General features: G+C 54.5%; 38 protein-coding genes (1 of these 38 only partly in view). 11 read left to right on the top strand and 27 right to left on the bottom strand.

Translation table 11 applies throughout. The features are described 5' to 3' along the window. Window positions 1-230: 230 nt before the first annotated feature. The 6 genes from BZL43_RS26410 to BZL43_RS26385 all read right to left on the bottom strand — a co-directional run bounded on the left by BZL43_RS26410 (window position 231) and on the right by BZL43_RS26385 (window position 6,748). Window positions 231-1,082 carry a DUF1989 domain-containing protein gene (locus BZL43_RS26410; RefSeq protein WP_095634993.1) on the bottom strand — a complete coding sequence of 284 codons (852 nt, stop codon included), beginning with the start codon at window positions 1,080-1,082 and terminating at the stop codon, window positions 231-233. Window positions 1,083-1,097: 15 nt separating this feature from the next. Continuing rightward, window positions 1,098-1,751, bottom strand: coding sequence for a GntR family transcriptional regulator (locus BZL43_RS26405; RefSeq protein WP_095634992.1), 654 nt, complete (start codon window positions 1,749-1,751; stop codon window positions 1,098-1,100). A 71-nt stretch (window positions 1,752-1,822) separates the two neighbouring features. Beyond that, complete coding sequence (gene fabF, locus BZL43_RS26400; protein ID WP_095634991.1) at window positions 1,823-3,097, bottom strand: beta-ketoacyl-ACP synthase II; 1,275 nt, start codon at window positions 3,095-3,097, stop codon at window positions 1,823-1,825. Window positions 3,098-3,129: 32 nt separating this feature from the next. Beyond that, a complete protein-coding gene (locus BZL43_RS26395) occupies window positions 3,130-3,924 on the bottom strand; it encodes an SDR family oxidoreductase (protein WP_095634990.1) in 795 nt (264 codons plus the stop codon). A 381-nt stretch (window positions 3,925-4,305) separates the two neighbouring features. Beyond that, window positions 4,306-4,641, bottom strand: a complete 336-nt coding sequence (locus BZL43_RS26390; RefSeq protein WP_095634989.1) for a helix-hairpin-helix domain-containing protein — start codon at window positions 4,639-4,641, stop codon at window positions 4,306-4,308. 112 nt (window positions 4,642-4,753) lie between these two features. Then, window positions 4,754-6,748 (bottom strand): nucleoside-diphosphate sugar epimerase/dehydratase, encoded by a 1,995-nt coding sequence (locus BZL43_RS26385; protein ID WP_095634988.1) that lies wholly within the window; start codon window positions 6,746-6,748, stop codon window positions 4,754-4,756. A gap of 175 nt (window positions 6,749-6,923) precedes the next feature. Here BZL43_RS26385 and BZL43_RS28900 point away from each other — a divergent pair, with 175 nt between their 5' ends. From BZL43_RS28900 to BZL43_RS26365, 5 genes are all read left to right on the top strand, one after another. After that, a complete protein-coding gene (locus tag BZL43_RS28900) occupies window positions 6,924-7,094 on the top strand; it encodes an adenylyl-sulfate kinase (RefSeq protein ID WP_143517900.1) in 171 nt (56 codons plus the stop codon). Window positions 7,095-8,470: 1,376 nt separating this feature from the next. After that, entirely contained in the window at window positions 8,471-9,289 is an 819-nt protein-coding gene (locus BZL43_RS26380; RefSeq protein WP_095634987.1) for an ABC transporter permease, read from the top strand. Further along, complete coding sequence (locus BZL43_RS26375; RefSeq protein WP_095634986.1) at window positions 9,279-10,595, top strand: ABC transporter ATP-binding protein; 1,317 nt, start codon at window positions 9,279-9,281, stop codon at window positions 10,593-10,595. The genes BZL43_RS26380 and BZL43_RS26375 overlap by 11 nt, the downstream gene beginning before the upstream one ends. Beyond that, window positions 10,595-13,864 carry a hypothetical protein gene (locus tag BZL43_RS26370; RefSeq protein ID WP_095634985.1) on the top strand — a complete coding sequence of 1,090 codons (3,270 nt, stop codon included), beginning with the start codon at window positions 10,595-10,597 and terminating at the stop codon, window positions 13,862-13,864. The genes BZL43_RS26375 and BZL43_RS26370 overlap by 1 nt, the downstream gene beginning before the upstream one ends. A 485-nt stretch (window positions 13,865-14,349) precedes the next feature. Then, a complete protein-coding gene (locus BZL43_RS26365) occupies window positions 14,350-15,438 on the top strand; it encodes an acyltransferase (protein WP_095634984.1) in 1,089 nt (362 codons plus the stop codon). 383 nt (window positions 15,439-15,821) lie between these two features. Here the strand turns inward: BZL43_RS26365 and BZL43_RS26360 are convergent, their stop codons facing one another. The 18 genes from BZL43_RS26360 to mtnA form a co-directional block, all read right to left on the bottom strand. Continuing rightward, window positions 15,822-16,895: an acyltransferase gene (locus BZL43_RS26360; RefSeq protein WP_095634983.1), complete on the bottom strand. Its 1,074-nt coding sequence runs from the start codon at window positions 16,893-16,895 to the stop codon at window positions 15,822-15,824. 65 nt (window positions 16,896-16,960) lie between these two features. Then, window positions 16,961-17,986, bottom strand: a complete 1,026-nt coding sequence (locus tag BZL43_RS26355) for a glycosyltransferase family 4 protein (protein WP_095634982.1) — start codon at window positions 17,984-17,986, stop codon at window positions 16,961-16,963. Beyond that, complete coding sequence (locus tag BZL43_RS26350) at window positions 17,983-18,945, bottom strand: SDR family oxidoreductase (RefSeq protein WP_095634981.1); 963 nt, start codon at window positions 18,943-18,945, stop codon at window positions 17,983-17,985. The genes BZL43_RS26355 and BZL43_RS26350 overlap by 4 nt, the downstream gene beginning before the upstream one ends. Then, a complete protein-coding gene (locus BZL43_RS26345) occupies window positions 18,942-19,865 on the bottom strand; it encodes a glycosyltransferase (protein WP_095634980.1) in 924 nt (307 codons plus the stop codon). Before BZL43_RS26345 ends, BZL43_RS26350 begins: the two co-directional genes overlap by 4 nt. 56 nt (window positions 19,866-19,921) lie before the next feature. Next, window positions 19,922-20,812 carry a glucose-1-phosphate thymidylyltransferase RfbA gene (gene rfbA / locus BZL43_RS26340; protein ID WP_095634979.1) on the bottom strand — a complete coding sequence of 297 codons (891 nt, stop codon included), beginning with the start codon at window positions 20,810-20,812 and terminating at the stop codon, window positions 19,922-19,924. Continuing rightward, window positions 20,809-21,702 carry a dTDP-4-dehydrorhamnose reductase gene (gene rfbD / locus BZL43_RS26335; RefSeq protein ID WP_095634978.1) on the bottom strand — a complete coding sequence of 298 codons (894 nt, stop codon included), beginning with the start codon at window positions 21,700-21,702 and terminating at the stop codon, window positions 20,809-20,811. The genes rfbA and rfbD overlap by 4 nt, the downstream gene beginning before the upstream one ends. Further along, on the bottom strand, window positions 21,699-22,775 hold the full coding sequence (rfbB, locus tag BZL43_RS26330; protein WP_095634977.1) for a dTDP-glucose 4,6-dehydratase: 1,077 nt from the start codon (window positions 22,773-22,775) through the stop codon (window positions 21,699-21,701). Before rfbB ends, rfbD begins: the two co-directional genes overlap by 4 nt. 230 nt (window positions 22,776-23,005) lie before the next feature. Next, the gene (locus BZL43_RS26325; RefSeq protein ID WP_095634976.1) at window positions 23,006-23,245 is read right to left on the bottom strand and encodes a LapA family protein; all 240 of its coding nucleotides are present in this window, start codon (window positions 23,243-23,245) and stop codon (window positions 23,006-23,008) included. Window positions 23,246-23,272: 27 nt separating this feature from the next. Then, the gene (ihfB, locus tag BZL43_RS26320; RefSeq protein WP_007899751.1) at window positions 23,273-23,569 is read right to left on the bottom strand and encodes an integration host factor subunit beta; all 297 of its coding nucleotides are present in this window, start codon (window positions 23,567-23,569) and stop codon (window positions 23,273-23,275) included. A gap of 150 nt (window positions 23,570-23,719) precedes the next feature. Then, window positions 23,720-23,998, bottom strand: coding sequence for a hypothetical protein (locus BZL43_RS26315; RefSeq protein ID WP_095634975.1), 279 nt, complete (start codon window positions 23,996-23,998; stop codon window positions 23,720-23,722). Between the two features lie 310 nt (window positions 23,999-24,308). Continuing rightward, window positions 24,309-26,000, bottom strand: a complete 1,692-nt coding sequence (gene rpsA, locus BZL43_RS26310; RefSeq protein WP_092327163.1) for a 30S ribosomal protein S1 — start codon at window positions 25,998-26,000, stop codon at window positions 24,309-24,311. Window positions 26,001-26,119: 119 nt separating this feature from the next. Then, on the bottom strand, window positions 26,120-26,809 hold the full coding sequence (gene cmk / locus BZL43_RS26305) for a (d)CMP kinase (protein WP_095634974.1): 690 nt from the start codon (window positions 26,807-26,809) through the stop codon (window positions 26,120-26,122). Further along, entirely contained in the window at window positions 26,806-29,013 is a 2,208-nt protein-coding gene (locus tag BZL43_RS26300; protein ID WP_256582917.1) for a bifunctional prephenate dehydrogenase/3-phosphoshikimate 1-carboxyvinyltransferase, read from the bottom strand. Before BZL43_RS26300 ends, cmk begins: the two co-directional genes overlap by 4 nt. A gap of 28 nt (window positions 29,014-29,041) precedes the next feature. After that, complete coding sequence (hisC, locus tag BZL43_RS26295) at window positions 29,042-30,154, bottom strand: histidinol-phosphate transaminase (RefSeq protein ID WP_095634972.1); 1,113 nt, start codon at window positions 30,152-30,154, stop codon at window positions 29,042-29,044. A gap of 12 nt (window positions 30,155-30,166) precedes the next feature. Continuing rightward, the gene (gene pheA / locus BZL43_RS26290; RefSeq protein ID WP_090317904.1) at window positions 30,167-31,261 is read right to left on the bottom strand and encodes a prephenate dehydratase; all 1,095 of its coding nucleotides are present in this window, start codon (window positions 31,259-31,261) and stop codon (window positions 30,167-30,169) included. Next, window positions 31,261-32,346 carry a 3-phosphoserine/phosphohydroxythreonine transaminase gene (gene serC, locus BZL43_RS26285; protein WP_095634971.1) on the bottom strand — a complete coding sequence of 362 codons (1,086 nt, stop codon included), beginning with the start codon at window positions 32,344-32,346 and terminating at the stop codon, window positions 31,261-31,263. Before serC ends, pheA begins: the two co-directional genes overlap by 1 nt. Window positions 32,347-32,574: 228 nt before the next feature. Further along, on the bottom strand, window positions 32,575-35,244 hold the full coding sequence (gene gyrA / locus BZL43_RS26280; RefSeq protein ID WP_095634970.1) for a DNA gyrase subunit A: 2,670 nt from the start codon (window positions 35,242-35,244) through the stop codon (window positions 32,575-32,577). A gap of 428 nt (window positions 35,245-35,672) precedes the next feature. Then, complete coding sequence (gene mtnA / locus BZL43_RS26275; RefSeq protein ID WP_095634969.1) at window positions 35,673-36,749, bottom strand: S-methyl-5-thioribose-1-phosphate isomerase; 1,077 nt, start codon at window positions 36,747-36,749, stop codon at window positions 35,673-35,675. A gap of 109 nt (window positions 36,750-36,858) precedes the next feature. Between mtnA and BZL43_RS26270 the strand changes: the two genes are divergently transcribed. From BZL43_RS26270 to BZL43_RS26250, 5 genes are all read left to right on the top strand, one after another. Then, entirely contained in the window at window positions 36,859-38,193 is a 1,335-nt protein-coding gene (locus tag BZL43_RS26270; protein WP_095634968.1) for a TRZ/ATZ family hydrolase, read from the top strand. Between the two features lie 71 nt (window positions 38,194-38,264). Continuing rightward, window positions 38,265-38,963, top strand: coding sequence for a bifunctional 2-polyprenyl-6-hydroxyphenol methylase/3-demethylubiquinol 3-O-methyltransferase UbiG (ubiG, locus tag BZL43_RS26265; RefSeq protein WP_095634967.1), 699 nt, complete (start codon window positions 38,265-38,267; stop codon window positions 38,961-38,963). Between the two features lie 4 nt (window positions 38,964-38,967). After that, entirely contained in the window at window positions 38,968-39,639 is a 672-nt protein-coding gene (gene mupP, locus BZL43_RS26260; RefSeq protein WP_095634966.1) for an N-acetylmuramic acid 6-phosphate phosphatase MupP, read from the top strand. A gap of 206 nt (window positions 39,640-39,845) precedes the next feature. Next, window positions 39,846-40,586, top strand: coding sequence for a YciK family oxidoreductase (locus BZL43_RS26255; protein ID WP_095634965.1), 741 nt, complete (start codon window positions 39,846-39,848; stop codon window positions 40,584-40,586). A gap of 374 nt (window positions 40,587-40,960) precedes the next feature. After that, complete coding sequence (locus BZL43_RS26250; protein ID WP_095634964.1) at window positions 40,961-41,887, top strand: GGDEF domain-containing protein; 927 nt, start codon at window positions 40,961-40,963, stop codon at window positions 41,885-41,887. 190 nt (window positions 41,888-42,077) lie between these two features. On the opposite strand, the gene BZL43_RS26240 is transcribed toward BZL43_RS26250, so the two are convergent. Both BZL43_RS26240 and BZL43_RS26235 read right to left on the bottom strand, forming a co-directional pair. Continuing rightward, a complete protein-coding gene (locus BZL43_RS26240) occupies window positions 42,078-42,839 on the bottom strand; it encodes a TenA family transcriptional regulator (protein ID WP_371916230.1) in 762 nt (253 codons plus the stop codon). A gap of 77 nt (window positions 42,840-42,916) precedes the next feature. Continuing rightward, on the bottom strand, window positions 42,917-45,373 hold the full coding sequence (locus BZL43_RS26235) for an EAL domain-containing protein (protein WP_095634961.1): 2,457 nt from the start codon (window positions 45,371-45,373) through the stop codon (window positions 42,917-42,919). A gap of 222 nt (window positions 45,374-45,595) precedes the next feature. On the opposite strand from BZL43_RS26235, the gene BZL43_RS26230 reads away from it, so the two are divergent. Continuing rightward, entirely contained in the window at window positions 45,596-50,293 is a 4,698-nt protein-coding gene (locus BZL43_RS26230; RefSeq protein WP_095634960.1) for a deaminase domain-containing protein, read from the top strand. 39 nt (window positions 50,294-50,332) lie between these two features. Here BZL43_RS26230 and BZL43_RS26225 read toward each other — a convergent pair whose 3' ends face one another. After that, window positions 50,333-50,842 carry the 3' end of an ABC transporter ATP-binding protein gene (locus BZL43_RS26225; protein ID WP_095634959.1) on the bottom strand. It continues 1,308 nt past the right edge of the window, so the window shows 510 of its 1,818 coding nt (coding positions 1,309-1,818); its start codon lies off the right edge, out of view; it ends in the stop codon at window positions 50,333-50,335.

Genomic DNA, 50,842 nt, shown 5'->3' with positions numbered 1-50,842 from the left:
CGCCATAACTGGCGGGTTTATTTTTGCGCACCCCCATCCCTGTGGCGAGGGGGCTTGCCCCCGTTGGGCTGCAAAGCAGCCCTGAAACCAGCCACCGGGATAATCCAGGCACACCGCATACAGCCGGTTTACGACTGCTTCGCAGCCGAACGGGGGCAAGTCCCCTCGCCACGAAGCCCCCTCGCCACAAAGTCTATCGCCACAAAAAACCTCGTTACCTCACCGAGTCATTACTTTTCCCAATCGGCCTTGGCAATGTGCAAACCATGCAGCCCTTTGTAAGCCGCCCGTTCCGGCTGGCTCCAGCCTTCAAGCAACGACTCTTCCAACCGATAAATCTCCACCCCCAACGGGCGACACACACTCAACGGATCCTGCGCATCCGGCCCCCACATGGCCAGTGACAAATCCCCACCCGGGCACGTCGACAACGCACACAACAGATCAATCTCGGCAAAGAACTCCAGGTAATCGCCCTGCTGCGCCGGGCAGGCTTTCATGAAGTACAGGTCGTCGTGGTTCAGGCCGGTGCACTGGAAAATATTCAGCACATCGTGCACGTCAAACTCGGTCAGGCCATGGGGTAACACGGCGCGGGTCAAATTCGAGTGGCAGTGATGATGGAAGTCCTCGCCGGTGAGCATTTTGTTCACGTACGGATCGCAACGCGTCCCCAGCAAATCGTGCAAACGCCCGCCGTGTTCGTCGATGCCGTACCCGGCCAGGCTATCGTCGGTGATGGTCACCAGTGGCCGTAAAAAGGGCAGGTTCGACCAGAACCGGTCATGGGTGCTGACATGCGCCCCCTGCAATTGCCGAGTCCGCGCCGCCCATAAACGCTCGCGCGGGTCGTGGGCATTCCAGACATTGAAGTCCCCGACTTGCGGGCCAACCGGGGTCGTGACCCTGAACACATGCCCAGCCGGCACATGCCAGGCGCGGCCAGTGCGTATCGGCACTTCGAACTGTTCGATCAACGTGCGCCCCTCTTTCTTGTCCCGGACTCTCTCGTAGAAAGCCGTGTCCACCTGCAAGGCCGAGCCTTTGCTGACTTGATAGGCCGCCGGATAGTCTTTGTACATGGCTCAAATCCTCGATCAGTGATGGGAAGAAGGGGCAAGCAGCTGCAACAGGAGCTGTTCGGAGTCGTCGAGATAAAGGCTCATGGCGTCCCCGGCCGCAGGTTTGTCGCCGTCGGCCAGCAAGTCATGTATCTGCCGGTCGCGGGCCAGCCAAGGCGCTTGAAAACGTGATTCATCGGGAGCGGTGCAAAACACCAGGCGCAATTGCGCGACGACATTGGTAAAAAACTCATCGAACAACGGACTGCGCAGCAATCCGACGATGTGTTGATGAAAGGCCAGGCTGTGGGTGCCGACGGCGCGCCAGTCCTCACGCTCCCGGGCCAGCTCGGTGGCCTCCAGGGCTTCGAGCATCCGGTCGGACTGATATTCACGCAACGGTTGACTGGCGCTGATGGCTTGCAGCTCCAGGGTGCGACGGACTTTGAACAGATCGCGCACATCGTCCGCGCCCAATCGGCGCACCATCACACCCTTGTTGCGGACATAACGGGTCAGACCTTCCTGGCCCAGACGGTGCAACGCCTCGCGAATCGTGTTTCGCGAGGCGTTGTAAGCCGACACCAGATCGTTCTCCACCAATGCCATGCCCGGTAGCAAACGACCGCCGATGATGTCAGCGCGTAACTCCAATGTGATGTGGTCGGCTAGGGACAGTCCGCTGCTCATACTCAACGCCTCCAGATTGTTCAACAATCGTCAGCGAATGAGTAATCACTATTCGTGCCATCTGCCTTGAACTAGTCCTCCCAGTATTTGAACAACACACTGGCATTGACGCCACCAAACCCAAAGCCATTGGATAACGCGTAATCGATGGTCATTGGCCGCGCCTGACCATGAACGATGTCCACCCCTTGCGTTGCCGGATCCGGGTTATCGAAGTTGAGCGTCGCCGGCACCACCTGATCGCGGAGCGCCAACAGGGTAAAGATCGCCTCGATCCCGCCGGCAGCGCCAAGCAAATGCCCGGTGGCCGATTTGGTCGACGTCACCGCGATCTTGTTGTCCGAGCCGAACAACGACTTGATGGCCGCCAATTCCCCCAAATCCCCAATCGGGGTCGAGGTCGCGTGAGCGTTGAGATGCTGCACCTGCGCCGGCGAAATGCCCGCCTGGGCCAACGCCAGCGCCATCGCCCGACGCGCGCCGCTGCCATCTTCAGGCCCCGCGGTCAGGTGATAGGCATCGGCACTGGTGCCATAACCGACCAGTTCGGCCAATGGCTGAGCGCCGCGCGCCAAGGCATGTTCCAGGGATTCGATCACCAGCAGGCCCGAGCCCTCGCCCATCACAAAACCGTCACGCCCACTGTCAAACGGTCGCGAGGCGCGCTCCGGGGTGTCGTTGTAACCGCTGGACAACGCCCGAGCCGCCGCAAACCCGGCAAGGCTGACACGATCGATCGCCGCTTCCGCGCCGCCGCACACCGCAATATCCGCCTCACCACAGCGAATCAGCCGCGCCGCGTCACCAATCGCCTGAACCCCGGCCGCGCACGCTGTTACCGGAGCCCCCAAAGGCCCCTTGAAACCGTGCTCGATCGACACATGGCCCGCCGCGAGGTTGACCAGAAACGAGGGAATGGTGAACGGCGACAAACGTCGCGGGCCACGGCTATCGGTGGTGCGCACCGCATCGGCAATCGCGCCGAAACCACCCACGCCCGAGCCGATAATCGTGGCAGTGCGTTCCTGGGCATTGACGTCTTGCGGATGCCAATCGGCCTGCTCCAGTGCCTGACGCGCCGCCTCCATGGCAAACATAATGAAACGGTCCATCTTCTTCTGTTCTTTGGGCGGCGTCGCCCGGTCCGGATCAAAACCCGCCTCCGGATCTTCCGCCAGCGTCTGCACCGCGCCACCGACCGTGGTGGTCAGATCGGCAACCACCTCGTCCGGCAACGTCCGCAACCCGGAATGCCCAGCCAACAAACGCGCCCAAACCGCTTCGACGCCACTACCCAACGGCGACACCAGGCCCATGCCCGTGACGACTACTCGACGATTACTCATAACGCAAATACCTCAAGCCGATACATGGCGCCTCACTTGTAACGCGTGGCGGCCGTGCTTCTGGACAGATTCGGCGCCATCGCATGACGCGCCGCCATAAAGGCCTCCCACTCGGAGGCATTCGGTAACGAAGGAATGGTGATCAACTCACCCTGGTCCAGACCCGACAATGCCGCGTCGACCATCTCCCCCGCTTCCATGATCATGTCCGCCGGAATCTGGGACGCATCGATACCGGAGCGCTCCATGATCTCGGTGCGCGTGACGCCCGGCAACACCGCTTGAACCTGAACCCCGGTGCCCTGCAGTTCGGCGTCCAACGACTGGGTCAGGCTCAACACATAAGCCTTGCTCGCGCTGTACGTCGCATTGAACCGCTCCGGAAACAACGCCACCACCGAGGCAATGTTAATAATCGTCCCCCGCCCGGCCTTGGTAAAACCGGCCGCCGCCGCCGAAGCCAACCGCGTCACTGTAATGACGTTCAGCTGAATCAAACGTTCCAGCTCATCCATATCGGCGTTGGCCAGCAAACCATCCGTCGCGACACCGGCGTTATTCAGCAACAGGCTGATGCTCGAATCGCTACGCAGACGCTGCTCAAGCTTCAACACATCATCCTTCTGCGTCAGATCCGCCTTCAGCACCTCCACCTGAACACCATGCGCCGCGCGCAACTGGCTCGCCGCAGCCTCCAGCCGTTCCTGATCGCGAGCCACCAGCAACAAATCAAAACCACGCGCCGCCAACCGCTGCGCGTAAACCGCACCGATGCCGGAAGATGCGCCGGTAACGAGGGCCGTACCTTGGTTCTGGACAGAATTCATGACGGTGCTCCTGGAGGATGCTTGAGGAAGGTGAGCGTCTGAAAATCAAGGCGCATCAACAAATAACGAATTTATTATAGGCATAATTTAAGCGCCATATGATAGGCGTAATTTTTTCCATCCCGATGAAAGGCGCCAGATCGCCTAATGCCGGTCAGTTAAGCGAGCAAACCGCTTTTCGTTTTTCGTTTTTCGTTTTTCGCTTTTCGCTTTTCGCTTTTCGTAGGAGCCAGGCTTGCCGGCGAAGGCGCACTTAAGGACGCCTTCGCCGGCAAGCCTGGCTCCTACAGGTGCATTAGCCGGATCGCCCTCTTCGGTGCTATGCATTCGGTAATATGCAAAAGGCCGGTCAATGACCGGCCTCCTGGTGGATTTACAAGCTTAGTTCACTTCCAGCTTCTCGCGATTCTTGTCCAGAATAGCCTTGCCAATCCCCTTCACTTCCAGCAATTCGTCAACCGACGAAAACGGCCCATTACTCTCACGATACGCAACAATCGCCTTGGCTTTCGCCTCACCGATCCCGGCCAACTCGCGCTGCAAGGTTGGCGCATCGGCGCCATTGAGATCGACTTTGGCGGTTTGAGCCTGGGCAGCAGCATCCAGCATCAAGGGTGCCTTGGCAGCCTCCGGCGCAGCCGTCGGTGCAGCAATGGCCGCAATAGAGGCGCTGGTGAGCAGGGCAAAAACCAGAGAGTAGAAATAGCCAGTACGCATAAATGAAGCTCCATGACATCGATTGAGAAAGCAGCTTTTCCGAAGCTGCCTTCCAAACTTAGGCGATGTAGTGGAGCTGTCAAAAATGTGTCCGTTACAGGATGTGAAACAATCAGGGCTCGAGACGGCGTTGCTGATGAATCCAGTCGACAATCTCCCCGTCGGGGGTATAGCCGCTGACCGTTTCGCGCAGGAGCTGGCGCACGCGGGAATAATCGTCCTGCTCGACCGCGAGCAACAAATCAGTCAAACGGCTCTTGAGCACATCCCAGGGCAAGTGATCTTCGTTGGCCGTCATGATCATCGGATGCGGCGTCGCCGCGACGTTATCCCCGATCAACAACTCTTCATAGAGCTTCTCACCCGGACGCAGGCCCGTGAACTCGATCGAAATATCGCCCTGGGGATTTCGCTCGGAACGGATGCTCAAACCCGACAGGTGAATCATCTTCTCCGCCAGCTCGACAATCCTCACCGGCTCGCCCATGTCCAGCACAAACACATCACCGCCCTGCCCCATGGAACCCGCCTGAATCACCAGTTGCGCCGCTTCGGGGATGGTCATGAAATAACGGGTGATCTTCGGATGGGTCACTGTCAAAGGCCCACCCGACTTGATCTGACTGTGGAACAACGGAATCACCGAACCGGACGACCCCAATACATTGCCAAAACGAACCATGGTGAAACGGGTTTTATTGACCCGGGATACATTGGCTTTATCGCCAAACAGCACCGGAGCGATTTCACGACTGAGAGCCTGAAGGGTCAACTCCGCCAGACGCTTGGTGCTGCCCATGATGTTGGTCGGACGCACGGCTTTATCGGTAGAGATCAACACAAAGTTGGCCACACCCGACTGCAACGCAGCCTGAGCAGTGTTCAACGTACCAATCACATTGTTGAGCACGCCTTCGGCAATGTTGTGCTCGACCATCGGTACATGTTTATAAGCCGCCGCGTGATAAACGGTATCCACGCGCCAGGTCTTCATCACATCGAGCAGTTTATGCGGATGACGGATGGAACCGAGAATAGGCAACAACTGAACCGACACCGACTCACGGCAAGCGCGCTGTTCCAATTCCGACAAAATGCTGTAGAGGTTGAACTCACTGTGTTCGAACAGAATAAGCGTGGTCGGGCCAAGGGAGAAAATCTGCCGACACAGCTCCGAGCCAATCGATCCACCTGCACCAGTGACCATCACTGTCTTGCCTTTGATACAGCGCTCAAGCAAATCAGCCTGGGCTGGCACGGCATCGCGGCCGAGCAAATCAGCGATATCCACTTCCTGAATGTCTTCCACCCTGACCCGACCGCTGGCCAGATCGGTGAAGTTCGGGACGCTTCGCACGTGAAGCGGATAACCTTCCAGCAAATTGAGAATTTCCCGGCGCCGGGCGCGGGTGGATGACGGTAGCGCCAAGAGGATTTCCTGGGCGCCGGTAACGTCGATCATCTGCTGGATGTGTTTGGGTTTGTAGACCTGGAGGCCAGAGATAGAGCGATCGGCGATGCTGGAATCGTCGTCGATGAAGGCCACTGGGCGCATGACCCGGCCCATGCGTAATGCAGCCACCAACTGATTACCGGCCACGCCTGCGCCGTAAATGGCGACTTTGGTGAGGCCGTCGTCGCGGTTGGTGAAGGGGACGTGCTGGGCGGCGGTGAACCAATCGCCCATGAAGTATTGGCGCATGCACAGGCGTAAGCCGCCGATGATCACCATGCTCAGCCACCAGTAGTTGAAGATGATGGAGCGCGGGACGACGGTTTGGTGGTTGCTGTACCAATACACCACCAAGGCCAAGATTAGTGATGACAGACTAACAGCCTTGACGATTGCAATCAGCGCATCGTTGCCGAAGTAGCGCATGACCGCGCGGTACATGCCAAAACGGATAAAGAGCGGGATAGCGATAACCGGGGCACAGGCAAAGAGCCAAAAATGAGCTTTGAGCGGGTTGTACATGTCGTCTATACCGAGACGTACGATGAAGGCCAGCCATAAAGCGACCCAGACCAAAAGCACATCAGTAGTGACCTGTATCAGTCTCTTTTGCCTGCGAGGCAAACCCAGCAAAACTCTCCGCATTTTATCCATTCCCCCATTCGAGCACGCAGCTCCCTGTACACAGTCGTCGATCGGTATTGTAACCTCAATACACGAACGATCAGCTGAATACTTATCCGATAAACGTCCAGCCGCGCGAGTTCATTTCCAATGCGTCAGCACGAGGTGTTCAGCATAGCTACAATTCAGCGAGTGCTTCCAACGAATGCCCCCAGTAAGCCATGGCGGCGGATGTACATTTGTCCACGGGGCTTCTATCTCACTCACAAACTGTGGTTCTAGAGCGTCGCGGCGCCCTATCGTGATTTGGCTAACGGGCCTAAGTGAAGCCGGCAAATCCTCGACTGCCAATGCTCTGAAAGCTGGCACTAGGTGATGAAGGCTCATACCTCTGAATGGTAACAATGTTCAACTAGGACTGTAAGGACCCAGGGTTAGCGACCCGCAGAGCGAATGCGAGCGCAGAAATCCTAAAAGGCGCCTTATAAAAAAGCCCGAGAAAGAACTGATTAAAAACTCGGCGAATATGAAGAGGAAATTCCTCGAGAACATTCAGAGTTTCATTTTTGCATGTGTTGAAGGTAACGCCAGGAGTACTCTTTGCCAGCCCCATTCGAAGCGCGGCTCCCAATTGACTTCCTGCGCCCCCTACCCCATAAATCGCGACTTTAATCAGCCCGTCATTACGACAGGACCCTCAAAATACTGTCACATAATGCAAACCACCGATAATGATGAGACTCAACCATCAGTAGTTAAAAACAATTACCCCAGAACAACTTCCTAATTATTGCCATACCAGTAAAGAACAGCAAAAAGTAATGGCGACAATTTAACGGCCTCGACAATAGCGATCAGAGTATACATTCCAAACAAATAAAAGCGGAATGGCAATGACTGGGCGCAAATTAACAACTAGAGGTGAGCTTTTAACGGGCGCTATACATGTCGTCGACGCCCAGTCTCAGGATGAAAGCAAATAAGAGCGCCAACGATACGAGCACTACATCTATCGTGATTTGCAGAAGTCTTTTGTGCCTGCAGGCAAAAGGCTCGAATTTTATCCGTAAATACTCAACCATTCAGACTTGGGATGCCATTGAGCGAGAGCCCTCTTCAGCATATGAAATCCAACACATCCGCCGTACGTCCCACCTCCACCAGCGACAAACGATAAGCTCTTAAAGCCGGGCGGGACAAAAAAGTCCACTCGCAATGGGCGAAAGTAACCTTGTGCCACAGCAGGGTGGTACCGGCCAGAGGGCATCGGGCAAATGCTTTGCCACCCAATGCTGATCCCGTGTGCCCTCGCGCCGGCAGCCCAAATCCCGCTCTTGAAACTCCATCGCTTGGCCAGCCACCTTCGGCTTCACACCCCTTGATGAACGAAAATCGAGAATCGGAAAAATACGACGTTTATGGTACATTAACCAGACGACCACGTCTTCGCCAAAGACCATGCAAAGGTCGCGTGGCAGGTGCTCGGATTTTCTCTGTTCACTTCAAGTCAACATTCAGAATTCCTGATGGTCGAGACTGTTCATTTATGATACTGCGGGACCTTCCAACATTAGTTACCCCCTATGCTGCTGAAAGCGACGAACATCGCAGACCTCCATTGGAACGTCCAGGTCACGCCGCCCTTCGACGTCATGAGCATCAGACCATTCAACAATCGATTGACACTAGCTACGAAGCATTTACGCCAACCAAAAACTGTGCCAGTCATTACCTCGCGGAGTCTTTTTCCTAATGCAGAGTTACACAACCTCTCCTCTCGAAATTTTCAGATCCAGCTGGAGAAATCGCAGATTAATTAGGGCACTGACAAAGCGAGAGGTCGTCGGTCGTTACCAAGGCTCGCTATTTGGCCTGCTCTGGTCTTTGTTCAATCCGATACTGACTCTGGCTGTTTATACTTTTGTATTTAGCGTGGTATTCAAGGCACGCTGGAGCGGCGGCAGCGACTCTAAAGCCGAGTTTGCGCTGGTACTTTTTGCCGGCCTTCTGGTGTTCAACCTTTTTTCTGAGAATATCAATCGAGCACCTTCGCTGATTCTGTCCAACGCCAACTATGTCAAGAAGGTGATATTTCCTCTGGAAATTCTACCTATCATTTCGCTTGGCGCGGCACTTTTCCATACTGTGATCAGCCTAATCGTCTGGTTAGTATTCTACAGCATCTTTATAGCACTTCCGCCCCTTACCATTTTACTCACCCCAATAGCACTCATTCCGATTGTTTTGATTTCATTGGGCGCTGGATGGCTGCTGTCATCTCTTGGAGTTTTTTTCAGAGATGTATCTCAAATCATCGGAATCTGCACTACCGCCCTACTATTCATGTCACCTGTCTTTTATCCGGTTTCTGCACTGCCAGTCGAGTACCAGAAATTTTTGTATTACAACCCTCTTACACCTTCAATCGAATTTATAAGAGATGTAATGATTAAAGGAACAGCCCCTAATCCGAGAGACTTTGCCCTCTATTTTATGGGGAGCCTTGCTTTTGCCCTGATCAGTTTCGCCTGGTTTCAAAAAACACGTAAAGGATTCGCAGATGTCCTCTGAACTCGCGATAAAAGTCGAAGGCATTCATAAATGCTTTCATATATATGAAGAGCCACGAGATCGATTTAAACAATTCATATTTCCGTTGACTCAGAGTCTGCTGCGCTTAGAAAGAAAAAACTATTATCGCGAGTTTTGGGCACTGCAGGACGTTTCCTTTGAGATTCGTAAAGGCGAAATAGTCGGAATCATAGGGCGTAATGGCGCGGGAAAATCAACTCTACTGCAAATCATTTGTGGAACACTGAACAGTACTTCTGGAAACACTCAAGTTAATGGAAGAGTGGCGGCCTTGCTGGAACTGGGAGCAGGCTTCAACCCTGAGTTCAGCGGGCGCGAGAATATCTATCTAAACGGAAGCATTCTCGGTCTGACCAATGCAGAAATTGACGCTCGGTATGAAGAAATCATTGATTTCGCCGACATTGGGTCCTTTATCGAACAACCTGTAAAAACCTACTCAAGCGGTATGTTTGTTCGGCTGGCCTTCGCGGTACAGGCTTGTATTGAACCAGATATTCTTATCGTCGATGAAGCACTGGCCGTGGGCGACATCGGTTTTCAATACAAGTGCTTCAAACGAATTGAAAAGCTACGGGATCGAGGTACTACCATATTAATGGTCACTCACTCTACCGGCAGCATCCTCGAATATGCGAACCGTTGCCTAGTCATCGATAATGGCCGAGTCATCACTGATACCGAGGATGTCTTGTCTGCAGTGCTGACGTATGAAAAAGGTATGGTCGCCTCTCAGGCCAAGTCAACCTCCTCCTCGACACCACATGCACCCTCCGGTAGTTACTCTCTGGAACAGCTTAAACATTTCCAGGCATCGGAACTCAATACTGAAACTGGTGAAAAGCGATTTGGCTCAGCCAGGGCAATCATTAAAAACCTTGACGTCTTTAGAATGGATGGCACCAACGTTTCCGAACGCCCGATAATTAAGTCTGGCGAGGAACTGCGCTTTTCATTTGTTATCGCCTCCTCAGAGGAAATTGAGGACGTTGCATTGGGAATATCACTCAGCAAAGCTCTAGGTGGTGATATTTGGGGTGACAACAATCTAAGCGCAGGTACAGCGATCAAACTGAGTAAAGGTCAATGTAGAATCGAATACACCGTTAGACTACCCCTTAGTGCAAGTGAATACCTGGTTCATTGCGGGTTGTCGTGCACACATCTCGGAAAACGAGAAGAACTGGACCAACGGCGTCCGATGCAACGCCTGAGATTCTGGACACCACGTGAACAAGTGGGCGTCATCTATTCTCCAATCACCGTAACCGTAGTAGATGCCTAATGCTGACCATATTTCTTCCTCCCTTCCCTTTCCGAGGTGTAGAAGCTCCCTATCTCTGGGTCTTCTACAAATTCCTGCATGAGTCTAAAGAGACTCTTCATTTCCTCATATCCCCGTCATATCTTCAAACTACACAGCACTTTGAAGAGAATCAGCGCTGGGAAGTCGAAATCGCCTCCTGCAAGCACCTGACATATAGCTTCCCGTCCGAAGCCACATTCGCAAAACATCGTTTTAGTCATTTTAACGATGATATCTTCACTCAACTGATGAGCCTCTCGGGTAACAACCCGATCCTTGCCTTCAAACGATTGCTGACAGAGCGTATTCCTTTACTGGAAAAAGCAATCGAAGGAATGCTATTCCCGGCAGGTCAAGAGGCACCAGAAGCAATAGTGACATGTATAAACTGTCCTTCTCTTGAAGCTGTCGCTAAAGCAAACGGCATTAGGGTAGTTCATATTGAACTAGGCCCATTGCGCGCGCCGAACTATCGCTGGACCGCCTACTTTGACTTCACTGGTGTCAATGGGAATACAGAAGCCGAAAGCCGCTACCTGAACATAGAATCCGAATTCGACAACTGCGTCATAGCAATAGAGAACCTCAGAGAGTTCTTTTTAACTTGCGATTATCATTTTTCTCCGATCGCCACATGCAGTAATATCGGGGTACCTCTACAGGTGGAGGACGACTCCAATCTGATTGCGTATTCCAACGATCACGACAATAATTCGCTGATTGCTTATGCCAAATTTATCGAGAAAAAAAACCTTCTCATACGTGCGCACCCCAACAGTGTCTTTGGACTAAAGAACACAGACATCAAGATAGATAACTCACCTAACAGTATTGAATTCATCGAAAAGTGTAAAGAAATCATCACAATCAACTCCAGCGTAGGACTGGAAGCACTGTTATTTGAAAGAAAGACAACTATTCTAGGGGATAGCTCATTTAGTTTTATTAACAAAGCCAAATCTGACTTAGAAAAAAACAATCGCCTTGCGTTTTATTTATTTTGCTACCTCACACCTTTTAACATGGCGTTCGACCCTGCTTACATTCGGTTTCGCTTGAAGAACCCATCCGAAATCGAAATACTAAAATGGAATATGGGTGCTTACGGATATGCGTCAGACAAGCAAAACTCTCTTGCTGAAATAATTCACAACGGGATAACGCTACACATGATGGAAAAAATTAAGCAGCTAAGAACCCAAATGACCGAAGAGCTTTCACAGCTTAACCTCGAACATAAACGGATACTATCTGAACAACAACAGGCGTTATATGAGCAGCAGAAAAAGCTAGAGGAAAACCAGCGAACTGCTGAAGCACATAAAAAAACGATTGACAATCAGAACAATCTCGCACGCAACAATGCGTTGATCGTAGAACAACTCGAGAGAACCATTCGAGATGAACGTGCGTACCTAGACACTATTCTGTCTAGTTCTTCGTGGAAAATCACCAAACCTCTTCGTTACAGCAGACGAATCATAACCTCGCTAATGCGTCGCATACAGGCATATGCGAGACAAACCAAGCGAATTCTGAGCACGATAAAATCAGATCCAAAAATTTTGCTGCGCGCGTTACGCCATATCAATGAGAACGGCTTTAAAGCGACGCTCCGACGCTCCACTCAAAATCTTGAAGTTAACTTTGCTACCAGTAGGTACGATCTCAAGCTGAGCAAACAAGACACCACTTACATCTTAACCACCAAACACTGCATTTTCGTTGCCGAACTGATTAAGCGTAATTTGGAAAAAGCGGGATTCCCAGCAGGTATTATTTTTGAAGCACCTGCCACAGGATTTGAATCGTCCCTCCATTTTGTCATTTGCCCACAGATCTTCACTACACTGCCAGGAACCTACATCGCATTCCAAATGGAGCAATCCGTCAGCTCGCGCTGGTTTGACGAGAACTACCTGCGCACACTCGAAAATGCCTATGCGATTCTTGATTACTCGACTATCAATATTCAGTTCCTTCAAGACAAGGGGCTGAGTTTAAAACAAATTAATTACGCCCCCATATCCTATATCCCCGAATATGGGGCAACAACACAAAAACAAAAAGAATACGACGTCCTTTTTTATGGCGACGCCAATAACGAAAGACGCAAAGAATATCTTGCAGCCATCCAGAAAAAATACAAAACAAAGCTAATCGGCAATGTATTCGGCGAAGAGTTGTACGACGAAATTTCGAAAGCAAAAATCATTGTCAACATACACTACTACGAGGGCGCCCTTCTCGAAACGACCCGTATCTACGAGTGCCTATCCAGAGATGCGCTTATCGTATCTGAAAGCAGTTCAGACATCTCGAATCACAAAAACCTTGAGAACATCATAGACTTTACTGAAATTGGTGATATTGACGGGATGATGTCACGAATTGATTACTGGCTTTCCAGTGACACACTCCGTGAAGAGAAGACGGCGTCCAACAGAAAGGCATTACTTGCCGCCCCAAACGATTTTGAGTACTACTTCCAACGTTTCTTGCTAGCAACAGATCACATTAATTTTGATACATTTTATGATCTTGCGGGCCACAATATAGAATTTCAAACAGACTATATTTGCCTTGGACTTCCTGAATCGACAGTACGAAAAAAGGATTTCGACAAAGATAACAAGGTAGGCTTTCAGTATTTCCCTGGGCTGCGACATAATGTGGGATGGATCGGGTGCGGGTTAAGCTACAAATTTATCTTGCGCAAAGCTCATGAACAAAAGTTCAAGGACATCACCATCTGCGAAGATGACGTCGAGTTTTTTAGCGATTGGAAAGAGCGCTTCGATCAGATCCACGAACATCTGAAAACAAAGGGACAGAACTGGGATATTTTCGCTGGTCTGATCGCCAACCTGCACGCTGACACTAACATCAAGGCAATCGATAAGCTTGATGGCTTTGAACTTATACATATTGACAAAATGGTCAGTATGGTTCTCAACACCTACAATGCAAGCGTCTTTCCAAAGGTAATGAAGTGGAACGAAAATTTCCGTGATCCGTATAAAAATACAATTGATCGCTTTATCGAAGACCAGACAAATATTGATGTTATTACCACGGCGCCTTTTCTTGTCGGCCATAAAGAAGAGCTCACATCGACATTATGGGGCTTTAAAAACAGCCAATATACAGACTTGATTGCTGCCAGTACGAAACTACTACAAGAAAAGGTCAGCGCTTTCAAGGCACGGAACGATAAAGCACTTACTGAAAATCGCTCTAACTCCTAACTGAATCAGGTGGTAGCTTTTGCTGAAAGAGGCAACCACCTACTACCGTATGCGCCCCATAAACCACACATGGCAAAAAACGATGTGTGTATAGCGCGAGATTATCGGGGAGCAGCGGGCGTGATACGAATGGCGGGGGACTGCCATTCGTAAGCGCCGCAGTGACTGGCGCCCCCTGGCATTCCCAGCCTTGGATCTGCATCGACGTGATTTCAAGCTGCTCGCTTGCTTCTTCGTGGATGCGGACAGTCACGCTGGATGTCGAAACCGTCGAGCATCCAGTTTCGGAAGTCCACGGGCGCGAGATAGAGAAAGAATTTTCGACTTTCTCTCAGCAGGGGATCAAACGCCGCGGACCAAATTTTGATGGGTTCGAAACGCCTAAGTGACGGAATACTGGCAAACAAATTAAGCATTAAAAAATGTGAATTTTCTTACAAAGTAGATACAATCTGCAAAAATCATGCGCTATGCAGGATGCAGAAATGAAGCTGTCAGCAATACTTAAAAGAGAAAATAACAATCTAGATCTATTTAGAATACTGGCAGCAATAATGGTCATATATGGCCATGCCTATGCACTTCTTCCAAATGGCGGTCAGTCAGACTTTATAGGAAGAATGCTTGGATATGATTATTCTGGATCTCTAGCGGTCAAGATATTCTTTTTCCTCAGCGGATTAGTTGTTACAAACAGCCTTATATCCAAAGGTAACGCCTACGAATTCATCATATCGAGACTGTTTCGAATTTGGCCAGCACTCATAGCAACGATACTCATAAGCGTAGCTATAATTGGACCAATACTAAGCACAAAGACAATAGCCCAATACTTCTCAGATCCATTAACTTCAAGCTATATAACAAACAACATATCACTTCATACAAGTTATGTACTCCCAGGGGTTTTTGAACTTAATAAATACCCAAACACGATTAATGGATCTCTCTGGACAATTCCGTATGAAGTTTATGCATACGTGATTCTCCTATCATTTTTCATGATAGGCATATCCAGAAGCCATGCTCTCGCTATTTTCACGTTCACAATTATAGCAGCGGCACCAATATTAAAATTCGATTTTATTTATAGCCTGCTCCCTACAAATCATGAAACAGCGATGCTTGGTCCATGCTTTGCGTATGGATCAATCATGGCGATCCTTAAAGATAAAATAAATATAAATATCAGTACCGCTATCGGATCCTGGGCGCTATTTTTTATCCTTAAAGGTTCAAAAGTTGAGATGCACGCGCTGTACTCAGCGATTTTCATTACGATTATATATCTAGCGAGCACCGGCGCACTTCTCAAAATGAAACCTAACCATGACATATCATACGGGGTTTACTTGTGGGGATTCCCAGTACAGCAAATCCTTTCAATGTATATTTCTGAATATGGAATCTTGGTTAACCAGATTACAGCAATAGTAATAAGCTGCATTCTAGGGTATGTTTCATGGATACTAATTGAAAAGAGATGTATGAAAATCGGCTCGCTACTTGTCAAAAAAACAAGCAACATAAAACTCAAATTGATAAATCGACAAACGACAGATGTAGAAGCATAAAAACATAACATCCAAGCCAGTTTCATTAATGGCTAGTGTGGCTGTTCGATACCGTTCTCGGGAAGGAGGCAGGCGAGCCGTGTTTCGGGAAATTCGTAGAAAAACCCATGCTAGCGCCCAAAAGAAAGTACCTAGAGGCAAGGGCCGAGAAAGTTATGCTTGGTCAGTAATTTTTGGTATTTTCAAAGTGTTCTGAAACGTCTATAGGAACGTCACTGCGCCAGGAATTTCTGCGTTTGTCAGGCGCCAAGGAGAATGTCTCTGAGGCACTACTGCATAGGACTGCTCGTTAGATAAGCCACGACGAGCATGAAATCTACGTGTTGGATGGTGGCGTTTATGCTCATCATTAATATTGAGCCATGAACGCCACGCAGAATAAATTATGAAATTCGCTCTCGTAAAGCGAGGAACTTTCTTTCATAAAGTTCATAAATTAAGAACGCTGAAAAAAACGTCACAATTACGTAAAGCATCCAGAGTAATACGCACGACATTACCGAGAATGATTGCACCGGCAAAAAATACTTAATCGACAACAACACTGGTAGATTGGTCAGGTATGCTGAAAACGACCACTTTGCAATTCTTGACACCACAGCATCTACGGGCGATGGGATCTTAATATTCATTCCCAACACTATCACCCCGGCACACCCCAGAGATGCAAAATTAAAAAGAAAAACTCTGAAAAATACACTTTGATTCAAATATGAATCTGGTTGCGCTGCAACATAAATAGCAACTAGAAAAAATGGAATCAGAAGAAGCGCGAACTTTTGAAATATACGTTTCCAATGCCAAAGATACGCATATCCCCAAGCAACTAGCACCCCAACCATCAGCGCATCCAACCTCAACAATGATATCTTCCTTACACCATCATCAAAAGTTGGATCTCCACTTAAAACAACATATCCGCGCGCACCAACCGAAAAAAACAGAATAGCAAGAGCGGTGTTCAATATAGCAAGCCGCGGCTTTTTCAATACCAGCAAAAAGCCCCCTACTACAAGGGGAGTGATTAAGTAGAACATTTCTTCCACCGCCAGGCTCCAGGCTTCTGGAAAGAATGAGGGATGCTGCCAAGCAAGATTTTGCGAAAATGTCAGATATAAAAACAGATTTGGCATCACATCCGGACGGATGCTGAAAATCAGTAAAATATTGATAACAACAAATAACACATAATTAGGAACAGTCCTGAACCAGCGTCTTGTCCAAAAATTAAGCACCCATCCAAAAGTGGTTTCGGCAGACTCAACCTTGCTGATCATGATCGAGCCAATGAGAAAACCCGACAAAACAAAAAACAATTCAACACCCAAGAAACCTCCAAACTTGAATGCTTGTGTCCAAGGTGCGACAGGAATCAAAAACCATCTACCATGTGACAATAAGACTAAACAGATAGCCAGTGCGCGACATACATCCAGCCAAGGGACTCTGTTCTTCATTCCTGATTCCTAGGATGGAATGGATCATTTTTAGATAGTTCAAAAGCCAGGGCAATCACTTGACCTTAAGGGGATGCTGTCGGCTCAACACTGCCAGCCTTAAAATAGCAGGCTGCGCAGACCAGCGGCAAATAGGCGAGAAATACCCCGAATAACGGCTCCAGCCACTGCAAGCCAACCAACAGCGAAATGGGCCATAGCCAAAGAAGATTAATGACAACAGTCGTTAGTGTCACTTTCTTGTGGCTTTTGAACAGACGTGAGGCGTACTGATAAGCATGACTACGATGAGCCTGGGAGACTGCATCGCCGCGGATTAAGCGACGAAGTAATGTCCAGGTGGCGTCGACAATGAACGTCCCCAGCATAATCAACCAAACCCAGAACAATTCTGGTGCCACCCAAGCGGCGCAAAGAGACAAGACGGCAAGTATTAACCCCAGAAAACCACTACCCGCATCGCCCATAAATATCTTTGCAGGCGGGAAGTTCCAGTAACAAAATCCTGCAACTGCTCCCGCAAGCATTAAAGGTGTCCAAGCAATTGAAGAGTGCCCGGCAAACCAATAAATTAGAGCAGTACCAAGGCATGCACAAATTGCTTCAGCGCTCGCTAAACCGTCGATACCATCCATAAAGTTGTAAAGGTTGAGCATCCAGACGAGATATAGGAGCGCGAGAATGTCGCCGAACCAACCAAGGTTTATCGAGCTGCCAAAAAAAGTGAGGGGCGCCAGTCCGTTCAGCCAGAAAAGCACCCATACAGCTGATATGAAGTGGCCTAGCAAACGCCATCGGGCAGCAATATGCCCATGGTCGTCAGTAAAACCAATAATCGCTACCAATAATCCGGAACCGAGTAATGCGTACAATTCGGCAGAACTCATCATGTCCAAACCTGTAAGGATCAGGAGCGCACCCACGAAACTTACAACAATTGCCACCCCTCCTCCACGTGGTGTAGGGACGGAATGCGAACTGCGTGCATTGGGTATGTCAATCAAGCTCTTGGCCAACGCATAACGGCGCAGCAACAGAGTCAAAAACCAGGAAGCGACAAATACTGCGAGTAGCGCCCACCAAAAAGTCATTTCGTTTGCTTTTCCAGATAATGGCCAGCGGTCTGACGCATGGCTTTTTCGATGTTGATGGTTGGCGTCCAGCCCAGTATCTCGCGATTTTTACTGATATCGACCTGCAACGATCCGCAAATACGTTGCACGATGCTCTGCTTACCCAACGCCAATGCCGCCAGCTTCAGCAGCCACTCGGGCAACGGTAGCAACCAGGCCCTTTTTCCCAGGGCAGACGCCAGGCGCCGTAGCAACTGAGTGGTAGACAAATCCTCACCATCGCTGACTAGAAAAATCTGATTGGCCGCAGCCGGATGTTCAATGCAGGTGACGATCAAATCGACCAGATTTCCAATCGCAACCAGGCTCCGCTGATTGCCAATCGCACCCAGTGGCAATGGAATGCCTTTATTGAGCCAACTCAGCATACTTAGAAAATTAGCCCTCACTCCCGGCCCATAAACCAGCGGCGGGCGAATGATGACAACCTCCATCCCAGTATCGAGGCTGAGCTGCTTCAATGCCTCTTCGGCTTCGTACTTTGATACACCATAAGGATCGGCCGGAGCCGGAAAATCATTAGCCTTGAACGGCTTGCCCCGAACAGTACTTTCACCATTGACCTTGATCGAACTGATGAAAATGAAGCGCTTTACCCCCGACTCAGCTGCGCGCCGTGCCAATCGAAGGCTCCCCTCCACATTGACTTTACGAAATTCGGTCAAGGCATCCACGGCAGTTTCATTCATCACATGTACGCGGGCAGCGGCATGGATGACGACTTGCACATCATTGAGGTTAGGTAGTGCTTTTGAATCAGTCAGCTCAAAAGGAACGACTGTGCATAACCCGTTCAGCCGTGTTGCGCCGCGCGCCGCTGCAATGGGGGTGAACTTCTTGTCGAGCAGCAGCCTGAAAACCACCGCCTCGCCGACAAATCCGCTTGCCCCTGTCACCAGTATCTTTGGGGCATTCATTTAGCTTTGTACCCTATCAACGCCGTAGCCCAACAGATAAAAAAGAAGAACACTTTGTCCCGCGCCCGGCGTCGGCATTGCCAGGCGCTGAAGGACAGTTTTATCAATTGCCGGTGGCGCAGATGCAACCATGTTTTGACGAACGGGTCTGTGTCCCGCCCAACCAGACAAGCAATCATCCGCACTTGGTTAAACCACCAACCGTCGTGAATCGTTTTGTACCGGGCAATCAATGGGCTCAACCCCTTGTTAGCACCCACCTGATTACGGTCGTGTTGGCGATAATCCATGGATGGCAATGGGTCGATGTACCAGCGATAGCCATGACTGCGCGCAAAAGCGTAGCAATACCAGTCATGCAAAGTGACTGTCTGCAGAGGCTGCCAATTTTCAAGCATCGCCACTTTCAAGGACTCTGCCAGTTTTTTGCTCAGCACATAGGTACAGCCCGGGCCTGCCGCTTCGAACAGGTAGTCCCATTCAACTTGGGGCTGGGCCTTGTCCAGTAAATGGGTTTTGCCGTCTGGCCAGAAGGCCGTGACGTTGCTGGAATAGGCATCGACCTGGCGAGTTTGAATGGCGTCGACTGCACGCTGCAGTTTGTCCTTGTGCCAAATATCATCTTGATCGGCAAAAGAAATAAAATCGAAAGAGCCGAAGTCGACATCACGAATCAAACGAAAGAAGTTACGCGAGGCCCCACCGAAGCTACCGGCATCCGGTAGAACGATCACTTGGTGATGCTCAGCCGCATAAGCCGCACACCAAGCTTCGGTACCGTCAGTGGAAGGATCGATACTGATATAAACGGTTAAGTCAACAGCTGACTGGTCGAGGATCGAGGCCAACTGCTCCTCGATCCACTGCATGCCATTGTAGGCAGCCAGCAAAACCGCAACCTTGGGATGTTTTACTGGCATGCCATTCCTGCCTGGACCGGTTAAACGCTACTGTTCGAAAGGATTGAGCTTTCGAATCAGTGGGAAGGCGAGTCCAGCAGTTTCTGCAGGTACTGACCATAACCAGTCTTCTTCAGAGCATCAGCCTGAGTACTCAACTGCTCGGCACTAATCCAGCCATTGTGGTAAGCAATCTCTTCCAGGCATGCCACTTTCAGGCCTTGGCGCTGCTCGATGGTGTGCACGAAGTGACTGGCTTCCAGCAGCGAATCATGGGTACCGGTGTCCAGCCAGGCGAAGCCGCGGCCGAGCATTTCGACGTTGAGGGTCTTCTGCTCGAGGTAGGCACGGTTAATATCAGTAATTTCCAGCTCGCCACGTGCGGATGGCTTGATGCTCTTGGCGATTTCGACGACCTGGTTGTCGTAGAAGTACAGGCCTGTCACCGCGTAGGCAGATTTAGGCTTCAGCGGCTTCTCTTCGATGCTCAAGGCACGGCCGGCAGCGTCGAACTCGACGACACCAAAACGCTCCGGGTCTGACACGTGATAGCCGAATACAGTCGCGCCATGCTCTTGAGTGCTGGCGGAACGCAGGTTTTCGGAGAAGTGCTGACCGTAGAAGATGTTGTCGCCCAGGATCAGGCAGCACGGGTCTTTGCCGATGAACTCTTCGCCGATGATGAAGGCTTGTGCCAGACCGTCCGGGCTAGGTTGCTCGGCGTAGGTCAGCTTGATGCCGTACAGGCTGCCGTCACCCAGCAATTTCTGGAACGACGGCAGGTCTTCAGGAGTGGAGATAATCAGGATTTCGCGCATACCCGCGAGCATCAGCACCGACAACGGATAGAAGATCATCGGCTTGTCGTAGATCGGCAGCATCTGCTTGGACACGCCGAGGGTCAACGGGTGCAGACGCGTGCCCGAGCCGCCAGCGAGGATGATGCCTTTACGATTTGTCGTGGTCATTTATTCAGGACTTCCATCAGCATTCGGGTGACGCCACTTTGCCAATCCGGCAAGTGCAGAGAAAAGTTGTCGCGCAGCTTCTGAGTGTTCAACCGTGAGTTCAGAGGGCGGCGCGCCGGTGTTGGGTAGGCGGTTGTGTCGATCGGATTGATCGTCGTGACGGCAAGTTCTTCCCCGTTGGCCTTGGCAAAACCGATCACATGGCTGGCATAGCCGTGCCAGGACACTTCACCACTGGCCGCCAGATGATACAGGCCCGCCAGTTCAGGGCGTAGCCGGACCTGCTGAATGGCCAGCGCCGTTACGTCGGCGATCAAATCTGCGCCGGTTGGGGCACCGATCTGGTCAGCGATGACGCTCAGGGTGTCGCGGTCTTTGGCCAGACGCAGCATGGTCTTGGCGAAGTTATTGCCGCGAGCGCCGTAGACCCAGCTGGTGCGGAAGATCAGGTGCTTGCAGCCCGAGGCAATGATCGCTTGCTCGCCGGCCAGTTTGCTGGCGCCGTAGTGATTCACCGGAGCGACGGCATCGGTCTCTTGCCACGGCGTCAGGCCTTCGCCGCTGAACACGTAGTCGGTCGAGTAATGAATCAGCCAGGCGCCCAGGGATGCAGCTTCTTCAGCCATGACCTGGCTGGCTTGACCATTCACACGGTCGGCCAGTTCGGTCTCGGATTCGGCTTTATCGACCGCGGTGTAGGCCGCAGCGTTGACGATGATATCCGGCTTGACCTGACGGATCGTTGCACGCAATGCGTCAAGATCAGACAGGTCACCACTCAAACCATCGACCGGGTGGCGGTCCAGAGCGATCAATTCGCCAAGTGGCGCAAGGGAGCGCTGCAGCTCCCAGCCGACCTGGCCGTTTTTTCCCAACAGAAGGATTTTCATGCTTTGTCCGAACGATCCGTGTAGTTCTGGTCGATCCATTGTTGGTAGCTGCCGCTTTTCACGTGAGCTACCCATTCAGTGTTGTTCAGGTACCACTCGACGGTTTTGCGGATACCGGTTTCAAAGGTTTCTTCCGGCGTCCAGCCCAGCTCGCGCTGGATTTTGCTGGCATCGATGGCATAGCGCTGGTCGTGGCCCGGGCGATCCTGAACGTAGGTGATCAGGCTGGCATGGGGACGATGCGCGGAATCTGGACGCAGTTCGTCGAGCAGTGCGCACAGGGTATGCACCACTTCGATGTTTTGCTTTTCGTTATGGCCGCCGATGTTGTAGGTCTCGCCGATCACGCCTTCGGTCACGACTTTGTACAGTGCGCGGGCGTGGTCTTCGACGTAGAGCCAGTCACGGACCTGGTTGCCTTTGCCGTACACCGGCAGCGGCTTGCCTTCCAGTGCGTTGAGAATGATCAGCGGGATCAATTTCTCCGGGAAATGGCAAGGGCCGTAGTTGTTCGAGCAGTTGGTCACCAGCGTCGGCAGGCCATAGGTACGGGCCCAGGCGCGAACCAGGTGATCGGAGCTGGCCTTGCTGGCCGAATATGGCGAGCTTGGCTGATACGGTGTGGTTTCGGTGAAGAGGTCTTCCGGACCTTCGAGGTCTCCGTAGACTTCGTCGGTGGAAATATGGTGGAAGCGGAAGTTGGCTTTACGCGCCTCATCCAGTGCCGCCCAATAGTGGCGAGCAGCTTCCAGCAAGGTGTAAGTGCCGATGATGTTGGTCTGGATGAACTCAGACGGACCGGAGATCGAACGGTCAACGTGAGACTCTGCGGCCAGGTGCATGACGGCATCTGGTTGGTGTTCACGCAGGACACGGTCCACTTCATTACGGTCGCAGATGTCGACGCGTTCGAACACGTAACGCGAGTTCTGGCTGACTTCGGCCAACGACTCAAGGTTACCGGCATAAGTCAGTTTATCGACGTTAACGACAGAGTCGGCAGTGTTGGAGATGATATGACGAATGACTGCCGAGCCGATGAACCCGGCGCCGCCGGTAACTAGAATTTTCACGCGAAACCTTACCCTTAAGTTGCTGACAGGGCCGTCAACCGCGCACTGTCTAATCCATGAATGCAAAAGCCATCAAGTCAGCCGTGGCTTCTGACAGAGTCAGTCTGAACCGATGTGGGAAAATTACCCCTATCAGCCAAGCGCAGCATTTTACAGCTTAATGAAGGTTTTACTAATGGATATGGACAAGCTATGACGCAAATTCGACGCGTGTAACGGGTTTGTCGCGATCAGACAAGGCGCTTGCGTGAAGCTCTGGACGTACGCCCCAGAAACCAGCCGAGAATCGGCCCGATCACCATGCCAATCAGCAGCGCAATCACCATGACCAGCGATACTGGCAACTGCGGGCCTGCCCAGCCCAGGAACAGCAGTGACACGCTTTGCTGGTTCTCAAGTACGAACGCCAGGATCGCGAGAACGAGCAACAGGACAAAGGTAGCGAGAAGTACACGCTTGAGATTACGCATCAGCGATTCCTTGAAGTGCAGCAGCTGTCAAAGCCCCTCCTCCTCTTCCTCGTTCACGCGATCGCGCAGTTCTTTGCCTGGCTTGAAATGCGGAACGAACTTGCCGTCGAGGCTGACGGACTGACCGGTTTTCGGATTGCGGCCTACACGCGGTGCGCGATAGTGCAAGGAGAAGCTGCCAAACCCACGGATCTCGATTCGATCACCGGTGGCCAGACATTGGGACATTTGCTCAAGCATGGTCTTGATGGCCAGCTCCACATCCTTGGATGAGAGCAGCCCTTGATGGGTGACAATTCGTTCGATCAACTCCGACTTCGTCATATTTTTCCCTTCTTTTTCAAGCAGCTAGGAAAAGCGCTTCAAAGGTTTTAGCATGCCCGGAGAAATTTGAACAGCCTGAGTTTTGACATATCTTTCCTCGTAATGAAGCGGCCGATTCCAGAACATCGAAACATTGCTCTAACCCGCCATTCATCTACAGATAACTAGCATGGTGCGCGTCAGATAACCCGCGGGATTGAAGCCGAAAGGGAATAGATCCTCTTCCTTGGCATCATCGGACCTGACGATAACTTTGTACCCAGCGCCCTTGCATTCTTTTGCAGCTCGCTTGTGACACTTTTCCCATCCGGAACCCAACCCTGAACAATCGATCTCTATGCCACTGACTCCGCGTACCGCGCGAGTCTTGGCGCTCGTGGTACAGCCCGCCAATACCAGCACTGCTATCACGACAATGAGCTTGTTCATTCGCTTCCTTATGCCGGGCGCAATGCCCAGCGGTCGTTCACTTCAGACTAAGCCTAGCCTCGAATAGATGATTGACCTGTATGAAGCTACAGACAATTTATGTAGATAATTGGTTTCACAAAAGAAATAAGGTGGTGGGCCGACTGCTTTTCGTAGGAGCCAGGCTTGCCGGCGAAAGCGCTCTTGCGGACGCCTTCGCCTGCAAGCCTGGCTCCTACGAAAAGCAGTGGTGTCGGCCCCCTGGGATTCACCAAATCGCAGACACAAAAAAGGGCGACCGAAGTCGCCCTTTTTTATGGTCTGTCAGAACTTAGTTCTGCTTTTCCATTTGTGCACGCAACAGGTCGCCCAGAGTGGTAGGACCAGCAGCGATGCTATCCGAAGGCTTGTCTTTCAAGCTCTGGATGGCTTCTTTCTCTTCAGCATCGTCTTTCGACTTGATGGAGAGCTGGATTACACGGCTCTTGCGGTCAACGCTGATGATCTTGGCTTCTACTTCCTGGCCTTCTTTCAGAACGTTACGCGCGTCTTCAACGCGGTCACGGCTGATTTCGGAGGCTTTCAGAGTCGCTTCGATATCGTCGGCCAGAGTGATGATGGCGCCTTTGGCGTCAACTTCTTTCACGATGCCTTTAACGATGGCGCCTTTGTCGTTCTCTTGAACGTACTCGGAGAACGGATCGCTTTCCAGTTGCTTGATACCCAGGGAGATGCGCTCGCGCTCTGGGTCAACCGACAGGATAACGGTGTCCAGCTCGTCGCCCTTCTTGAAGCGGCGAACGGCTTCTTCGCCCACTTCGTTCCAGGAGATGTCGGACAGGTGAACCAGACCGTCGATGCCGCCGTCCAGACCAATGAAGATACCGAAATCGGTGATCGACTTGATGGTGCCGGAGATTTTGTCGCCCTTGTTGAACTGGCCAGAGAAGTCTTCCCATGGGTTCGACTTGCACTGCTTGATGCCCAGGGAGATACGACGACGCTCTTCGTCGATGTCCAGAACCATGACTTCCACTTCGTCGCCGACTTGTACGACTTTCGAAGGGTGGATGTTCTTGTTGGTCCAGTCCATTTCGGAAACGTGTACCAGGCCTTCAACGCCTTCTTCCAGCTCAGCGAAGCAGCCGTAGTCGGTCAGGTTGGTTACACGAGCGGTAACGCGAGTGCCTTCTGGGTAACGGGCTTTGATAGCAACCCATGGATCTTCGCCCAGTTGCTTGAGGCCCAGGGAAACACGATTGCGCTCGCGATCGTACTTCAGAACCTTGACATCGATCTCGTCGCCAACGTTGACGATTTCGGAAGGATGCTTGATACGCTTCCAGGCCATGTCGGTAATGTGCAGCAGGCCATCGACGCCACCCAGATCGACGAATGCGCCGTAATCGGTGAGGTTCTTGACGATACCTTTGACTTGCTGGCCTTCCTGCAGGGATTCCAGCAGAGCTTCACGCTCGGCGGAGTTCTCGGCTTCGAGGACGCTGCGACGGGAAACGACAACGTTGTTGCGCTTCTGGTCGAGTTTGATGACCTTGAATTCCAGCTCTTTGCCTTCCAGGTGCGTGGTGTCGCGCACTGGACGGACGTCAACCAGAGAACCTGGCAGGAACGCACGGATGCCGTTAACGTCGACAGTGAAGCCGCCTTTAACCTTACCGTTGATAACGCCCTTGACCACTTCTTCGGCTGCGAAGGCTGCTTCCAGAACAATCCAGCATTCAGCGCGCTTGGCTTTTTCACGGGACAGCTTGGTTTCACCAAAGCCGTCTTCAACCGAGTCCAGAGCAACGTGAACTTCGTCACCGACGTTGATGTTCAGCTCGCCAGCATCGTTGTAGAACTGCTCAAGCGGGATGAGTGCTTCAGACTTCAGGCCAGCGTGAACGGTTACCCAGCGAGCCTGGTAATCGATATCAACGATAACACCGGTGATGATGGAGCCTGCCTGAAGGTTCAGGGTTTTTAGGCTTTCTTCAAAGAGTTCCGCAAAGCTTTCGCTCATTTTAATTCCTGTAGATAAGGGCGAAGAATACGCCCGTCTCCACACCCCAGACGGTGTGGGTTAGTTTCATATGAAAGAAACACCGCAGGACTATGACTGGTCCCCTGCGGCTTTCTTGGTCACCCGGCGATATCGCGAATGGCGATCTCGCTCTCGATGCGTTCCAGCACCTGATCGATGGACAACTCCGTGGAATCCAGCTGTATCGCGTCGGCCGCCGGTTTGAGCGGGGCTACTGCGCGCTGGGTGTCGCGCTCATCGCGCGCACGTATCTCATCTAGCAGACTCGACAGACTAACACCATCGACTTTGCCCTTCAACTGCAAGTATCGACGGCGCGCACGCTCCTCGGCACTGGCGGTCAGGAAAATCTTCAACGGTGCGTCGGGAAATACCACCGTGCCCATGTCGCGGCCATCGGCCACCAGACCCGGAGGTTCCTGAAATGCCCGCTGGCGCTGCAGCAGCGCCTCGCGAACGGCGGGCAGCGCAGCGACCTGGGAAGCGCCCGCGCCGATACTTTCGGTACGAATGATATCGCTGACTTCGTCACCTTCCAGAATGATGCGTTGCAGCTGACCGTCGGTCGCCGCGATGAATTGCACATCCAGATGAGCGGCAAGTTTTTTGAGCAACTCTTCGTTCGTCAGATCGACGCCATGGTTATACGCCGCGAACGCCAGCAATCGGTACAGCGCACCGGAATCCAGCAAGTTCCAGCCCAGGCGCTTGGCCAGCATCCCGGCGACAGTGCCTTTGCCAGAGCCGCTTGGCCCATCAATGGTGATGACCGGTGCGTTGATTTTCACGACTGAGCCTCTTGTGCAACACGGATACCGACCTGCGCGCACAGCGCGAGGAAGTTCGGGAACGAGGTCGCGACGTTGGCGCAGTCATGGATGCGGATCGGTGCAGTGGCACGCAGCGAAGCGACGCTGAAGGCCATGGCAATCCGGTGATCGCCGTGACCATGCACTTCGCCGCCGCCGATCTGGCCGCCGTCGATGATGATACCGTCCGGGGTCGGTTCGCATTTGACGCCCAGTGCCAGCAAACCATCCGCCATGACCTGGATCCGGTCCGATTCTTTCACGCGCAGCTCTTCGGCGCCACGCAGCACAGTGCGTCCTTCGGCACAGGCCGCAGCCACGAACAGCACCGGGAATTCGTCGATGGCCAATGGAACCAGCGCCTCGGGGATCTCGATACCTTTGAGTTTAGCTGCGCGTACGCGCAGATCCGCTACCGGCTCGCCGCCCACTTCACGCAGGTTTTCCAGGGTGATGTCCGCACCCATCAGGCGCAGGATGTCGATCACGCCGGTACGGGTCGGGTTGATGCCGACGTGCTCCAGCACCAGCTCCGAACCCTCGGCAATCGACGCGGCTACAAGGAAGAACGCCGACGACGAGATGTCGCCCGGCACTTCGATGTGGGTCGCGGTCAGCGTGTGGCCGGACTCGACCGAGGCGGTCGCGCCATTGACGGTGACCGGGTAGCCGAAGCCGCGCAGCATGCGCTCGGTGTGATCGCGAGTCGGTGCTGGCTCGGTGACGGTGGTCTTGCCTTCGGCATACAGACCCGCCAGCAACAGGCAGGATTTAACCTGGGCGCTGGCCATCGGCATGGTGTAAGTCAGGCCCTTGAGCTTGTTGCCGCCACGGATGGTCATCGGTGGACGACCTTCAGCAGCAGTCTCGATCACGGCGCCCATTTCGCGCAGTGGATTGGCCACGCGATTCATCGGACGCTTGGACAACGAGGCATCGCCAGTCAGCGTGCTATCGAAGCTCTGCGCAGCCAACAGGCCAGACAGCAGACGCATCGAAGTGCCGGAGTTGCCCAGGTAGATCGGGCCTGGCGCAGGTTTGAGACCGTGCAGGCCGACGCCATGGATGGTCACACGACCGTGGTGCGGACCTTCGATGACAACACCCATGTCGCGGAAGGCTTGCAAGGTCGCCAGAGCGTCTTCGCCCTCGAGGAAACCTTCCACTTCGGTGACGCCGTCAGCCAGGGAACCGAGCATGATCGAACGGTGGGAAATCGATTTGTCGCCCGGTACACGAATCCGCCCAGTCAGGCGGCCACCAGGTTGTGCCAGGAAAATCAGATCGTTGGAATTCATAGCGTCCACATAGGCCCGGCGGGCCAGGATTTTACTGAAATGCTCGCGGGCAACCCGGGCGCGCGTGAACACGCCCAACAATTGGTGCCCATCCCCTGCATCGACCGCGTCGCGCAAGGCGTCGAGGTCGCTGCGAAATGTATCGAGTGTGCGCAGGACAGCTTCGCGGTTGGCGAGGAAGATGTCGTGCCACATGACCGGGTCGCTTCCGGCGATTCTTGTGAAATCGCGGAAACCGCCCGCAGCGTAACGGAAGATCTCAAGATTTTCATTGCGTTTGGCCAACGAATCGACCAAACCGAACGCCAGCAAGTGCGGCAGATGGCTGGTCGCCGCCAGCACTTCGTCATGACGCTCGACCTGCATGTGCTCGACGTCGGCACCCAATTCGCGCCACAACCGGTCAACCACTGCCAGCGCGGCCGGATCGGTCTGATCCAGCGGCGTCAGAATCACTTTATGACGACGAAACAGTTCGGCATTGGAGGCTTCCACCCCGCTCTGCTCGGAACCGGCGATCGGATGCCCCGGCACGAAGCGCGTCGGCATGCCGCCAAACGCCTCGGTCGCCGCGCGCACCACATTGCCCTTGGCGCTGCCGACATCGGTCAGGATCGCCTGCCCCAGGTTCATGCCCGCCAACAGCGCGAGCAGTTTTTCCATGGCCAGGATCGGCACTGCCAGTTGAATCACGTCAGCGCCCTGGCAGGCTGCCGCCAGGTCTTCTTCGCAGCGATCCACCACGCCCAATTCGACCGCCAGTTTGCGCGACTGCGGGTCGAGATCGACCCCGACCACTTCGCGACACAGGCCGCTTTCACGCAGGCCTTTGGCAAACGAACCGCCGATCAAGCCCAGACCGACCACCACCAGGCGACCGATCATAGGTTGAGCAGGTTGCAGTGCAGTGACATCAACCACGAGCAAGAACCCTGGTCAGCGCTTCGAGGAAGCGGCTGTTTTCCGCTGGCAGACCGATGGTGATGCGCAAGTGGTTCGGCATGCCGTAATTGGCCACCGGACGCACGATCACGCCTTCGCGCAGCAACCCCTCGAACACTGGCGCCGCAACGCGACCCAGATCGACACAGATGAAGTTGCCTTTGGAGGGAATCCAGCTCAACCCCAGCTCGCGCAAACCCGCTTGCAGCTGCTGCATGCCGGCCTCGTTCAGGCGACGGCTTTCAGCCAGGTAGTCCACGTCTTGCAGCGCGGCACAAGCGGCGGCCAGTGCGAGGCTGTTAACGTTGAACGGCTGACGCACGCGATTGAGCACATCGGCGACGACGGCCGAGGACAAGCCGTAACCGACCCGCAGCGACGCCAGACCATAAGCCTTGGAGAAGGTGCGCGAGACCAGCAGGTTCGGGTAGGCCGCCAGATAATCCAGGCCGTCCGGCAAATCGCTGCCTTCGGCGTATTCGATGTAGGCCTCGTCCAGCACCACCAACACATGGGCCGGTACGTCCTGCAGGAAGTCATCCAGCGCCTGGGCGTCGAACCAGGTCCCGGTCGGGTTGTTCGGGTTGGCGATGAACACCACGCGGGTATCGGCATCGATCGCGGCGAGCATGGCCGACAGGTCATGGCCCCAGTCTTTGGCCGGGACCACTTTTGCCTGGGCGCCAACGGCCTGGGTGACGATCGGATAGACCGCAAACGCATGGGCGCTGAACACCGCGTTCAGGCCTGGCGCCAGATAGGCGCGCGCCACCAGCTCCAGAATGTCGTTGGAGCCGTTGCCCAGCGTTACCTGGTTGAGCTCGACGCGGCACTGATCGGCCAGCAGGGTCTTGAGCGCAAAACCGTTGCCGTCCGGATAGCGAGTCAGCTCGGCCAGCGCTTGGCGAATCGCTGCCAATGCCTTGGGACTGGCGCCCAACGGGTTTTCGTTGCTCGCCAGTTTGACGATATTGGCCGGATCGAGGTTCAGCTCACGGGCCAGTTCGTCCACGGGTTTGCCCGGAACGTAAGGCGAAAGTTGTTGCACGCCCGGCTGTGCCAGAGCGAGGAAGTTGCCACTCATTTGCTACCGCCCTTAGAGAACTGCTTTCGGGTAGGAACCCAGCACTTTGAGTGCTACTGCTTCCTGACTGATCTTTTCCAGCACACCTTTGACCAGTGGGTCGCGGTGGTGGCCGACGAAGTCGATGAAGAACACGTAGGTCCATTTACCACTGCGCGACGGACGGGTCTCGATGCGCGTCAGGTCGATGCCATTTTCATGGAACGGCACCAGCAACTCATGGAGCGCGCCGGGTTTGTTGCTCATGGAGACGATGATCGAGGTCTTGTCGTCGCCGGTCGGCGGTACTTCCTGGCTGCCGATCATCAGGAATCGCGTGGAGTTGTCCGGACGATCCTCGATTTTTTCGGCCAGACGAGTCAACCCGTACAGACCGGCGGCCATGTCGCCGGCGATCGCTGCCGAGTTCCATTCACCCTTGACCCGCTTGGCTGCTTCAGCGTTGCTCGAAACCGCCACGCGCTCGACATTCGGGTAATGGGCGTCCAGCCACTTGCGGCACTGGGCCAGGGACTGGGCGTGGGAATAGATGCGGCTGATGCTGTCGGTCTTGGTGTTTTCACCCACCAACAGGTGATGGTGAATCCGCAATTCAACTTCGCCGCAGATCACCATGTCGTGCTCGAGGAAGCTGTCGAGGGTGTGGTTGACCGCGCCTTCGGTGGAGTTCTCCACCGGGACCACGCCAAAGTTCACCGCACCGGCCGCGACTTCTCGGAACACTTCATCGATCGCCGCCATCGGCTTGCTGATCACCGCGTGGCCGAAGTGCTTCATGGCCGCCGCCTGGGTGAAGGTGCCTTCAGGGCCAAGGTAAGCCACTTTCAGCGGCTGCTCGAGGGCCAGGCACGAAGACATGATTTCGCGGAACAGCCGCGCCATCTCTTCGTTGCCCAGCGGCCCCTGGTTGCGCTCCATCACACGCTTGAGCACCTGGGCTTCACGCTCAGGACGATAGAACACCGGCACTTCGCCTTCGGCCAGCGAGGCCATCTTTACTCGCGCAACTTCCTGGGCGCAACGTGCGCGCTCACTGATCAGTTCCAGGACTTTTTCGTCCAGAGCATCAATGCGCAGGCGCAGTGCCTTGAGTTCTTGCTCAGACATCAGCCATGTTCCTTCTCGAACTCTGCCATGTACGAAACCAGTGCGTTGACCGCAACGATGTCGACGGCGTTATAGATGGAGGCACGCATGCCGCCCACGGAACGGTGGCCCTTGAGGTTCAGCAAGCCGCGTTCGTCGGCACCGGCCAGGAACGGCTTGTCGAGACGATCGTCGGCCAGACGGAACGGCACGTTCATCCACGAGCGGTCCGACTTGTTGATCGGGTTGCTGTACAAGCCGCTGGCGTCGATGAAGTCATACAGGGTGCGCTGCTTGACTTCATTGAGCTTGCCGATGGCTTCGACGCCACCTTGCTCTTTCAGCCACTCGAACACCAGGCCGGACAAGTACCAGGCCAGGGTTGGCGGGGTGTTGTACATCGAGCCGTTATCGGCCGCGACCTTGTAGTTGAGCATGGTCGGGCAAATGGAACGGGCGTGACCGAGCAGGTCTTCGCGCACGATGTTCACGACAATGCCGCTCGGGCCGATGTTTTTCTGCGCGCCGGCGTAGATCATGCCGAAACGCGAAACATCCACCGGACGCGAGAGAATGTCCGAGGACATGTCAGCGACCAGCGGCACATCCCCGGTTTCCGGGATCCATTGGAATTCCAGGCCCCCAATGGTTTCGTTCGGTGCGTAGTGAACGTAGGCCGCGTCTTTGGACAGGCTCCATTCGTTCTGACCGGGGATGGCGAAATAGTCGTAAGGCTTGGCGGTGGCGGCAACGTTGACGTGGCCGTAGCGCGAGGCTTCTTCGATAGCTTTCTGCGACCAGATACCGGTGTCGATATAGTCGGCGGTGCCGCTTTCCGGCAACAGGTTCAGCGGAATCTGAGCAAATTGCTGACTCGCGCCACCTTGCAGAAACAGCACTTTATAGTTCGAGGGGATATTCAGCAGATCACGCAGATCCTGCTCGGCCTTGGTGGCAATGGACACGAACTCATCGCTGCGATGGCTCATTTCCATGACCGACAAACCCTTGCCGTGCCAATCAAGAAGTTCACCCTGGGCGCGCTTCAGAACAGCTTCGGGAAGCGCCGCAGGACCGGCACAGAAGTTATAGGCTCTCTTGCTCACATCCAATCTCGCTCTGATTTGGTGGTCACTTAAATCTTTCGGTCTGCGGATGATCGTTCCCACGCTCTGCGTGGGAATGCATCCAATGACGCTCTGCGTCATGGGACGCGGAGCGTCCCGAGCGGCATTCCCACGCAGAGCGTGGGAACGATCCTGTGCAGTGTCGCAAATTTTCAAACAGAACAAATAACAAGGGGGCGAATCTTCATCCGCCCCCTGCTTGCCCGCTTACTCTTGCGGCTCTTCGTCAGCGGCGGCGTCGAGTTGCTGGTCTTCGACAACGTCGTCGATCACGACCTCACCGTCGAACACCGCGCCCTCTTCACCTTCGAGCCCTTCGCTTTCCAGCTCTTCGCCTTCGACTTCCGACGGCTCCTGAACCCGCTCCAGGCCTACCAGCGTTTCATCGCTGGCCAGCTTGATCAGGGTTACGCCCTGGGTGTTACGACCCAGGCTGGAGACTTCGTCGACACGGGTACGAACCAACGTGCCCTGGTCGGAAATCAGCATGATCTCCTCGCCGTCGAGCACCTGGACTGCGCCGACCAGACGGCCGTTACGCTCGTTGCTGACCATGGCGATAACGCCCTGACCGCCACGCTTGTACTCAGGGAACTCGGTGATCGCGGTGCGCTTGCCGAAACCACGCGCCGAAGCGGTGAGAATCTGGCTGCCTTCTTCCGGGATCAGCATGGAAATCAGCTTCTGGCCTTCTGGCAGACGCATACCGCGGACACCGCGAGCGGTACGGCCCATGGCGCGAACGTCGGTTTCCTTGAAACGAGTGACCTTGCCGCCGTCGGAGAACAGCATGACTTCGCGCTCGCCATCGGTAATGGCGGCAGAGATCAGCACGTCGCCTTCGTCCAGCTCCAGCGCGATCAGGCCGACGCTGCGTTGACGGCTGAAGGATTCCAGCGGGGTCTTCTTCACGGTGCCTTTGGCAGTGGCCATGAAGATGAAGTGACCTTCAGTGTATTCCTCGACCGGCAGCATGGTGGTGATGTATTCATCACTGTCCAGCGGCAACAGGTTGACCAGCGGACGACCACGGGCAGCGCGGGACGCTTCCGGAATTTCGTAGGTTTTCAGCCAGTACACTTTGCCTTTACTGGAGAACAGCAGCAGCGTGGTGTGGCTGTTGGCGACCAGCAGGTGAGCAATGTAGTCCTCATCTTTGACGCCAGTGGCCGATTTGCCTTTACCGCCACGACGCTGAGCCTGGTACGCAGCCAACGGCTGGGTCTTGGCGTAGCCACCGTGGGAAATGGTCACGACGCGCTCTTCTTCCGGGATCATGTCGCCCAGGGTCAGGTCGAGACGGGCATCGAGAATCTCGGTGCGACGCACATCGCCGTACTCGGCGCGGATCACTTCCAGCTCTTCGCGGATCACTTCCATCAGGCGCGTGGCGCTGCTGAGGATGCGGATCAGTTCGCCGATCTGGTTGAGGATCTCTTGGTACTCGGCCAGCAGCTTTTCGTGTTCCAGACCGGTCAGACGGTGCAGGCGCAGTTCCAGAATGGCTTGCGCCTGTTCCGGCGACAGGAAGTACTTGCCGTCGCGCAGGCCGTATTGCGGGTCCAGGGTCTCTGGACGGCAAGAGTCGGCACCCGCACGCTCAACCATCGCAACCACGGCGGAAGATTCCCAGGCCGTGCTGATCAGCGCTTCCTTGGCTTCCGATGGCGTTGGCGAGGCCTTGATCAGGGCGATGACCGGGTCGATGTTCGACAGGGCAACCGCTTGTCCTTCCAGAATGTGGCCACGTTCGCGTGCTTTGCGCAGTTCGAACACGGTACGGCGGGTCACCACTTCGCGACGGTGACGAACGAAAGCTTCCAGCAGGTCCTTGAGGTTGAGGATCCGCGGACGGCCGTCGATCAGCGCGACGATGTTGATACCGAACACCGCTTGCAGCTGGGTCTGGGCGTAGAGGTTGTTGAGGATCACCTCAGGCACTTCACCGCGACGCAGTTCGATCACGACACGCATACCGTCCTTGTCGGACTCGTCACGCAGCTCGGTGATGCCTTCGAGCTTCTTCTCTTTGACCAGCTCGGCGATCTTTTCGATCAGACGCGCCTTGTTCAACTGGTAAGGGAGTTCGGTGATGACGATCTGCTGACGACCACCGACCTTGTCGATGTCTTCGATGGTCGAGCGGGCACGCATGTAAATGCGTCCGCGACCGGTGCGGTAGGCTTCGATGATGCCGGCGCGACCGTTGATAATCGCGGCGGTCGGGAAGTCCGGACCGGGGATGTATTGCATCAGCTCATCGACGGTCAGTTCCGGGTTGTCGATGAGTGCCAGGCAACCGTCGATGACTTCACCGAGGTTGTGCGGCGGAATGTTGGTCGCCATGCCCACGGCGATACCGCTGGAGCCGTTGACCAGCAGGTTGGGGATACGGGTCGGCATGACCGCCGGGATCATTTCGGTGCCGTCGTAGTTCGGCACCCAGTCCACGGTTTCTTTGTGCAGGTCTGCCAGCAGCTCGTGCGCCAGCTTGGTCATGCGCACTTCGGTGTATCGCATGGCCGCGGCGTTGTCGCCGTCCACCGAACCGAAGTTGCCCTGACCGTCTACCAGCAGGTAACGCAGCGAGAATGGCTGCGCCATCCGAACGATGGTGTCGTACACCGCGGTATCACCGTGAGGGTGATACTTACCGATCACGTCACCGACAACACGGGCAGATTTCTTGTACGGCTTGTTGAAGTCGTTGCCCAGCTCGCTCATCGCGAACAGCACACGCCGGTGCACGGGCTTCAAGCCATCGCGCGCATCCGGCAGTGCCCGCCCGACAATCACGCTCATCGCGTAGTCGAGATAGGACTGCTTCAGCTCGTCTTCGATATTGACCGGGAGGATTTCTTTGGCCAGTTCGCCCATGAGAAGCCTGATTCCTTTTTCTGGTGAAACTTCGTCACATCCATATGGGACGAACGAAGCTCGCCGATGCAGACTGAGTGCCGTGCACCGACTTACGACAAATCAACGAGTTATGCCATGGATCTGCGCAGTAAAGGCAGCCACATCAGGCTACCCTGGAAACCGCCGGATGTTATCACAAGAGCCGCCACGCACCTATCCCCCAGATGCGCATGGAGCATAGTTAGTTGACCGGTGACAGGCTTGAAAGGGACGAGAGGGGCTTAGAGGCTTGATGAATGCGGATTTCGGGCCCGATTCAGGCTGTTTTGTTGACTTTTCGGGCCTAATCGCGGGCAAGCCCGCTCCCACAAGGTTTGGGTGAGCGCTACAGAACCCTGTGGGAGCGGGCTTGCCCGCGATAGCGATTGATCAGACACCAGGGATCATCAATGCAACCGCTTGCGGCACATCAACTGCGCCATTTTCACCGTGTCCGGCCGTTCGACGATGCCTTTTTCGGTGACGATGACATCGATCAGGTCAGCCGGGGTCACATCGAACACCGGGTTGAACGCATCGACATTCGCCCCGAGCCGCTTGCCGCCGACTTCCAGCAACTCGCGACCATCGCGCTCTTCGATGGGAATCTCGTCGCCACTGGCCAGGTTCATGTCGATGGTCGAACTCGGTGCCACGACCATGAAGCGCACGCCGTGGTGCATGGCGTTGACCGCCAGTTGGTAGGTGCCGATCTTGTTCGCCACATCACCATTGGCGGTAATGCGGTCGGCGCCGACGATCACCCAGGTCACGCCCTTGGTTTTCATGATGTGCGCAGCGGCGGAATCGACATTGAGGGTCACGGGAATGCCCTCGCTGGCCAGTTCCCATGCGGTCAATCGCGAACCTTGCAGCCATGGCCGGGTTTCATCGGCATAAACGCGCTCGACCATGCCTTCGATGAACGCCCCGCGAATCACCCCCAGCGCCGTGCCGAAGCCGCCGGTGGCCAGTGCGCCGGTGTTGCAGTGCGTGAGAATCGCCTGAGCGTTGCCCTGATGCTTGCGGATCAAGTCCACGCCCAATTGGGCCATGGTCAGGTTGGCTTCGCGATCACTTTCATGAATGGCGATGGCTTCGGCCTCCAGCGCCGTCAGAGGGTCTGTGTCTTCCTTGAGGCGGTCCAGACGGTCGCGCATGCGACTCAAGGCCCAGGACAGATTAACCGCTGTTGGACGAGAATCGACCAGCAACGCGTAATCCTCTTCCCACGCGGCCTGCCAGTCGCCGCCCTCGGAAATACAGGCGCGGGCTGACAGCACCATGGCATACGCAGCACTGATGCCTATGGCCGGCGCGCCGCGCACCACCATTGAGCGAATGGCCTCAGCCACGCTCGCGGCGCTGGTGCAGGCGATCCAGGTTTGCTCGAATGGCAAAATACGCTGATCCAGCAGATACAGGACGCCATCACGCCAATCGATGGCTTTCACCTTCTCCGCAGCCAACAGTCGATCGCGCATCCACTTACCCCGCACTCATGAACAAAAGCCGTCGATTATAGCGATCCCCCTGCGAAGACGCTCGGGTATACTTCGCCATCCTTTACAAAAGCACTGGAACCGACTTTCGATGCCGACCCCCACCGCTGCGCTCGACCTATTGTTGCTGCCGACCTGGCTGGTACCTGTCGAACCGGCTGGCGTGGTCCTCAAAGAGCATGCCCTGGGCATTCGCGACGGTCGTATCGTGTTTATCGGCCCGCGCGCAGCTGCCTTGAAGTTTAACGCAGCCGAAGTCCGCGAATTGCCGGACATGTTGCTCGCCCCCGGCCTGATCAATGCTCACGGGCATGCGGCAATGACGCTGTTCCGCGGCCTGGCCGATGATCTGCCATTGATGACCTGGCTGGAAAACCACATCTGGCCCGCTGAAGCCAAATGGGTAGACGAGGCGTTCGTACGCGACGGCACCGACCTGGCCATCGCCGAGCAGATCAAAGGCGGCATCAGCTGCTTCTCCGACATGTATTTCTTCCCGAAAGTCGCCAGCGAACGCGTCCATAACAGCGGTATTCGCGCCCAGATCGCCATTCCGATTCTCGATTTCCCGATTCCAGGCGCCGCCACGGCGGATGAAGCCATTCGTCAGGGCGTTGAATTATTCGGTGATCTCAAGCATCACCAGCGAATCAAAATCACCTTTGGCCCCCATGCACCCTACACCGTGGGCGACGAAACCCTGGAAAAAATCCGGGTGATCGCCGAAGAACTAGACGCCTCGATTCACATGCACGTCCATGAAACCGCCTTCGAAGTGCAGCAGTCGGTGGCGCAAAGCGGCGAGCGCCCGCTGGCCCGCCTCGGTCGCCTGGGCCTGCTCGGGCCGCGCCTGCAGGCCGTTCACATGACCCAGATCAGCGATGAAGACCTGATGCTGCTGGTAGAAAGTAACACCCATGTGATTCATTGCCCGGAGTCGAACCTGAAACTGGCCAGCGGTTTCTGCCCGGTCGAGCGTTTGTGGCGGGCCGGGGTCAATGTGGCGGTCGGCACCGATGGCTCGGCCAGCAACAATGACCTCGACCTGCTCGGCGAAACCCGCACCGCTGCGTTGCTGGCCAAGGCTGTCGCCGGTTCCGCCACCGCGCTGGACGCCCATCGCGCCCTGCGCATGGCTACGCTCAACGGTGCCCGCGCGCTGGGCATCGAAGCCCAGACCGGTTCGCTGGAAGTCGGCAAGGCGGCCGACATTGTTGCGTTCGACCTGTCGGGCCTGGCGCAGCAACCGGTCTATGACCCGGTTTCGCAATTGATCTATGCCACTGGCCGCGACTGCGTGAAACACCTTTGGGTCGCTGGCAAACAACTGCTCGACGACCGCCGCCTGACCCGCCTGGATGAGGCGCAACTGTGTGCCACTGCCAAGGCCTGGGGCAGGCGCATCAGCGGCCACACCGAATCGTAAGTACCGAATTGTAAGCACCCTGGACCGAAACCGGGGCAACAGGATTTTTCAAGTTTTAGAGGACTGACACCATGAGCAACGTCGACTACGCCGAAATCGCCAAATTCGAAGCCCTGGCCCATCGCTGGTGGGACCGCGAAAGCGAGTTCAAACCGCTGCACGACATCAACCCGCTGCGGGTCAACTGGATCGACGAGCGGGTCCATCTGGCTGGCAAGAAAGTCCTCGACGTCGGTTGCGGCGGCGGCATCCTCAGCGAAGCCATGGCTCTGCGCGGCGCGACTGTGATGGGCATCGACATGGGCGAAGCGCCGCTGGCCGTCGCTCAACTGCATCAGCTGGAATCCGGCGTGAGCGTCGAGTACCGGCAGATCACCGCCGAAGCGCTGGCAGAAGAAATGCCCGAGCAATTCGACGTGGTCACCTGCCTGGAAATGCTCGAACACGTGCCGGACCCGTCGTCGGTGATTCGCGCCTGTTTCAAGATGGTCAAACCAGGTGGCCAGGTGTTCTTCTCCACCATCAACCGCAACCCGAAGGCCTATCTGTTTGCCATCGTCGGCGCCGAATACATCATGAAGCTGCTGCCGCGCGGCACCCACGACTTCAAGAAATTCATCCGCCCCTCCGAGCTTGGCGCCTGGAGCCGCATGGCCGGCCTGACCGTCAAGGACATCATCGGCCTGACCTACAATCCATTGACCAAGCATTACAAACTGGCGGCCGACGTGGACGTCAATTACATGATCCAGACCCTGCGCGAGGAGTAAGCCGATGCGTATCAGAGCAGTCCTTTTCGACATGGACGGCACCCTGCTCGACACCGCGCCGGATTTCATCGCCATCTGCCAGGCGATGCGCGCTGATCGTGGTTTGCCGCCAATCAACACTCAATACATTCGCGATGAAATCTCCGGCGGCGCCAAAGCGATGGTCGCCGCGAATTTTTCCATGGACCCGGAATCGCCAGGGTTCGAGGCACTGCGTCAGGAATTTCTCGACCGCTACCTCAAGGGGTGCGCGGTCCACAGTCATCTGTTCGACGGCATGGCCCAGGTGCTGGAAAAAATCGAAAAAGCCAATCTGATCTGGGGCGTTGTCACTAACAAGCCGGTGCGTTTCGCCGAGCCGATCATGCAGCAGCTGGGCCTGGCCGACCGTTCGAAAGTGTTGATTTGCCCCGATCATGTGAAAAACAGCAAACCGGATCCGGAACCTTTGATCCTGGCGTGCAAGATGCTCGACCTGGACCCGGCCAGTGTGCTGTTTGTCGGCGACGACCTGCGCGACATCGAGTCCGGCCGCGATGCCGGCACCAAAACTTGCGCGGTGACCTACGGTTACATTCACCCGGACGATAACCCCAAGCACTGGGGCGCCGACGTGTTGATCGATCATCCGCTGGCGTTGCTCGAAGTGTTGGATAACGCTTTGTGCAGTTGCTGACCTAATTGGGCGGCAGGAAGCATTTTGTGGCGAGGGGGCTTGCCCCCGTTCGGCTGCGAAGCAGTCGTAACCTGAAAACACGGTCCGACTGAAGGTACCGAATGGAGGGCCGCTTCGCGACCCAACGGGGGCAAGCCCCCCTCGCCACAATAAGCCCCATCGCCACAAGTACGATGCCTGCCTATTGAATTGTTGTGAGGTTTTTCATGTTTGATTATTCCGCCCGTCCTGACTTGCTCAAAGGCCGGGTCATCCTGGTCACCGGCGCTGGCCGTGGCATCGGTGCCGCCGCTGCAAAAACCTACGCCGCTCACGGTGCCACTGTGCTGCTGCTGGGCAAGACCGAGGCCAACCTGACTCAGGTCTATGACGAAATCGAAGCGGCCGGGCACCCACAAGCGGCCGTGATTCCGTTCAATCTGGAAACCGCACTGCCTCATCAATACGATGAACTGGCGGCCATGATCGAGACCGAGTTCGGTCACCTTGATGGCTTGCTGCACAACGCATCGATCATCGGTCCACGCACCCCGATCGAGCAGTTGTCGGGCGAGAATTTCATGCGCGTCATGCAGGTCAACGTCAACGCCATGTTCATGCTCACCAGCACGTTGCTGCCACTGCTCAAGCTGTCTCAGGACGCCTCGGTGGTGTTCACCTCCAGCAGCGTCGGTCGCAAGGGCCGGGCGTACTGGGGCGCCTATGGTGTTTCCAAATTCGCCACTGAAGGGCTGATGCAAACCCTGGCCGATGAAGTAGATACCGTGGCACCGGTGCGCTCCAACAGCATCAACCCAGGCGCTACTCGCACCAGCATGCGCGCTCAAGCCTACCCGGGTGAAAACCCGCTGAATAATCCGACACCCGAGGAGATCATGCCGGTCTACCTTTACCTCATGGGTCCGGACAGCACCGGCATCAATGGCCAGGCATTCAACGCTCAGTAGTGCCCGTGCGTCGCTTTTCTGCCGCGACGGCTTCCCGCCGCGGCATTCAAACCCGGCGGTAACTACCCCTTCTTCAGGTCAAATAAATGACATCACGTTGCGCAGCATCCCGCCTATAACCTTCCAGCACCTTGATTTATAAAGCTTTTTATTCGACTGAACCGAATGGCATGACTTTCGCTCTAATTTTGCTCAAACATGCCGTGTGAAAGCAGACGAGGCGGAGCTTCAGCCGAGAGGTTACTAATCTTCGGCAAAGCGGACTAAACTCGAGCCAAATGTCCTACGGGACTGATGGACCAGTATGACGCGCAGCCCAAAGCCGCTCTCACCCAGCCTGTAAGACAGCCTTACTGCTTAGGGGCTCACGCCATATGAAATCACCTTCCCAGACCAACGCAATTGACTTCGACAGTGCCAAATTGCAACGCCTGGGCTTTGGTCAGCAGCCTCCCCTTCTGGAGCGGCCCGACAGTCTTGCGCAACTGCGCCAAACGCTGGGCCTGCAACTGCAAACCAGTCTTGAGCCGCAACGCATTCTCGGACTTTTCTTCCGTGAAATTCAGCGTCTGGTGCCGCTGGATGCCTTGAATTATGAACATCAGCCCAGTGACTTGCGCCTGCAATTGGGCACGCGAGGCCATCATTCAATCAGCTACAGCCTCAGTCATGAAGGCGAGCAATTGGGTGAACTGGTGTTCCGTCGCAATCAGCGTTTCAGCGAACAGGAACAGGGCAACCTGGAGTCACTGTTGTCGGCCCTGCTCTTCCCCATGCGCAACGCTTTGCTTTATCGCGCAGCGACTCAAAGTGCATTGCGTGATCCGCTGACCGATACCGGCAACCGCATCGCCATGGACCAGACGCTGGAACGGGAAATCGAGATGTCGCGGCGACATTCGCAGCCCTTGTCGCTGCTGATGCTGGACATCGACCATTTCAAACAGATCAACGATACCTACGGGCACACTGCCGGTGATGAAGTACTGAAGGCCGTCGCGGCCTCGATCAAAAACCAATTGCGCAACGTCGACATGGTGTTCCGGTTCGGTGGCGAAGAATTTCTGATTCTGCTTTCCAACACCAGTCGGGAAGCCGCCGCCATGGTCGGTGAACGACTGCGGTTTGCGGCGCAGGCTCAGGACTATATGGCCGAGGGCAAGATGATCGAACTGACGGTCAGCATCGGTTGCTCGACGCTGCTTGCCGGCGAGTCTGCCGAGAGTTTGTTGCGACGGGCCGACAGTGCGCTGTATGTGGCCAAGCGTGAGGGGCGTAATCGCCTTGCGATGGCGGGCTGATATTTCAGCAACGCTGCATAACCAATGTGGGAGCGGGCCCGTGGCGAGGGGGCTCGCCCCCGTTTGAGTGCGTAGCACTCACAAAATCTTTGGTGCATCAGAGATTTGGGGGCTGCTTCGCAGCCCAACGGGGGCGAGCCCCTTCGCCACAGACTCGCTCCCACATTGGGTTTGTGTTGCTTTCAGAGGATCAGCTTTCGGCCAACGCCATCCGCTCACGGGCGACAGGCGCTTTCACTGCCAGTTCCAACTGCATGCAACGTTCCAGGAACAGATACATGTAGTCGTAACTTTTGCAGACAGCCTGGCGCAATTCCACTTGCAGCGCTTTGCTCGGGTTCATGCCCGCCAGGGTGCAGATGATTTCCAGGGCTTCCCATGGATGGGCATCGTCGTACTGGGCATGCATCTTCAGCCACTTCATGGCCCGCTTGCGATCTTCCTCGGGGAATGAGGCCGCATAGACGCCATTGGAGCAAACCAGGGCCGACCACTCCCCCGTCGCCCCTTCGATGGCGTAATTGGTGGCGGCGATAGCCACGATCAGCGAGTCCGACGAACTGGTGTGCCAGCACCAATGGCTCAAGGCGTGAAGCTCCGGCGGTACGCGTTGCGCTTGCAGATCTTCCAGACTGATACCGTGGGCACGGCTCCAGTGCACCCAATAGTCGGCATGGTTCAATTCGACGCGAATGTTACGCATCAGCCAGCGACGCGCCATGTCTTCGCCAGGGTGGCGCGCAAAACGGGTCTTGGTCAGGTTCTGTGCCATGTACAAAGCGAACTGTTCGACCACCGGCCAGCCACCAATAAGGTACTGACGCATGGTTTTTGCACTGAGTCTGTTATCTCGCATGCGTTGATACAGTTCGTGTTCGACAACCCGGCGCTTGCTCTCGCTGCAATCCTGGATCAGTTGCTGAGCCCAGGCGGGATAACTTGCAGCTTCCATGAGTGGTCCGGTTCTGTTGAATGTGTCGATCACTGTCGCGCTCCTTTTGATTGTGATTTTAAGATCAACAAGAGATTTCAACGGAATGTACCGGGCGCCTTGAACAACACAGGTCGGGGCCGGACAGGACGACTTTGCAAACTATCCCAGGTAAACAGATGCGGGCGTTCAATCACGTACCCTTGAGCGTAATCCACTCCGATCTCCAGCAATGCCTGCTCGATCTGAGGTGTTTCAACGAACTCTGCAATCGTGCGCTTACCCATGACATGACCGATGTGATTGATCACTTCGACCATGGCGCGGTTAATCGGGTCGTCCAGCATATCCTTTACGAAACTCCCGTCGATCTTCAGGAAGTCTACAGGTAAATGTTTCAAGTAAGCGAATGAGGACATGCCGGCACAAAAGTCATCGAGCGAAAAATGACAACCTAAACCTTTGAGTTCATTAATAAATTTAGTTGCGCTGGCCAAATTTGCAATCGCGCTGGTTTCTGTAATTTCAAAACAAATCATTTCAGGTGGAATTGAATATGCAACAAACTGTTCACGAAGAAAGTCCAGAAACGCCTCATCTCCGATAGTAATGCCTGACAGATTTATCGCACACATGGCTAACGGCCCTTCGTGCTCTTCGGCGATGCATTGGGCTATGACTTTGAAAACATTCTCCACCACCCATCGATCAATCGACGTCATCAAACCGTAACGCTCAGCGGCGGGAATGAAACTGTCCGGCAGAATCATGCGTCCCGCTTCGTCATGCAGGCGCAGCAGTATTTCGATATGCCCGCCGCCATGCTCAGGGCCAAGCGGTGCGATTTCCTGGGCGTACAGGCAGAAGCGGTCTTCTTCCAGCGCTACATGCAGGCGCTGCACCCAGGCCATTTCACCAAACCGCATGGACAGCTCCGAGTCGTCGGCGTGATAGACCTGCACCCGGTTGCGCCCCTTTTCCTTGGCCATGTAACAGGCCATGTCAGCAGCACGCAGCGAAGCTTCAAGGGTGGCCGGACTCTGGACCACATGCACCAGGCCAATGCTCACGGTGGTCACGAACGGCCGGCCTTTCCAGACAAAATGCAGGTTCTGCACGGTCTGGCGCAGGCCTTCGGCGATTTTCTCGGCCGCTTGCGGCGCGCAGTTTTCCAACAGAACGCCAAACTCGTCCCCCCCTAGCCGGGCCAGGGTGTCGCCTTCGCGCAAACCTGATTGCAACAACGCACAGATATGCCGCAACAACTCGTCGCCCGCCGCATGGCCGCAGGTGTCGTTGACCAGTTTGAATTGATCCAGGTCGAGAAACATCAAGGCATGGCGCCCCGCCTGGCGCGTCAGGTTATGCAGGGCCTGCTCCAGCCGATATTCGAATTCGCGGCGGTTGGCCAATCCGGTCAAGGCATCATGAGTCGCCTGCCACGACAGATTGGCGATGTATTGCCGCTCCTGGGTCATGTCATGCAGCACCAGCACAGTGCCACTGACTTTGCCCATATTGCGGATCGGCGCGCCGACAAGCGTGACTGACACCGTGCTGCCATCCAGACGCTGGATCAGTTTGGAATGTTCGCTGCCACCGCCGAGCTGACCGCTCAAAATGTGCTCGATCAAGGTAAAACCGTCAGCCTGGGCGTTTTCGTCCAGCAGATTGAACAACGCGGCCAATGGCAGCCCCGCCGCCTGTTCGGCCTTCCAGTGCGTCAAGGCCTCGGCCGCCGGATTCATATAGGCAATCGCGCCCGCGACATCCGTGGTGATCACGCCGTCGCCAATCGATTGCAGCGTGGTCTGTGCCCGGTCTTTCTCCAACTGCAAGGCATCGGCGAAGGCATGGCGCTGCTTGAGCAGTTTATGCGTACGCAACAGCGCCAACACAATCAAACCCAACGCGGTAGCCAGGTTCGTCACCAACAGCAGACGAAGAATCACCCGCGAGCCTTCGCCCAAGGCATCGCTGAACGCTTTGGCGGCAGGTGTCACGCCATCGTTGATGGCTAAAATCTGTTCTTTCCAGCGTTTGACGTCGGCATCGGTGGCCTGGCTATCGGCAATGGGCTGATGCATCTCCCGCGCGACTTCATCGAGTCGCACCAGATATGCGTCACCGACCGTCCACAGCTCGATGGCTTTTTCCAGGTAACTGAAATTCCGGAAATTGAGGTACAGCCAAATCAGGCTGGAGACGTCGTCCGGATGGTTGCCGCCCTTGAGTATCGCGACTCGCGCGGCGTCGATGTCGGGGGGGTGATGATCCAGTGCCAGACGCAATTCATGGCCACCCTGAGGCACGGCAATCGCGTTCTGGTATTTGAGAAAAATCGCTTCGTCGCGGCTGTCGGCGTAGAGGTTGAGGTAATAGATGGCGTCTTTCTGGCCCTTGGACCACAGGCTTTCGCCGCCGACGTAACCGCGAACCGCCGAAAGAACGTAAAGGCTGACACCTCCCAGCAGTGCCTGAAATAACACGACGGCGATAAAAGGCCAGACGATGCCCAACAACCGAGGGGTTCCGAGAGTCCGCGTTTGCTTCATGAGGTCCCTTGTCTTAGCACTGCTCGATCGCCATCCGGACGAAATCGCTACAGCTAGCCTAGGTTGCGTTCCAAGTCCCGGCAAGTGATGAATAAAACACCCTTCTGTCCCCTCGCTATAAACATGTACCGCACCGACTCTCTTCCAGGTCGTTGTAATCGGTAGTGATCCCCCTGCTGAACTGCAGGGAACCAACCGAAACGAGACAAGAGAAGCCGCATCATGCAAACAATCTCTTCTATTAGCACTTCAAACGCCTCAGGCACCTCATCCCCGACCACCGCTCAGGTCCATCGGGGTCAACTCCAGGACTACGAACTGTTGCTATCGATTTTACGTGATGTGGAGGGTTCACTATCCCGTTTTTCCAATATCCTGCTCAGGCCACGATTTTTTTCGCCCCTGGATCATGAAAACGAAACTGGCCAGGAAGCATTACAGCAGTTGCTCGTGGATCCCGACTACCGTGCACTGTGCCGAAAAAACAATGTCTCCCCGCACTATCTGATCGTCACGTTGAAAGAAGGGGTCTTTGTTTATGAGACTTCAAATCGCGAAGGTGCGAACAAAACCGAACTGTCCCTGACAGGTAACGAAAACTGGCAAGCGCTTCGAACCCGAATCGAAAAGGCAGCCACTTTGCTGGGCGGACAAATTCGTTATGATCGCCTGATCTCGGCCCCCAGGTTTGCCACGTGTTACGGGTTGCACCCCTGGGATCTGGCCAACACCGCTAAACATCAGGCCGCCATCGATACCCTTGAAGAAAAGATCGCAGGTTTTCAACTAGGGCTCGAAGACGATTTCAACATCCTGGACCTCAAGCCAATTCTTAAGAAAGAAGATCTACAGGTTTCTCTTCAAGGTGTCCTGGCAGCCGAACCTCATGATGAATTGCAAGAGCAGTTCATTACAGGCGAAATCAAAAGGGTCATCCAATCGTTTCTACCTGAAGGGATTACATCCCCTCTGACCCATTTGGCCAGCGACATTCTTGCATCAGCCACGCCTGAAAAGGTTGCTGCCCAACCAACAGTTTTTCTTCAGAAGATCCTGCAAAGTCCGGAAGCCGAAAAACTGGAAACCGTCTTGCTGGCGACGATGGATTGGTACGGCGGAAAAATGGGTGAAGAAACCTCGCCTCATGTTCGCACCAAAGTGCTAGCCCAAGCGCTTCAAATCTGGTTCAAATCACGAATTATTGAATACCCCGACAGGATCGCCGGCTATGACCTGAAATCAAACTTGAACTGGGGAAAAAGCTACAGAGATATATGGAAGGAATTCAAAGACCATTTGCTTACCTCCAAACGGGCCAGTTCAGAAAAAGAAGCCATTATCATGGCAAGGATGTATCTCTGCGAATTCCCAACCGAATTCCGCATCAGCGACATCCCGAAAGATCTGCCTTACAGGAGCTCCGTTGTTTGGGTCAACTTCGTGAGTGGCGTAAATTTTATAAACCTTACCGACCCCAAGGCGCTGGGCAGAAAAACCTTTCAACAGTTGGTCAATACACCCTTGAAAATAATCGCGGACGCGCAAGAAGAGCAATCGCTCGCTGTAGCTCTCCCGAGGTTACTGCCGACTTTGGAGTGGGCGGCAACCCAGGGTTTAATCCCTCAAAAACAACCTGAAGAATATACCCAGCTTGAAGTCGACTTGGCGATATCAGAACTGGATACCCATACCAATATTTTAAACAACGCGCTCACGCAACTCGATGAAGCGCCCCCCAACCGCCTGTCCATTGCAAAATCCGTCATCAATCAGGATTTCCCTAAAATAACTGACAGAGGTTCTGTAAATGAGTCCTTCTGGAGTGACCATGAGCTGGCGGAACCCGCTCGATACCTTAATTTGGCAAAGAGGTACTCGGTCTGTGATGTCGTTGCCGACAACAATTTTGACAGCAAAAAGCCATGGGCCGTCATCAATAAAAACAGCAACACTCTCATTTTTTACATTTGGTTAGATGAGGATAGAAAACTACACATTGGAGACGCTTCAACTGGCAAAAAACACAATACCGTTTGCAACGCCAAGGAACTATTCGAACAAAACTTCAACGACCACAAAACCTTGCTGACGGGGGCTTATAAAATATTGATAAAGAGCTTGCTGGCATCACTTACGCTCCCTGACCGCCAGGCACTGGAATTGGGAACGCTCAAGCTATACACCCTGAGAAAGGAAACATATAAAGTAGAAGCCCAGCACGAAACGCCTGAAAAGATATTACCGCTCCGCGCCCGTAATGGCCTGCTGTTGCTGACTACTTACAAAGGTATTACCAGCACATTCGAACTGTTGCCCAGAGCCGGCGTTATACGTCGCATCAACAATCTGGACATAACGCTATTTGGCGGTCTGCTCAAGTCCGAGACCTGGCATATAGGTATGAATCCCGTCCCCGTCGAGGTCTTGTGCCATAAGACATTACCCCTTGACTGGAAAGCTCACTCAACAGGCAGTAAACCGCTGGATACAGCCCACTGCGAGGCCATCATCGAACAATTGGGCGACACGTTCATGCCCCCTGTCAGCACTGTAGAGAATGTCGATGATGTAGCTCTGACAATACATTCAAAACGCAGCCAGGAAATCAGTCATTTCATCGCTACCGAATTGCTATTCGTTGATCCGAAAGCGCTTCACCACGCTGCTTATGGTCAGACACAGTTTGATCGCGATGAGGCGTCCCAAAAAAGCTTCGAGAATTTCGTGAAGACACTCGTGCCGTTCTGGAAGGCTATAGAGGATATAGAATCCGATGATACGGAGCGTAAGGTGAACGGCGCATTCGGTCTGTCGCTGGACCTGGCGTCATTTGCCACGCCGATCGGCAAACTGTCCTCTGGATCGATGAAGCTACTGAACAATGCAAACCGTCTGACGGCACTCGCCAAACTCACAGCGTTTGCGTCACTGACTAAAGAGGTGTCGATATTGGCCTTGCAAGCATTGAATCTGGCTGATGGAGTCGGCTCGCTGCTCAAGGCGCTGGGATCCCGAGGGGCAAAACTGGTCAAATTGGGCGTTGTCAGGATCAAAGCCGTGGCGGGCAAGGCCGGCCACTACGAATTTGCTCAGAGCCTGCCACAAATCGGCGATCCGGGCCGCTGGAAGCCTTTGTCGACCGGAGATCAACTAGCTTCAGTCAAGGACCTGGGAGATGTGCCTGTGCGCAATACCGGTTCCGCTGTATCGCCGGCCTTCCATGCAGTCGACCCCGTTTCAGGCAAACCTTTCGGACCGCGCTTGCCTGCGCATGACTTATCAATGGGCCGTTCGACCTATCAGCACATAGGTATTGCAGATAACGAGGAACTGTATGTAATTGCCGAAACAGCTCATGTAAGAAAGACATTAGAGGTTGATGGCAGGACAACTGTGTTCATTGACAACGTGCCATACCGAACGCATGAAAATGCTTTGTGTCGCGTCGACAGTCTCGATGCAAGTAAAAGTCTAAAAACTTTACCTTGCCGTTCTCGCAGGGCCCCCGGAGAAATTTGCAAAACTACGTACGTCATCACCGACTCTCCTGCTAAGCGCCCCACCGCTGGCACTTTTATGGATGTTGAAGATAGCTGGGCTCCATGGTTCGGGGACGGCAGATTCACACCTGCTCAACCGACATCAACCCAATCCCGCCAATTACTGGCGTTTGAAGGAAAAATTTACGAAGTCAGAGACGGCCAACTCATTATTTACAAGGGCAGGCCTCAATCGCTCGGCCTTACGCAAAAAACTCCCGTTGCCAAGAACACCATCAACGCCCGCCTCGAATTTCAGGAGGGAATCTATGGGGGCTTGAAAGTGACCGGCAGCGCCGAAAAAATCGATGATGTGCATGAAGTCGGCGCGCTCGTCGTTTATTCCAGGGACAAAAGCCATCGGTATGTATTCACCAAGTTGCACATGGATGATTACTACATGGTCAAGCTTTCAGCCAGTGAACGCGTCCAGGGGCCGTTGCAAATGAACAAGGTATCAAAACAAAAATTCCTGGAAGATACAGTCGAAAAGGAACTACGACGCATATACTTAGGATCCTTGAATGCGAACAACTCAGTGCGCATTCATGGAAGAGATAAGGTGCATCAGGCGTTGGATAAACTCGATGAATTCGCGGTCAAGATTGGAGCACCGGCAAACCCACTCGATGAATTGAAGTGGGTGAAGGTGACAGGCTATCCAGCGTCATCACTGATGTTTGATGGCCCAACAAGAGCAACTGCCATCACACTGACAGATGGCGCCAATGTTTGGGCCAAAAGTACTATGACCTCTATCGAGTTGCAGCAACGTGTTGCGAATAGATTCGACGCGCTTTTTAGAAGGGCCCCAGGCAATGCAGCCAACAGCACAAAAATTGACAAAGCAATGGAGGATCTAAAAGAGCTTCTTCCATCCGGTCACCAGCAAAAGCTGCGCAATATCGCTTTTGCCGAGGTCGAAACCGTTGCGGGAAATATTGAAGTCTACGTCAGCGTTTCTGGAGCTGGGGACAACACCAGACACCTTCCTTTGTTCAAGTCCAACAGAGGCAATCCAGTGAAACATGGTGACTCACTGTATTTCAACGTCGACAGGTTAAGGGAGCCGACAACCCCTGAATCCTTAAAACTATCGAGCGGCGAGGCGTTGCTTTCGATCCCTCACCCCATTACCGATCCGGCCCGACCTGACGTTATCAATTGGGCAACATCCGTAGACAGCGAAAGTAAATTGATCGGTTATATCAGAGATAAATACCCAAACACGGGTGACATCAAATCGATCAACGTTGTCACCACCCTGCCCCCGTGTGACTCATGCTCAATCATCCTGAAAGGGTTCGGTTATGACCATGGGGTCGATGCGCTCAACGTGATATGGGGCAAGCGCCCCAATGGACGCAAAGCACAATCCTGACCACCTGAGCGCAGCATTGGCAGCTCTTCGAGCAATCCCTCAATGCTGCTGCAAATGCCCATACAGCTTGGCGTACAAACCACCATCGGCAATCAGCTGCTGATGGTCGCCATCCTCGGCAACCTGGCCGCCGTCGAACACCAGTACCCGGTCGGCCTGTTTCACGGCCGACAACCGGTGCGCAATGATCAGCGTGGTGCGGTTGCTCAAGAACCGCGCCAGTGCCTGGTGCAGGTTGTATTCGGTGGCCGCGTCCAGGGCGGACGTGGCTTCATCGAGAATGACCACTTTGGGTTCGGCCAGTACCATCCGCGCAATCGCCAGCCGTTGACGCTGCCCGCCGGATAAACGCACGCCGGAACGGCCGACAACACTGTCCAGGCCGTTGGGCAATTCGCGCACGGTCGTGTGCAACTGAGCAATTTCCAGTGCCTGCCAGCAGGCCTCGTCGCTGCGTTCGCGGCCCATGGTCAGGTTGGCGCGCACGGTGTCGTTGAACAGTGCCGGATGTTGCAAGACCACGGCGACATTTTCACGCACGGTTTCCAG

Source organism: Pseudomonas sp. PICF141 (assembly GCF_002286815.1).
Taxonomy (GTDB): domain Bacteria; phylum Pseudomonadota; class Gammaproteobacteria; order Pseudomonadales; family Pseudomonadaceae; genus Aquipseudomonas.
The sequence above is the reverse complement of the archived record's forward strand: the minus strand, read 5'-3'. Positions and strand labels throughout refer to the sequence as shown.

Excerpts from the sequence above, each read along its gene's own strand:
- rpsA (WP_092327163.1), bottom strand. The coding sequence starts at position 26,000 with ATGAGCGAAAGCTTTGCGGAACTCTTTGAAGAAAGCCTAAAAACCCTG.
- BZL43_RS26395 (WP_095634990.1), bottom strand. The coding sequence starts at position 3,924 with ATGAATTCTGTCCAGAACCAAGGTACGGCCCTCGTTACCGGCGCATCT.
- ihfB (WP_007899751.1), bottom strand. The coding sequence starts at position 23,569 with ATGACGAAGTCGGAGTTGATCGAACGAATTGTCACCCATCAAGGGCTG.
- gyrA (WP_095634970.1), bottom strand. The coding sequence starts at position 35,244 with ATGGGCGAACTGGCCAAAGAAATCCTCCCGGTCAATATCGAAGACGAG.
- BZL43_RS26250 (WP_095634964.1), top strand. The coding sequence starts at position 40,961 with ATGAAATCACCTTCCCAGACCAACGCAATTGACTTCGACAGTGCCAAA.
- BZL43_RS26315 (WP_095634975.1), bottom strand. The coding sequence starts at position 23,998 with ATGAACAAGCTCATTGTCGTGATAGCAGTGCTGGTATTGGCGGGCTGT.
- BZL43_RS26385 (WP_095634988.1), bottom strand. The coding sequence starts at position 6,748 with ATGGATAAAATGCGGAGAGTTTTGCTGGGTTTGCCTCGCAGGCAAAAG.
- BZL43_RS26230 (WP_095634960.1), top strand. The coding sequence starts at position 45,596 with ATGCAAACAATCTCTTCTATTAGCACTTCAAACGCCTCAGGCACCTCA.
- BZL43_RS26375 (WP_095634986.1), top strand. The coding sequence starts at position 9,279 with ATGTCCTCTGAACTCGCGATAAAAGTCGAAGGCATTCATAAATGCTTT.
- pheA (WP_090317904.1), bottom strand. The coding sequence starts at position 31,261 with ATGTCTGAGCAAGAACTCAAGGCACTGCGCCTGCGCATTGATGCTCTG.
- BZL43_RS26300 (WP_256582917.1), bottom strand. The coding sequence starts at position 29,013 with ATGATCGGTCGCCTGGTGGTGGTCGGTCTGGGCTTGATCGGCGGTTCG.
- mupP (WP_095634966.1), top strand. The coding sequence starts at position 38,968 with ATGCGTATCAGAGCAGTCCTTTTCGACATGGACGGCACCCTGCTCGAC.
- BZL43_RS26405 (WP_095634992.1), bottom strand. The coding sequence starts at position 1,751 with ATGAGCAGCGGACTGTCCCTAGCCGACCACATCACATTGGAGTTACGC.
- BZL43_RS26365 (WP_095634984.1), top strand. The coding sequence starts at position 14,350 with ATGAAGCTGTCAGCAATACTTAAAAGAGAAAATAACAATCTAGATCTA.
- rfbA (WP_095634979.1), bottom strand. The coding sequence starts at position 20,812 with ATGACCACGACAAATCGTAAAGGCATCATCCTCGCTGGCGGCTCGGGC.
- BZL43_RS26370 (WP_095634985.1), top strand. The coding sequence starts at position 10,595 with ATGCTGACCATATTTCTTCCTCCCTTCCCTTTCCGAGGTGTAGAAGCT.
- BZL43_RS26390 (WP_095634989.1), bottom strand. The coding sequence starts at position 4,641 with ATGCGTACTGGCTATTTCTACTCTCTGGTTTTTGCCCTGCTCACCAGC.
- BZL43_RS26410 (WP_095634993.1), bottom strand. The coding sequence starts at position 1,082 with ATGTACAAAGACTATCCGGCGGCCTATCAAGTCAGCAAAGGCTCGGCC.
- fabF (WP_095634991.1), bottom strand. The coding sequence starts at position 3,097 with ATGAGTAATCGTCGAGTAGTCGTCACGGGCATGGGCCTGGTGTCGCCG.
- BZL43_RS28900 (WP_143517900.1), top strand. The coding sequence starts at position 6,924 with ATGCCCCCAGTAAGCCATGGCGGCGGATGTACATTTGTCCACGGGGCT.
- BZL43_RS26345 (WP_095634980.1), bottom strand. The coding sequence starts at position 19,865 with ATGCCAGTAAAACATCCCAAGGTTGCGGTTTTGCTGGCTGCCTACAAT.
- BZL43_RS26270 (WP_095634968.1), top strand. The coding sequence starts at position 36,859 with ATGCCGACCCCCACCGCTGCGCTCGACCTATTGTTGCTGCCGACCTGG.
- rfbD (WP_095634978.1), bottom strand. The coding sequence starts at position 21,702 with ATGAAAATCCTTCTGTTGGGAAAAAACGGCCAGGTCGGCTGGGAGCTG.
- BZL43_RS26380 (WP_095634987.1), top strand. The coding sequence starts at position 8,471 with ATGCAGAGTTACACAACCTCTCCTCTCGAAATTTTCAGATCCAGCTGG.
- BZL43_RS26350 (WP_095634981.1), bottom strand. The coding sequence starts at position 18,945 with ATGAATGCCCCAAAGATACTGGTGACAGGGGCAAGCGGATTTGTCGGC.
- BZL43_RS26355 (WP_095634982.1), bottom strand. The coding sequence starts at position 17,986 with ATGACTTTTTGGTGGGCGCTACTCGCAGTATTTGTCGCTTCCTGGTTT.
- BZL43_RS26240 (WP_371916230.1), bottom strand. The coding sequence starts at position 42,839 with ATGGAAGCTGCAAGTTATCCCGCCTGGGCTCAGCAACTGATCCAGGAT.
- ubiG (WP_095634967.1), top strand. The coding sequence starts at position 38,265 with ATGAGCAACGTCGACTACGCCGAAATCGCCAAATTCGAAGCCCTGGCC.
- BZL43_RS26360 (WP_095634983.1), bottom strand. The coding sequence starts at position 16,895 with ATGAAGAACAGAGTCCCTTGGCTGGATGTATGTCGCGCACTGGCTATC.
- mtnA (WP_095634969.1), bottom strand. The coding sequence starts at position 36,749 with ATGCGCGATCGACTGTTGGCTGCGGAGAAGGTGAAAGCCATCGATTGG.
- BZL43_RS26235 (WP_095634961.1), bottom strand. The coding sequence starts at position 45,373 with ATGAAGCAAACGCGGACTCTCGGAACCCCTCGGTTGTTGGGCATCGTC.
- hisC (WP_095634972.1), bottom strand. The coding sequence starts at position 30,154 with ATGAGTGGCAACTTCCTCGCTCTGGCACAGCCGGGCGTGCAACAACTT.
- BZL43_RS26255 (WP_095634965.1), top strand. The coding sequence starts at position 39,846 with ATGTTTGATTATTCCGCCCGTCCTGACTTGCTCAAAGGCCGGGTCATC.
- BZL43_RS26325 (WP_095634976.1), bottom strand. The coding sequence starts at position 23,245 with ATGCGTAATCTCAAGCGTGTACTTCTCGCTACCTTTGTCCTGTTGCTC.